General features: G+C 33.9%; 43 protein-coding genes and 1 tRNA gene (2 of these 44 only partly in view). 24 read left to right on the forward strand and 20 right to left on the reverse strand.

Annotation, left to right across the window (positions count from 1 at the left end; all coding sequences use genetic code 11):
• A protein-coding gene (gene purF, locus D1J36_RS09080) for an amidophosphoribosyltransferase (RefSeq protein ID WP_154136850.1) crosses the window boundary here: on the forward strand, positions 1-952 show its 3' portion. Its footprint begins 524 nt before the window's first position; the window shows 952 of its 1,476 coding nt (coding positions 525-1,476); the start codon falls outside the window, past its left edge; its stop codon occupies positions 950-952.
• A gap of 379 nt (positions 953-1,331) precedes the next feature.
• Here the strand turns inward: purF and D1J36_RS09085 are convergent, their stop codons facing one another.
• The 5 genes from D1J36_RS09085 to D1J36_RS09105 form a co-directional block, all read right to left on the reverse strand.
• The gene (locus tag D1J36_RS09085) at positions 1,332-2,657 is read right to left on the reverse strand and encodes a 5-methylcytosine restriction system specificity protein McrC (RefSeq protein WP_052911045.1); all 1,326 of its coding nucleotides are present in this window, start codon (positions 2,655-2,657) and stop codon (positions 1,332-1,334) included.
• A complete protein-coding gene (locus tag D1J36_RS09090) occupies positions 2,626-4,749 on the reverse strand; it encodes an McrB family protein (RefSeq protein ID WP_154136851.1) in 2,124 nt (707 codons plus the stop codon). Before D1J36_RS09090 ends, D1J36_RS09085 begins: the two co-directional genes overlap by 32 nt.
• A gap of 27 nt (positions 4,750-4,776) precedes the next feature.
• On the reverse strand, positions 4,777-6,480 hold the full coding sequence (gene lysS / locus D1J36_RS09095; RefSeq protein ID WP_154137295.1) for a lysine--tRNA ligase: 1,704 nt from the start codon (positions 6,478-6,480) through the stop codon (positions 4,777-4,779).
• A gap of 139 nt (positions 6,481-6,619) precedes the next feature.
• Positions 6,620-7,663, reverse strand: a complete 1,044-nt coding sequence (locus D1J36_RS09100; protein ID WP_154136852.1) for a cytochrome-c peroxidase — start codon at positions 7,661-7,663, stop codon at positions 6,620-6,622.
• A gap of 207 nt (positions 7,664-7,870) precedes the next feature.
• Positions 7,871-9,160 (reverse strand): adenylosuccinate synthase, encoded by a 1,290-nt coding sequence (locus tag D1J36_RS09105; protein ID WP_154136853.1) that lies wholly within the window; start codon positions 9,158-9,160, stop codon positions 7,871-7,873.
• A gap of 124 nt (positions 9,161-9,284) precedes the next feature.
• Here D1J36_RS09105 and D1J36_RS09110 point away from each other — a divergent pair, with 124 nt between their 5' ends.
• The 3 genes from D1J36_RS09110 to D1J36_RS09120 all read left to right on the forward strand — a co-directional run bounded on the left by D1J36_RS09110 (position 9,285) and on the right by D1J36_RS09120 (position 10,229).
• Positions 9,285-9,800 carry a TlpA family protein disulfide reductase gene (locus D1J36_RS09110; RefSeq protein ID WP_154136854.1) on the forward strand — a complete coding sequence of 172 codons (516 nt, stop codon included), beginning with the start codon at positions 9,285-9,287 and terminating at the stop codon, positions 9,798-9,800.
• A gap of 70 nt (positions 9,801-9,870) precedes the next feature.
• Entirely contained in the window at positions 9,871-10,101 is a 231-nt protein-coding gene (locus D1J36_RS09115; RefSeq protein ID WP_154136855.1) for a DUF2007 domain-containing protein, read from the forward strand.
• Between the two features lie 54 nt (positions 10,102-10,155).
• A tRNA-Ala gene (locus D1J36_RS09120) sits at positions 10,156-10,229 on the forward strand.
• A 68-nt stretch (positions 10,230-10,297) separates the two neighbouring features.
• On the opposite strand, the gene D1J36_RS09125 is transcribed toward D1J36_RS09120, so the two are convergent.
• The 3 genes from D1J36_RS09125 to D1J36_RS09135 all read right to left on the reverse strand — a co-directional run bounded on the left by D1J36_RS09125 (position 10,298) and on the right by D1J36_RS09135 (position 13,283).
• Positions 10,298-11,035: a phytanoyl-CoA dioxygenase family protein gene (locus D1J36_RS09125; RefSeq protein ID WP_154136856.1), complete on the reverse strand. Its 738-nt coding sequence runs from the start codon at positions 11,033-11,035 to the stop codon at positions 10,298-10,300.
• 87 nt (positions 11,036-11,122) lie between these two features.
• Positions 11,123-12,928 (reverse strand): translational GTPase TypA, encoded by a 1,806-nt coding sequence (gene typA, locus D1J36_RS09130; RefSeq protein WP_052911040.1) that lies wholly within the window; start codon positions 12,926-12,928, stop codon positions 11,123-11,125.
• Between the two features lie 118 nt (positions 12,929-13,046).
• A complete protein-coding gene (locus tag D1J36_RS09135) occupies positions 13,047-13,283 on the reverse strand; it encodes a YdcH family protein (RefSeq protein WP_154136857.1) in 237 nt (78 codons plus the stop codon).
• 144 nt (positions 13,284-13,427) lie between these two features.
• Here D1J36_RS09135 and udk point away from each other — a divergent pair, with 144 nt between their 5' ends.
• Genes udk through rsgA form a run of 3 tightly spaced genes read left to right on the forward strand, consistent with a single transcriptional unit; the run spans position 13,428 to position 15,386 of the window.
• Positions 13,428-14,048 carry a uridine kinase gene (udk, locus tag D1J36_RS09140; protein ID WP_004918954.1) on the forward strand — a complete coding sequence of 207 codons (621 nt, stop codon included), beginning with the start codon at positions 13,428-13,430 and terminating at the stop codon, positions 14,046-14,048.
• Positions 14,045-14,419 (forward strand): FtsB family cell division protein, encoded by a 375-nt coding sequence (locus D1J36_RS09145; RefSeq protein WP_154136858.1) that lies wholly within the window; start codon positions 14,045-14,047, stop codon positions 14,417-14,419. The genes udk and D1J36_RS09145 overlap by 4 nt, the downstream gene beginning before the upstream one ends.
• A gap of 19 nt (positions 14,420-14,438) precedes the next feature.
• Positions 14,439-15,386, forward strand: coding sequence for a ribosome small subunit-dependent GTPase A (gene rsgA / locus D1J36_RS09150; protein WP_154136859.1), 948 nt, complete (start codon positions 14,439-14,441; stop codon positions 15,384-15,386).
• 15 nt (positions 15,387-15,401) lie between these two features.
• Here the strand turns inward: rsgA and D1J36_RS09155 are convergent, their stop codons facing one another.
• From D1J36_RS09155 to D1J36_RS09180, 6 genes are all read right to left on the reverse strand, one after another.
• The gene (locus D1J36_RS09155; protein WP_154136860.1) at positions 15,402-16,466 is read right to left on the reverse strand and encodes an anhydro-N-acetylmuramic acid kinase; all 1,065 of its coding nucleotides are present in this window, start codon (positions 16,464-16,466) and stop codon (positions 15,402-15,404) included.
• Positions 16,467-16,716: 250 nt separating this feature from the next.
• Positions 16,717-17,571, reverse strand: a complete 855-nt coding sequence (locus D1J36_RS09160; RefSeq protein WP_154136861.1) for a nucleoside phosphorylase — start codon at positions 17,569-17,571, stop codon at positions 16,717-16,719.
• A gap of 20 nt (positions 17,572-17,591) precedes the next feature.
• The gene (locus D1J36_RS09165) at positions 17,592-17,921 is read right to left on the reverse strand and encodes a translation initiation factor (protein WP_154136862.1); all 330 of its coding nucleotides are present in this window, start codon (positions 17,919-17,921) and stop codon (positions 17,592-17,594) included.
• Between the two features lie 128 nt (positions 17,922-18,049).
• Positions 18,050-19,624, reverse strand: coding sequence for a ribonuclease Y (gene rny / locus D1J36_RS09170; protein ID WP_004919041.1), 1,575 nt, complete (start codon positions 19,622-19,624; stop codon positions 18,050-18,052).
• A 266-nt stretch (positions 19,625-19,890) separates the two neighbouring features.
• Positions 19,891-20,169 (reverse strand): cell division protein ZapA, encoded by a 279-nt coding sequence (locus D1J36_RS09175; protein ID WP_154136863.1) that lies wholly within the window; start codon positions 20,167-20,169, stop codon positions 19,891-19,893.
• Complete coding sequence (locus tag D1J36_RS09180; RefSeq protein ID WP_154136864.1) at positions 20,169-20,471, reverse strand: hypothetical protein; 303 nt, start codon at positions 20,469-20,471, stop codon at positions 20,169-20,171. Before D1J36_RS09180 ends, D1J36_RS09175 begins: the two co-directional genes overlap by 1 nt.
• A 254-nt stretch (positions 20,472-20,725) precedes the next feature.
• Here D1J36_RS09180 and D1J36_RS09185 point away from each other — a divergent pair, with 254 nt between their 5' ends.
• Genes D1J36_RS09185 through nhaA form a run of 5 tightly spaced genes read left to right on the forward strand, consistent with a single transcriptional unit; the run spans position 20,726 to position 29,307 of the window.
• Positions 20,726-22,585, forward strand: a complete 1,860-nt coding sequence (locus D1J36_RS09185) for a DNA topoisomerase IV subunit B (RefSeq protein ID WP_154136865.1) — start codon at positions 20,726-20,728, stop codon at positions 22,583-22,585.
• A gap of 19 nt (positions 22,586-22,604) precedes the next feature.
• Complete coding sequence (locus tag D1J36_RS09190) at positions 22,605-23,099, forward strand: hypothetical protein (RefSeq protein WP_154136866.1); 495 nt, start codon at positions 22,605-22,607, stop codon at positions 23,097-23,099.
• A 2-nt stretch (positions 23,100-23,101) separates the two neighbouring features.
• Positions 23,102-25,675 (forward strand): DNA gyrase/topoisomerase IV subunit A, encoded by a 2,574-nt coding sequence (locus D1J36_RS09195; RefSeq protein ID WP_154136867.1) that lies wholly within the window; start codon positions 23,102-23,104, stop codon positions 25,673-25,675.
• A 41-nt stretch (positions 25,676-25,716) separates the two neighbouring features.
• Positions 25,717-27,924, forward strand: a complete 2,208-nt coding sequence (locus D1J36_RS09200) for a RelA/SpoT family protein (protein WP_154136868.1) — start codon at positions 25,717-25,719, stop codon at positions 27,922-27,924.
• A gap of 30 nt (positions 27,925-27,954) precedes the next feature.
• The gene (nhaA, locus tag D1J36_RS09205) at positions 27,955-29,307 is read left to right on the forward strand and encodes a Na+/H+ antiporter NhaA (protein ID WP_154136869.1); all 1,353 of its coding nucleotides are present in this window, start codon (positions 27,955-27,957) and stop codon (positions 29,305-29,307) included.
• 80 nt (positions 29,308-29,387) lie between these two features.
• Here the strand turns inward: nhaA and D1J36_RS09210 are convergent, their stop codons facing one another.
• Positions 29,388-29,975 (reverse strand): hypothetical protein, encoded by a 588-nt coding sequence (locus tag D1J36_RS09210; RefSeq protein ID WP_154136870.1) that lies wholly within the window; start codon positions 29,973-29,975, stop codon positions 29,388-29,390.
• 187 nt (positions 29,976-30,162) lie between these two features.
• A complete protein-coding gene (locus D1J36_RS09215) occupies positions 30,163-31,098 on the reverse strand; it encodes a pseudouridine synthase (protein ID WP_064969567.1) in 936 nt (311 codons plus the stop codon).
• A gap of 169 nt (positions 31,099-31,267) precedes the next feature.
• Between D1J36_RS09215 and D1J36_RS09220 the strand changes: the two genes are divergently transcribed.
• Positions 31,268-32,143, forward strand: a complete 876-nt coding sequence (locus D1J36_RS09220; RefSeq protein WP_154136871.1) for an ABC transporter ATP-binding protein — start codon at positions 31,268-31,270, stop codon at positions 32,141-32,143.
• A 4-nt stretch (positions 32,144-32,147) separates the two neighbouring features.
• A complete protein-coding gene (locus D1J36_RS09225; RefSeq protein ID WP_154136872.1) occupies positions 32,148-35,804 on the forward strand; it encodes an ABC transporter permease/M1 family aminopeptidase in 3,657 nt (1,218 codons plus the stop codon).
• A gap of 73 nt (positions 35,805-35,877) precedes the next feature.
• On the opposite strand, the gene D1J36_RS09230 is transcribed toward D1J36_RS09225, so the two are convergent.
• The gene (locus tag D1J36_RS09230) at positions 35,878-38,094 is read right to left on the reverse strand and encodes an NADP-dependent isocitrate dehydrogenase (RefSeq protein WP_154136873.1); all 2,217 of its coding nucleotides are present in this window, start codon (positions 38,092-38,094) and stop codon (positions 35,878-35,880) included.
• 540 nt (positions 38,095-38,634) lie between these two features.
• On the opposite strand from D1J36_RS09230, the gene D1J36_RS09235 reads away from it, so the two are divergent.
• From D1J36_RS09235 to D1J36_RS09245, 3 genes are all read left to right on the forward strand, one after another.
• A complete protein-coding gene (locus tag D1J36_RS09235) occupies positions 38,635-43,053 on the forward strand; it encodes a S8 family serine peptidase (RefSeq protein ID WP_154136874.1) in 4,419 nt (1,472 codons plus the stop codon).
• Between the two features lie 103 nt (positions 43,054-43,156).
• Positions 43,157-43,765: a recombination mediator RecR gene (gene recR / locus D1J36_RS09240; protein ID WP_154136875.1), complete on the forward strand. Its 609-nt coding sequence runs from the start codon at positions 43,157-43,159 to the stop codon at positions 43,763-43,765.
• A 6-nt stretch (positions 43,766-43,771) separates the two neighbouring features.
• Positions 43,772-44,629, forward strand: a complete 858-nt coding sequence (locus D1J36_RS09245; protein ID WP_154136876.1) for a glycosyltransferase family 2 protein — start codon at positions 43,772-43,774, stop codon at positions 44,627-44,629.
• A 38-nt stretch (positions 44,630-44,667) separates the two neighbouring features.
• Here the strand turns inward: D1J36_RS09245 and secG are convergent, their stop codons facing one another.
• The 3 genes from secG to D1J36_RS09260 form a co-directional block, all read right to left on the reverse strand.
• Positions 44,668-45,030 carry a preprotein translocase subunit SecG gene (gene secG, locus D1J36_RS09250; protein WP_013446734.1) on the reverse strand — a complete coding sequence of 121 codons (363 nt, stop codon included), beginning with the start codon at positions 45,028-45,030 and terminating at the stop codon, positions 44,668-44,670.
• A gap of 141 nt (positions 45,031-45,171) precedes the next feature.
• Complete coding sequence (locus D1J36_RS09255) at positions 45,172-47,214, reverse strand: M16 family metallopeptidase (RefSeq protein ID WP_154136877.1); 2,043 nt, start codon at positions 47,212-47,214, stop codon at positions 45,172-45,174.
• A gap of 12 nt (positions 47,215-47,226) precedes the next feature.
• Positions 47,227-48,540, reverse strand: coding sequence for a M16 family metallopeptidase (locus tag D1J36_RS09260; RefSeq protein ID WP_004919072.1), 1,314 nt, complete (start codon positions 48,538-48,540; stop codon positions 47,227-47,229).
• Between the two features lie 609 nt (positions 48,541-49,149).
• Here D1J36_RS09260 and D1J36_RS09265 point away from each other — a divergent pair.
• The 7 genes from D1J36_RS09265 to D1J36_RS09295 form a co-directional block, all read left to right on the forward strand.
• Positions 49,150-51,489: an ATP-dependent helicase gene (locus tag D1J36_RS09265; RefSeq protein WP_154136878.1), complete on the forward strand. Its 2,340-nt coding sequence runs from the start codon at positions 49,150-49,152 to the stop codon at positions 51,487-51,489.
• Positions 51,490-51,543: 54 nt separating this feature from the next.
• The gene (gene polA, locus D1J36_RS09270; RefSeq protein ID WP_154136879.1) at positions 51,544-54,351 is read left to right on the forward strand and encodes a DNA polymerase I; all 2,808 of its coding nucleotides are present in this window, start codon (positions 51,544-51,546) and stop codon (positions 54,349-54,351) included.
• A 14-nt stretch (positions 54,352-54,365) separates the two neighbouring features.
• A complete protein-coding gene (locus D1J36_RS09275) occupies positions 54,366-55,211 on the forward strand; it encodes a glycosyltransferase family 2 protein (protein WP_154136880.1) in 846 nt (281 codons plus the stop codon).
• An 18-nt stretch (positions 55,212-55,229) separates the two neighbouring features.
• Entirely contained in the window at positions 55,230-56,198 is a 969-nt protein-coding gene (locus D1J36_RS09280) for a PhoH family protein (protein ID WP_154136881.1), read from the forward strand.
• Between the two features lie 93 nt (positions 56,199-56,291).
• Positions 56,292-56,843, forward strand: a complete 552-nt coding sequence (locus D1J36_RS09285) for an outer membrane beta-barrel protein (RefSeq protein WP_154136882.1) — start codon at positions 56,292-56,294, stop codon at positions 56,841-56,843.
• Positions 56,844-56,964: 121 nt separating this feature from the next.
• On the forward strand, positions 56,965-57,486 hold the full coding sequence (locus D1J36_RS09290; protein WP_154136883.1) for a C40 family peptidase: 522 nt from the start codon (positions 56,965-56,967) through the stop codon (positions 57,484-57,486).
• A 14-nt stretch (positions 57,487-57,500) separates the two neighbouring features.
• Positions 57,501-57,671, forward strand: partial view of a 2,3,4,5-tetrahydropyridine-2,6-dicarboxylate N-succinyltransferase gene (locus D1J36_RS09295; protein ID WP_154136884.1) — the 5' end (the start) only. Its footprint extends 642 nt past the window's final position; 171 of the gene's 813 nt are visible here — the first part of the coding sequence; it begins with the start codon at positions 57,501-57,503; its stop codon lies off the right edge, out of view.

Raw genomic sequence — 57,671 nt, forward strand, 5'->3', positions numbered from 1 at the left:
AAGACTTATCCAAAAGAACTTAGATTTAGGGCTTCGTGGAGCAATAAAGGTAACGATGGAGAAGATAAAAGGAGCTTACTCTGTGGTGGGTATGACCCGAAACAAATTCTTTGCTTTTAGAGATTTTAACGGCATTCGTCCGTTGGTACTAGGGGAGATGAAAGAAGGGAATACCTATGTAGTTGCTTCTGAAAGTTGTGCTTTAGACGCTGTGGGAGCTACCTATGTAAGAGATATTAAACCTGGAGAAATCATCTACATAGGTGAAAACGAAGAAGGGCTAAAATCTTACATGGTAAAAAATGATTGCGAAAGAAATATTTGCTCTTTCGAGTACATCTATTTTGCACGACCAGACTCCGAGATGGAGCAAATAAATGTACACGAAATTAGAGAAAAATCTGGGGAGAAAATTTGGGAACAAGCTCCTGTAGAAGCTGATATTGTTATAGGGGTTCCTGATTCTGGAGTACCAGCAGCTATTGGGTTTTCCAAAGCATCAGGTATTCCGTTTCGTCCTGTTTTAATTAAAAATAGATATATTGGTCGTTCTTTTATCGTGCCTACACAAGAGATGAGAGAGCGAATAGTGAATTTAAAACTTAACCCTATTATTTCCGAAATTAAAGGGAAACGAGTAGTAATTATAGACGACTCTATTGTAAGAGGGACAACTTCCAAACGATTGGTGAAGATTTTAAAAGATGCTGGAGTTAAAGAAATTCACTTCAGAAGTGTATCTCCGCCTATTATTGCACCATGCTATTTGGGGATAGATACACCCACGAAAGATGATTTAATCTCTGCCAATATGAGTTTAGAAGAACTAAGAAATTATTTAGGAGTGGATACTCTAGAGTTCTTAAGCTTAGAAAATCTTAAAGCTATTTTAGGCTCGGACAAGCATTGTTTCGGTTGCTTTACAGAGCGTTATCCTGTGGCTAAAGATTGAATTTCCTAATATAGTTACGGATATATAAAAACTCCACATATACATTAAGGAGCTATGAATAAAAAATCAAAAATGTTTTATTTCTTAAGCTCCTTTTTTGATGTAAAAAATTGTGAATTGAGGTTTGGAAATATAAAATTTTAGACTTTTGGAATAGTAAAATCAAAAAATATATAAATTCATTAGGAATTTATGATTGATAAAATGTAAAAGGGAAAAAACAGTAATTACAGGGGAGAAAAACCTAATTGTAATTGGTAGAAATACAATCGCAAGTAGAAAAAATGCAAATGTAAAGGGGTAAAACAGAATTACAGGTAGAAAAAACCTAACTGTAAAAGATAAAAATGAAAAAACGCAAATGCAAAAGGGTAAAATACTAGATATAAGGCAAATCTATTTCTATTAAATACATATCTTTATATGCATTTATTTTTTTTGTTTCCTTGCTTCCTATAGATATAATTTTGTCTTTTTTTTCTACTATTGAAACTTCCTCTAAATTATCTGCCGCTATGTGATACGGAGGAGTATTGGGATAAATTATATAAGCAGGAATAATTTTATTATCTTCAACATTAAGCTCTCTGTAAATTTTCTCCAATCTTGCATACCCCGAGAGTTGTCTAATATCCTCCTTACTTGGGTTGCTATTATTATAGCGAGGTTTATATTTAGCATCAACAACCGCTTTCAAACCATTTGAATTTATGAGGAAATCTAACTCCTGATAATTTGCCTTATAATGATAAATTACCTCTCCTCTTTCAGGGAATTGCTCCCTTAATTTCTTGAAAACATACAACTCAAACAATTTACTCATATCAATCCAGTGAGGTGGATATTTACATTTTTTATGAGAGGTATTCTCGTAAGAATGATGAGTAAGTTTTAAAATTTGATTACCAAGACTATATACTGTATTGTATATTTTATAGAACACATTATCTTCTCTCTTTTTAAATTCTGAAAACGTTTTATCTTCAACTGTATTGAAAACAGCCAAATTATAATTCAGAATATTTTTCAGTTTATCTTTTAATTTATCATTCTGATAATTGGAAATATACGATTTTACAAATTTAAGAACATATTTTATAAATTGATTTCCCTCTGTATTAATTCCAAATTCTTGATAAGAACAAACTGTATAAGTGAACCGCTGTTTTAGAGCATTTCTTTTAACTTGTTCACTTACTAAAATCTTACCTTTTATACGATTTCTTAGACTCTCTTTTTGATTATAATAAGACTTTTTTAGTCCCATTCTCACAATTTGTTTGGTAGTCATCAAAAATTGAATGACTAAAAAGAGTGTCAATGGTACTAATGTATCTGTTTCTATTTCTATCCATTTTTCTTCAAAATAGATTTCTGTAAGCCCTTCCAAATGATTAAAATTCTCAGGTTCAGTAAGAGCTTCCATCAACATTCCCAAAACATCTAATTTTTGCTCTTCATTATTAACTTTTGGACTAATTAGTAATGTTTTTCCCCATTCTTTAATTTTACACAAACCTATGTAATAAGAAGTTTCTAAAAAATATTTTTCAGAATTCCAATCCACCCGAAAACATAATGCATTATTACGCTTAAAATAAATTGCTTGCGGAATAGACAAGTCTCCCGAAAGTGCTATTCTTTCTAGCAACTCTTGCTTCGTAAAGCTTTCTTTATAATGGTGGTGTTCCGTCAATTTCAGCATCACTTTCTTGCGTGATTTTGTTAGATACTTTTAGCTCTTCAATTTTTAATTTAGCTTCTTCCGTTAAAATTCCATCTCTAACATATTCTCTTAAAATGGGTTTTATTTCGTATTCCAAACGAGTATCCATAGAAACTCCTTCATCAGATTTATCAATAAAATATGAATGTCCTATTTGAACTTGCTCTTTCGTAAATTCATTAGATAAATAATGGTCAAATAATGCAGCTACCTCGCTAAACAGTATTTCATCAAATTTAGTTTCACCATTGTCTAAAACTTTAGGCAATACATCTACAAATGCAAACCGCCTTCTAATAGCATAATCTATTTGAGAAACACTACGGTCAGCAGTATTCATCGTTCCAATGATATAAAGATTTGGCGGTAAAGTAATTTTATGACTTCCTTCAACTTCATACATACTATCCACCGCTTCACCACGGTATTCCAATGCATAGATTAACTCACCTAGTACCGACGAAAGATTGGCACGGTTAATTTCATCTATTACAAGAATATAATCTTTTTGGGGAATATTGATGGTTTCGGCATTTTCTATTGTTAAATTATTTTCCTTCAAATAATTATTAAACAAATTAACTACTCTGATGTAATAGCTTGAGTGCCACCTTGCTAATCCTGATAAATTTTCGTTATTCTTAACATCTTGCCGAGTAGTATTATTATCTAAAAAGGCTTGTTTTATATCTTTAAAAAGCATTCTATTGCCATTTTCTAACCAGCCTACATTTCCCTTGTATCTAAAAGCATCTTCATCTATTGAAATAATGGAAACGTTTGGAGTCAAGTAAAGGTTTTTCTCAACTTGTTCTGATATAGAGTCAACAAATTGTTCAAAATATTGGTCTAACTTTATTTCTTTAGAAACCTCATGTACGGGTCGTCTACTTTTGTTGTAATTATCCAAAGCTTCCTTTGCCAACTTTCCCAAAACTTTATTTACGGCTTTATAGGAAATTGAGCTATTTTGCCCTTCCGCTACAATCCCTCTTACAAAATCTTCATAAGTATAGCTCGGGTGAAATTGAACAATTTTAAATTGCTCGTGATGGTTTAAATCTTCTATATCTTCAACCTCCAATATTTCCTTTGCCATAAGTTTGGCTTGTCTGGTTTTTCCCGTACCTGGAGGTCCCTGTAAAATGATTTGTTTTTTGTATTTGAGAAGATTTATTATATTTTTTGTATAGTTATGTTCTTCCATATTATTTTTTTCAATCATTTGAACTGACTCAAATATTTCTTCATAAACTTTACATTGTTTAAACCTCATATCATAATACATTTCCAATAAATTTACCCCATCTATAGAAAATCTCCCATTATCTAGTGGTTCTGTTTTTAACTCTTTTCCAAACAAAATAAATTGTCCTTCTTTTATATTTTTTAAGTCATTAATATTACAATCAAATAATTTGTAATCATCTAATTGATTTTCTATTTTTTCTATTTTACTTATAAAAGGGGATATGAATTTTGAAATATTTTTCACAGGATTGAGATTATTTATTGACTTTTGGGCGTTAAAACCTAACCCATATCTAATACAACTCCTTTCCTCATTTATATGTATATGATATTGTAACTCTTTTTCACTCCCTTTATTGATGGTCCAATAATTATCCCTTACATTTCCAAATATCTCACTTAAGGAGGCTTTCCTCAAATTACCATTAAATTGTATTCTTTTTTCTTGAAAATCTTTAATAAATTCCCCTCCAAATAAATTATGTAATTCATCAACTAATCCTTGTAAGTTATCAAAATCAAATCTCTTATTATACTCTAAAAAAGAAACTAAATGGGTATTAATAATCGCTTTGGGAACGCCATTTCCAGTTTTTTTTGAATAAGAACTGAAAGGTTCTTTCTCTTGTTTTAAAAGATTTGTTATTTCTTCAGGATTCTCGATAGAAAAAGGGCTAACACTATAAGTCCTTTCAAATTCATTAATTAGTTGCTCTATTCTTCTATCAAAGTTTGATACATTGAAATACTGTTTATAACTTGTTAAGTTCTTTATAAGAACGGTTAAGTAAAACTTTTTAAACTTTGAGAGCTTATCCATATTATGGCAACTTAAAGTATATTTTAATTAACTTACAACCAACTTAAAGTATTTATCATCACTCTCAGTTACTAGAGAAATTAAATTATTAGAAACTAATAGTTTAGAAGACTTATCCCATTTCTTTCCACTTAAACCTGATTGTGTTTTTAAGTCCGCTATCAGCATTTTACCGTTGTTTTTATTAAGAATACCAAGGATAATTTCTTCGTTTTCTCCAATCTCTACTTTAGGCTGAGTCTTTTCTGGTCTCATTTGAGGGAAGAATAGTACTTCCTGAATAGAAGCATTATTCGTCAAAAACATCACCAATCTATCCATACCAATACCCAAACCAGCGGTAGGTGGCATACCGTATTCTAAAGCTCTTAGAAAATCTTGGTCAATAAACATCGCTTCGTCATCACCCTTTTCTGAAAGTTTAAGCTGCTCTTCAAAGCGTTCTCTTTGGTCAATAGGGTCGTTAAGCTCAGAGTAAGCATTCGCAATTTCTTTTCCGCAAACCATCAATTCAAATCTTTCGGTTAAGCCCTCTTTGCTTCGGTGTTTTTTGGTCAGCGGCGACATTTCGATAGGGTAATCGGTAATGAAAGTCGGCTGAATGAAATTACCTTCGCACTTCTCTCCGAAAATTTCGTCAATGAGCTTGCCTTTCCCCATCGTGTCATCTACCTCTATACCGATAGACTTAGCAAAGGTTCTAAGTTCCTCTTCGGTTTTTCCTGTAATATCAAACCCTGTAAATTTCTGAATGGCTTCCGTCATAGAAATTCTTGGATAAGGAGCTTTCCAATTGATGGTATGTTCGCCAAATTGAGATTCAGGTTTCCCATTCACCGCAGTAGCGCAATGTTCCAACAGTCTTTCGGTAAAATCCATCATCCAGTTGTAATCCTTGTACGCCACATAAATCTCCATGGCTGTAAACTCAGGGTTGTGAGTTCTGTCCATACCTTCGTTACGGAAGTTTTTAGAGAATTCATACACGCCATCAAATCCGCCTACGATAAGCCTTTTAAGATAAAGCTCGTTAGCAATTCTCATATATAATGGAATATCCAAGGCATTGTGATGCGTAATGAATGGTCTTGCTGAAGCTCCACCTGGAATAGCCTGTAAAATAGGCGTTTCTACTTCAAAGTATCCAGCGTCATTAAAGAACCCACGCATTGCGTTAAACAATTTGGTTCTTTTTACAAAAATTTCTTTAACATGTGGGTTTACTGTAAGATCCACGTAACGCTGTCTATAACGAAGTTCAGGGTCGTTAAAAGCATCGTGTACCACACCATTTTCATCAGTTCTTGGTTGAGGAAGTGGACGAAGAGTTTTGGTTAATAGAGTGAAATTTTTAACCATTACTGTCATTTCGCCCACTTGAGTTTTGAACAATTCTCCCTCTACGCCTATAATATCTCCAATATCTAAAAGATGTTTATAAACTTCGTTATAAAGGGTTTTGTCTTCGTCAGGACAAATTTCATCTCTATTAAAATACACTTGTATTCTGCCTTCGCTATCTTGTAATTCGGCAAAAGAAGCTTTCCCTTGGATTCTTCTAGACATCAGCCTACCAGCGATTTTAACCTTGCTTCCTTCTTGAAAATTTTCTTTTATAGATTGTGTGGTATGTGTAATAGCATATTCGTCTGCCGGAAAGGCATTTATGCCCATTTGAGAAAGTTTTTCTAACTTTTCTCTACGGATAATTTCTTGTTCTGATAAATGCATCATTTTATTCTAAATTACGAGGCTACAAAGTTAATAATTTAATATAGAGACACCAAAAACCTAAGATTGATATCATAAAAAAACTCAAGGCTATATAGAAAACCTTGAGTTTTTAAGTTAAAATATACTACAAAATACTTTATTTATTAGCTACTGTTTTATACTTGTTATCTATATCTGCCGTTAACGACTTCAAGAAAGCAACTATGTTTTCAACATCTTTATCACTAATATCCTTATTGTTTTGTATTTTACTCATAATTCTTACGGCTTCTTCTAATGAAGCTACAGAACCATCGTGGAAGTAAGGATAGGTTTTCTCAATGTTTCTAAGACTTGGTACTTTAAATAAATATTTATCTTTCTCATCTTTAGTTACATCTTGTCTTCCCAAATCTATTTTCTTACTCTTAGTGTAGTTCCAATAATCTGCATAAACCCCAAATTTTTGTAAAGAGCCTCCTCCTACGGCAGGACCGTTATGACAAGCTATACAAGCATTGTCTATAAAGGCTTTTAGACCATCTTTTTCCTTTTGTGTTAATGCATTTTCGTCTCCATTCAGATACTTATCAAATCTACTTTCAGGTAACAATTGTCTCTCGAAACTACCAATCGCTTTAGTTAAATTTTTATAAGTAATAGGCTGAGCTTCATTAGGAAATGCTTTTTTAAATAAAGCTTGATACTCAGGGATTTGTCTTAACCTGTCTTCTAAGAATTTCTCAGATGGGATATTGTGCTCTATTGGGTTTAAGATAGGCATTCCTGCTTGTTCCTCTACATCTTTAGCTCTTCCGTCCCAAAACTGCTGACTGTGTAGCGAAGCATAAATCACGGTAGGAGAGTTTCGTCCTCCAAATTCTTTAGTATCTCCAGGAGAAGTTGGCAGGTTATCTACACCAAAAGTATTTAAGTTATGACAAGAATTACAACTAATGGTTTCATTTTTAGAAAGTCTTTTGTCAAAATATAACTTCTGACCAAGATTAATCATATCCTCACTGAAATCACCTTTATCAGTTATTGATACTGGTTTAAAGTACTGATTAGCACTTCTCATTAAATCAGACATTCCAGAAGTGTCAAACACATACTCTGCTTTTCCTTTGTCCACTTGTTCAGTACAGCTTACTAACATAGCTCCTAAAAGTACTGTAAAAATAGCGTTACTCCTTCTCATATCAAAATTATTATATTTCTTTTGCAAAAATACCACATATTACCGAGATATATTATGATAAATTACATTTATAGAATATTTCTATTACCACTACTTTAATTATAATTTATTTTAAATATAAATAATGTAAGTGTCATTTTTTACAAAAAAAGTTAGTCATGAATTTTCACAACTAACTTTTATAATACTGAATGATAAAGTCTAATTTTAAAATAATTCTTTCCTTATAATATTCTGAGTTCTTTCTGGCCCTACAGACACCAAATAAACATTGATACCTAAATATTTCTCTATAAATTCTATATATTTTTGAGCGTTCACGGGTAACTCATCATAAGAACGAGCTTTGGTAATGTCTTCCGTCCAACCTTCTAGAGTTTCATATATAGGCTCATAATGATAGAGTTTAGTAGTAGAAGAGGTAAAGTAATCTATAATTTTTCCGTCTTCTGTTTTGTATTTAGTTGCTACTTTTAGCTCTTCAATATTAGTGAGTACATCTAGTTTTGTAATAACTAAATTATTGATCCCGTTAATCATACAAGCGTGTTTTAACGAAACCAAATCTAGCCAACCTGTCCTTCTAGGTCTTCCTGTGGTTGCTCCAAACTCATGACCAATTTGTCTAATTTTTTCGCCTAAATCATTATCTAACTCAGTAGGGAAGGGACCATTACCTACTCTTGTGGTATAAGCCTTAGCCACACCTATTAAATTTTTGAGAGCTGTAGGTGGCACACCCGCACCTGTACATACGCCTCCTGTAGATGGAGATGATGAAGTAACATAAGGATAGGTACCAAAATCTATATCCAACATTAAAGCTTGAGCCCCTTCAAACAAGATATTTTTTCCTTCTTTAATCGCCTCATTAATCTCTAGTTCTGTATCTACAATTCTGTCTTTTAGCTGTTCTCCAATGGTTAAAAATTCATTATAAATGGTATCAAAATCTAAAGTTGGTTTATTAAAATATTTTTCAAATAATGAATTTTTAACCTTAAGATTTACTTTAATTTTTTCAGCTAAGACTTCTGGGTTTAGTAAGTCAATCATTCTTATTCCTACTCTTGCAATCTTATCCTCGTAGCAAGGTCCTATACCTTTCTTAGTAGTTCCGATTTGCTTTTCTCCTACCAATTCTTCTTCCCTGTAAGTATCTAAAAGAATATGATAAGGCATAATGACATGAGCTCTCCTGCTAATGAAGATATGACCTGTACTAAGCCCTTTAGCTTCTATTTGTTTTATTTCGGAGATAAACGCTTTAGGATCTACCACTACACCATTAGCTATCACACATTTACCCTTGCATTGTAATACTCCAGAGGGCAAAAGATGAAGAACAAACTTGTCTTCACCCACATATACAGTATGCCCAGCATTGTTCCCACCTTGGAAACGCACCACATAATCTGATTTTGCAGAGAGTACATCTGTAATTTTACCTTTACCTTCGTCTCCGTATTGGAGCCCTACTACCACATAAGTTGACATATTTTTTACTTTTTTATTAGAATGTTACAAAAATAATTTAAAAAAATGGGATATCAAAAGGCTTTTTGGTTTTGTTTTTGATAAGGAAAGTCTGTATTATTGTAATCTCATTTATTTAAAACTTATGAAAAAAATACTCGTAATAACAGGAATGATATTTGGAGCTTTAGCTTATTCACAAGAAGCTCCTAAAGTTTTAAAAACTAGTTTTAGTGCATCTGCTCTGTCTCAAAAAGTACAAACAATAGACGGAAAGAAAGTTACAATTAAAGATATACTAGCTAAACACAAAGGAAAAATACTTGTATTAGATATGTGGGCAAGCTGGTGTAGAGATTGTATTAACGCTTTACCTGCTGCAAGAACACTAGAGAACAACAATCCTAATGTAGACTTTGTATTTCTATCTTTGGATAGGAGCGAAGAAGCTTGGAAAAAAGGATTAGACAAGCACGAACTAGCTAATAAAGAAAATTATTGGTTCTTTTCTGGTTGGAAAAATGATTTTAACAACTACATAGATTTGAATTGGATTCCTAGGTATATTGTGGTTAATCAAAAATCTGGCATTGCTAAATATTATGCCATCACACCTGATGATCCTGATATTCAGAAAACGATAAATGAACTATCAAAATAAAATACTCTTTGCAAGAATTTGGCTATTACAAATAAAAGTAGTATATTGGGGTCATTAACCTAAAAAAATAATGATTATGGACATAGTAACAAGAGTTCCCGTATTTGAGGGAGATACCATACAAGAAGTACAACTAATTAAATCAAAGTTAGAAGAAGCTGGTATCACAGCAAAAGTAGAGAATAGTTATCTTTCATTTTTATCTACGCCTACGGCAACGACTATGAAAGTTAAGGTAGAATTAAAAGATGAAAAAAAGGCTTTAGAAATTGTAGATGAATATCTAAAGTCTCAGCAGTAGAAATACTATTTTGCTTTTGTGTTGAAATATTTATATCTTCGCAAAAGCAATCTTGGGGAATTGGCGCAGTTGGCTAGCGCGTTTGACTGGCAGTCAAAAGGTCACGGGTTCGAATCCCGTATTCTCCACTTTCTAAATCTTTATAAAAAATCTACCCTATTAGAGTAGATTTTTTTTATTATATGCTGCAAAGTATCTATACCAAAGCTTTTTGGTCAAATCTTTCTGACCAATCTAACCCTTGTGGTAACTCTAAACTAGAAAATTCAATATGGATTACTCTTCGTTTTTTATGATTGGTCGTTCTATTTGAACCGTGTAAAATCAGTGGTTTCATAATCATAATACCACCTTGTTTTACATTACATATAGTTTCTGTGGTTGTATTCCAATCTATATTTTCTGGTCTGAGAATACCTTTTGAATGTGAATTTGGTATTACTTTCAAAGCGCCATTATTTTCATCAGTCTCGTCAAGATGAATTCTTATGGTATAAATATTTTCAAGTATATCTGTTGGTGGTTGAACCGCATATTGATTTTGCTTGGTAGTCCAAGGTCCAAAATTTTCTATTTCAATCTTTTGACCAACCGAAATGGTTAAATCTTGATGATAGGAAACAAACCAATTGGAGTTTTCTGGCTTATCAAAATAGATGCTTTTTACCACAAAATAATCTGATCCAAAAACATTTTTAATAATTGAATTTAATTTTGAGTTAAATATCATTTCTTTTGTCTCGGGCACTTCTTTTAAAAACTGTCTTATCGCAAATAAATCTTTAGATTTCCTAAAGGTAGCTTTGTTTTTGTCTACACTTTCAATACAGTCTGATATTTTCTTGATTTCATTCTCATCATAAATTCCACGTATAGTTGAAAATCCCAGTGTATCAACTTCAGATTTTATTTTGGTATAATCAATTATTCTCATCTTATTATATTTCAATATAGCTAAATTAGCATAAATTACAGGAACAAAAAAATCCCACTATAAAAACTATAGTGGGATTTTGATATTTTAAGCCTTTGCCATTCTTTCGGCTCTTTTTCTATCCTCTTCAGAAAGAATCTTCTTTCTCATACGGATAAAATTAGGCGTTACTTCTATACATTCGTCTTGTTGTATATATTCCATACACTCCTCTAAAGTCATAAGAACTTTAGGTGCGATGCTGCCGTCTTTATCTTTACCCGCCGCACGCATATTGTTAAGTTGCTTACCTTCTACAATATTCACTACCAAATCTCCAGGTTTGTTCTGCTCGCCTACAATCATACCTACATAAATTTCTTCGCCTGGGTCTACAAAGAAACGCCCTCTGTCTTGTAGCTTTTCGATAGAGTAGGCGGTAGATGACCCTTGATTTTTGGAAATCAATACGCCGTTACTTCTACCTGGTATCTGACCTTTGAATGGTTTATAATCTACAAATCTATGTGCCATAATTGCTTCCCCAGCTGTTGCAGTAAGCATTTGAGAACGAAGTCCGATAAGTCCTCTGGAAGGAATTTCAAACTCTAGGTGTTGCATTTCTCCTTTGGTCTCCATAATGTGTAAATCTCCTTTTCTTTGTGTAGCTAAGTCTATCACTCTAGAAGCATATTCTTCGGGTACATCTACCACTAGAGATTCGTAAGGTTCGCACTGTTCGCCATCTATTTCTTTAAGAATTACTTGAGGCTGACCGATAGTCATCTCGTAACCTTCTCTACGCATAGTTTCTATAAGTACAGATAAGTGCAATATCCCTCTACCAAATACTAAGAAAGTGTTTGCATCTTCTGTTTGTTGTACTCTTAAGGCTAAGTTTTTTTCAAGTTCTTTTTCTAATCTTTCCTTTAAATGGTTAGAGGTAACATATTTACCATCTTTACCAAAGAACGGAGAGTTGTTGATAGAGAAAGTCATATTAAGAGTAGGCTCATCTATAGACAATCTTGGGAGAGGTTCTGGATTTTCTAAATCTACGAAAGTATCTCCTATTTGGAAATTGTCAAAACCTACGATAGCACAAATATCTCCTGCAAATACTTCGCTTACTTTTTTCTTACCTAAGCCTTCAAAAATATAAAGTTCCTTTACTTTGCCTTTAACGATTTTACCGTCTTCTTGAGCTAAGCCAATCCATTGAGATTCTTTAACCGAACCTCTGATGATTTTCCCTACGGCAATTCTTCCTAAGAAAGATGAGTAGTCTAAAGAGGTTACCTGCATTTGTAGATTACCTTCTTCTACCTTTGGTTCTGGCACATACTGTAGAATACCATCTAGGAGTGGTAAAATATTTTCTGATTTTTCTAGGCTTGAATTAAACCAACCTTCTTTAGACGAGCCATAGAAAGTAGGGAAGTCTAGCTGCTCTTCGGTAGCGTCTAGGTTAAAGAACAAATCAAAAACTTGGTCGTGAACTTCATCTGGACGACAGTTAGGTTTGTCCACTTTATTGATAACCACAATAGGCTTCAATCCTAATTCTAATGCTTTATGCAAAACGAAACGAGTTTGTGGCATAGGTCCTTCAAAGGCATCTACAAGTAGTAGCACACCGTCTGCCATTTTAAGCACACGCTCTACCTCTCCACCAAAATCGGCGTGTCCAGGCGTATCTATTACATTTATTTTAGTATCCTTGTAGGTTACCGAGATATTTTTAGAAAGAATGGTAATGCCTCGTTCTCTCTCGAGGTCATTATTATCCATAATAAGCTCACCACTTTCTTGGTTTTCTCTAAAGATGTTAGTTGCGTGGATAATTTTGTCCACTAAAGTTGTTTTTCCATGGTCAACATGGGCGATAATCGCGATGTTTCTAATATTTTGCATAAAGAAAAAATTACGCGGCAAAAATAGGAAAAAAAATGGACTTAGAAGGTCTTTTAATAGATAATAAAAAACGCAACAGGCTTTCCCTATTGCGTTGCACTAGAAATAAACATCTATATTACTTACTTTTTAGATATTCATAGATTTCATCTTTTAGATGTAGTCTTATTTTTCTAAGTTCCGTTAAAAATTCATCTGTAGTATGGTTTTGCTCTCCTGCTTCATAGTGTTTAATTTTACCATTAACCTCGTCATAGTCGTTGAAAAGTTTTTTGAAATGATTGTCGGTTTGTTTTAAATCTGAAATTTTTTCTGAAAATTCAGGGAATTCGTTGATTAAAATGTGATTTTCCATTAGATTATATTTTTTATAATGTGAAGTTAGCAAATTCAACCAAAATCTGCAATGTGAATTTTGTCACTAGCTAATTCGATATAGTTTACATTATTTTTTGTTATATTATGTATCTTTGCGGAAATAAAAATAGATTGAAATAAGATGTTAGTAATAGGAATAGCAGGGGGTACTGGTTCGGGAAAGACTACAGTGGTTAATAAGATTTTGAAAAAACTAAATGTAGAGGGAGTAAATGTTCTTTCTCAAGATAACTATTATCACGACAACCAAAATCTTAGTATGGCGGAGCGAGAAGGGCTTAATTATGACCACCCAAAGTCGATAGATTTTGAACTTCTACGCGAGCACGTAAGGGCACTTAAGAATAATGAGCCTATAAAGCAGCCTATTTATTCATTCGTTACCCATTCTCGCACGGGAGATTATGTCACTGTAGAGCCAAGAAAGGTTTTGCTTGTTGAAGGTATCTTGGTACTTACCGATAAAGAGTTGCTTAAAGAATTTGATGTAAAGATTTTTGTACACGCCGATTCGGACGAGCGCCTAATTCGCCGTATTAAAAGAGATACTCAAGAGAGAGGCAGGGATTTAGAAGAGGTGCTTTACCGCTACCAGACAACTTTGAAACCAATGCACCAAGAGTTTATAGAGCCATCTAAAAACGAAGCGGATATCATTATTCCTAATATGAAACAAAATCCTGTAGCGATAGACTTTTTAACCACGGTCATCAGTAATTCTCTAAAAAAACAATCTGAATGAAAAAGCTCATTAAAGATATAAACCCAACAGAAGAGCCTAAAGAAACTTCTCCTAAAATGGTTTTTTTTAGGAAGTATATACTCAATAAGTATGTTATTACTATTGTGGCTTTTTTTGTTTGGATGATTTTCTTTGATAATACTTCTTTCCTGGTGATAAGGGATTTGAATTCAGAAATTAAAAAGTACGAGGAACAGCTAGATTACTACAAAACAGAGTATGAGAAGAATGATGCTTTCTACAAAAAACTAATGTTTAATAGGGGAGAGAAAGAAAAGTTTGCTAGAGAGAATTATTTTATGAAAAAGTCTAATGAAGAAATTTTCATACTAGTAGCTGATAGCACCAATGGTAATAAGACAACAAAATAAATAACACTTCTTATTCTTAATGGGCAGTAACGAAAGCATAACATTTAAAGGACTAATTACGAAATCTACGGGAAGTTGGTATCAAGTTTTGGAACAAGATACTCAGCAGTTCTACGAGGCAAGAATGAGAGGTAAATTTAAACTCCAAAAGACAAGGCTTACCAATCCTCTCGCTGTGGGAGATTGGGTAGAATTTCAGCTAGAAACCGATGGCGTTGCTTGGATTACTAAAATAGAGTCAAGAAAAAATTATCTCATCAGAAAATCGGTTAATTTATCCAAAGAAGCTCATATTATAGCATCTAATATAGATGTCGCTTGTTTTCTTTACACTTTAAATAGTCCCGAAACTTCGTTAGGTTTTCTAGACCGTTTTTTGGCTTGTTGTGAGGCTTATAATATTCGTCCACTTATATTGTTCAATAAGGCAGATATGCTGAATGAAGACGATATAGAATATGTAGAAGCTCTTAGAACTATCTATCATCATATTGGTTACGACAGTCTTTTAATTTCATCTCATACTCAACAGAATTTAGAGGAACTCAAAAATATTCTTAAAGATAAAATTTCGGTATTCTTTGGACATTCAGGTAGTGGCAAATCCACACTTGTAAATGCACTACAACCTGGGCTTAACCTAAGAACAGGCGAAGTGTCAGAGGTTCACCTCAAAGGTAAACATACCACTACTTTTGCTCAAATGCATTTTTGGGACTTCGGCGGTAGTGTTATAGATACGCCAGGCGTTAGGGAATTTGCAATGATAGATGTTGAAAAGGAAGAAATACAGCATTATTTCCCTGAAATATTTAAAACGAGAGAAGACTGTAAATTCCATAACTGTTTGCATCTTAACGAACCTAAATGTGCCGTTCTTTCTGCTATAGAAAGCGGTGATATTCTTGAAAGCCGTTACGCTACCTACACCAAACTGATGGAAGAAACCGAAGAACAAGGGTTTTAGAAACAAAAATTAAAGCTATAATAATGTTCCGTTCAAAAATAGCACTCCAGAGCTATGGTTATGCTTTGCTCCTGTTACAGATGCCAAAACATTGGTTTTACCTTGCCACTTCAAAAGCCCTAACAAACCAAAAATAAATGCTTCTTTGTATTCCACAACTTCTGAAGGTGGAATAACTATTTCTATATGAGGAGCTAAAAAACTCAGTCTTTCAATAAGAAATTGATTGTAAGCTCCGCCTCCTGTAACCAAAAGTCTTTTGCCGATATTCGTATCCAAAACATTGGCTATTTGTATTGCCATATGTTCTCCCAAACTAGCTAATAAATCTTTAGGCTCTAAAGAAAATGTTTCTATAATTGGGATAAACCATTCATTCACTTGTTCAATTCCCAAAGATTTAGGATGAGATTGTTTATAAAAGGGTAGGGCATTAAGTTTATCAACAAGAGGTTGGTATATCTTACCACTTTTAGCAATTTCTCCGTTTTTATCATAAGGAAGAGAGAAATATTTTTCGGAATAATAATTCAATAATGTATTCACGGGGCAAATATCAAAAGCCAATCTTTCCCCATTTCTTTTGTACGAAATATTAGAAAATCCACCTAGATTAAGACAAAAATCGTAGTCCGAAAACAGCAACTCATCGCCTATAGGTACTAACGGTGCTCCTTGCCCACCTAGACGCACATCTTGTACTCTAAAATCGCCAACCAACGGAACACTTATCTCTTTTGAAACTGCAGGTAAATTACCTATTTGCAAAGTAAAACCACCTTTAGGATTATGCCACACCGTATGCCCATGACTAGCAATTAAATCCAAATTTTTAATATTTTCAGTTTTAATAAACCTCAATATTTCTTGATTAAGATAATTTGAGTATTCTGCATTTAGTAACGCTACTTCCAGCTCTGTTTGTTGAGCTGCAGACTTTAGCTTAATCTGCCATTCCTTAGGATACGGATAAGTTTGAGTACTTATAATTTCAAAATCATAAGTACTTTCATTTATTTTAAAATAGCAAAAATCAATTCCGTCTAGTGAAGTGCCAGACATCACACCAATAATATACATTTTCTTTCTTTTATATTTTTATTATGGCATTCCCTTTTCCGAGGCTTTACCCTAGGCTAAAAGGGTTGGGCTTTCGGCTTTATCTTTTTCATCGGTCGTACCTCTCTCAGAAAAAGGATACCGCCTCTATCCCTAATGCAGAGCAATTGCCAATTTAAGCAAAATTGTTGAAATATAAAGTCTTTCATTTAACTATAAAAGGAGGCTTTTGCCTCCTTTATACAGTTTTTTTAGATATTCTAAACAGTTTTTATTTGATAATTCTATCCAATACCCATTCTATCATATTTTTTTCTGAAGCGTGGTGGTCTGCAGAAAATTCACCTCTACGGCGATTAGCAATTACACAGTTTACGGTAAGAGCCTTATGACCAAGTAGTTTTGATAGACCATAGATAGCGGAAGTTTCCATCTCAAAGTTAGAAACACCTAAATCGTTAAGGGTTTCTAAGAAGTTTTCATCTACGGCTTTAAGCCTTAGCTGTCTTCCTTGTGGGGCATAGAATCCAGGGAAAGTAGCGGTGTTTCCGTGGTATTTAGCATCTTTGTAATAATCAGAAATATCTTCTGCCCAGTCTGAAAAATAAAGCATTGATTTTATTTTCTTATAAGGGAACTTTTCTAAAAAATTTCTAGAAAATTCATTTTCAAACTGATAGTCTTGGTAGAAATGTAATAAACCATCAAGCCCCACCACATTTTGAGTTACTAGCATATTATCTACCTCTATATCAGGGTTTACACTACCACAAGTCCCTAAACGGAATAACTGTAACGCAGTATGCTCTGATTTGAATTCTTTATTCTTTAAATCAATATTTACCAAAGCATCTAACTCATTCATTACGATGTCTATATTCTCAGTACCGATACCTGATGACATTACCGTAATTCTTTCCCCTCTAAGTGTTCCTGTGTGTGTATAGAATTCTCTTTTGTTCTTTTTGATTTCTATTTTATCAAAATACTTAGAAACCTTAGGAACACGGTCTGGGTCTCCTACCAAAATTATTTTTTCTGCAATATCCTCTGGAAGCAAATTAAGGTGATACACACTTCCGTCTTCATTAAGCACCAGTTCTGATGCAGCTAACTTATTAAGCATAATTATATATTTTTTATTTTTTATCCTCCTACTCGTTTGGTTTTATATCCCATCTCTTTAAGAATATCCATTATCTTATCTCTATTATCGCCTTGTATAATGATAACACCGTCTTTTTCGGAACCGCCTATTCCTAAAGTTGTTTTAATTTTTTTAGAAATTTGTTTTAGTTCATCATCATTACCTTCAAAGCCTTCAATCAGAGTTGCAGGCTTACCATTTCTCCCTTTTTTTTCATATTTACAGATAAGAGGCTCTTTTTGAATAGAAGTTTCTGTCTCCTCTTCAATTTCAAAGTCTTGCTCTATATGGTCAGGAAAAAGGTTTTTTAGTTGGTCTCTTAAATCCATGTTCCAAAGGTAGTAATTTGTTCTTAATTCTGATGCTATTTTGGAAGTGATTTTTTGCAGTTCTTCATAAAGAAAAAATCCAAACCTAGTTACTAAGTTTGGATTTTTGTATATAAAACAGTTAATGTCTATCGTGCGATATTAACGGCTCTAGTTTCTCTAATCACCGTGATTTTTACTTGACCTGGATAAGTCAGTTCATTTTGAATTTTCTCTGAAATATCATAAGAAAGTTGAGCAGCTACGCTATCATTTACTTTAGCACTTTCTACCATTACTCTAAGCTCTCTACCCGCTTGAATAGCGTAAGCACTAGACACTCCTTCAAAACTTAATGCTGCTGCTTCTAAATCTTTTAATCTTTGGATATAAGACTCTAGTACTTGTCTTCTCGCTCCAGGTCTTGCACCTGAAATTCCGTCTGCTACTTGGATAATAGGAGAGAGAAGGGAAGTCATTTCTATTTCGTCGTGGTGTGCACCTATGGCATTTACAACTTCTGGATTTTCTCCAAATTTTTCAGCCCACTGCATACCTAATAAAGCGTGAGGAAGCTCAGACTCTTGTTCTGGAACTTTACCTATATCGTGTAATAAACCAGCTCTCTTAGCTAATTTTACATTAAGACCTAGCTCTGCAGCCATAGTTGCTGCTATATTGGCCACCTCACGAGAGTGTTGTAATAAGTTCTGCCCATAAGAAGAACGGTACTTCATTCTACCCACTATTTTTACGAGCTCTGGGTGTAAACCGTGTATTCCTAAATCTATAATAGTTCTTTTACCAACTTCTATAATTTCTTCTTCTATTTGCTTTCTTGTTTTTTCTACAATTTCCTCAATTCTTGCAGGGTGAATTCTGCCATCTGTAACTAACCTATGTAGAGATAGTCTTGCAATTTCTCTTCTCACAGGGTCAAAACAAGATAAAAGGATAGCCTCTGGTGTATCATCTACTATAATTTCTACACCTGTAGCTGCTTCTAAAGCACGGATATTTCTACCTTCTCTACCAATAATTCTACCTTTAACATCATCGGATTCTATATTAAATACAGATACCGAATTTTCTATAGCTTGTTCTGTTCCTATTCTTTGGATAGTTTGGATAACTATCTTTTTAGCTTCGTTCTTTGCATTAAGTTGAGCTTCCTCCATTATGTTCTGAACATAAGATTGTGCTTTAGTTTTAGCTTCTGATTTCATGGTTTCTACCAATTCCTCTTTAGCCTCTTCAGCAGAGTAGCCTGAAACTTTCTCTAAAAGTTCTACTTTTTTGGCAATAGCAACGCTAAGCTCTTCTTGCTTCTTCTCTAGTTGTTCTTCCTTTCTAGAAAGGTCGCTAAGTTTCTTGTCTAAGTCTTTTTCTAATTTACCTACTTTGCTTAGTTCGTCATTTAGTTTTTGCTCTTTATCTCTCGCTCTTTTTTCAACCTCCTGCATTTTCTTTTCTCTCTGTTGTATGTGAGCATCATGTTCTGTTTTGAGCTCTAAAAAGCGTTCTTTAGCTTGTATGTTTTTTTCTTGCTTTATACTTTCAGCTTTTACTTTAGCCTTTTCTATTAAATTCTCTGCGTTTTTCTTGGCATCTTCCACAATGAATTTTGCCTTAGAATTCAACGAGCTTTTAGCAAAAGCGAATCCTATAGCGGCTCCCACTATAAGACTACCGAGTATACTGATGATTAAAACTACTGTATCCATTTATATATATTTATTAATTTTTAACTTTTTTCCATAAAAAAACCTACAACCATTCTGTAAGATTAAAAGAGTAAACTCCTAATCAACACGATTCAGGTTAAGTCTTACTATCTGTAATCCGTGATAAAACGGCACGCCATCTAGCAAGCATTTACCCAGTATTAGTTTAGCGTTGAGTTTACCTTAATTAGTGTTAGAACAGTTGCAGGCAAAATTTCACACAATAAAAGGAAAGAAATTTATCGTATCCTAATTATTGTTTCTATTTACTCGTCCAATAATTGATTGAGGTTGCTCAATCTCTTTTGGACACTTTCTATATTATTCTCTCCATTTTGTTTGGCGACTTCTGCATTAGTACCTAGTTTTAACGCACACATTGCCAAAACATCTTGTTTATCTTGAACATTAAAATTAGTTTCAAACTCCTTAATCATCGTCTCTATTTGTTTTCCTACCTTACGGAGTGTTTCTTCTTCGTCGGCAGGTACATTAAGTGGGTATCTTCTACCAGCTATATTGATATTGATTCTACGCACTTCCATTACAAGCCTTTATTTTGAAGTTGTGCAATACAGGCATCTATTTCCTTAATAAGCCTATTGATGTGGTTTTTCATCAATCTATTATGGTTGGGATTACCCGATATTGCAGAAACTAACTTTATTTCTTTATATTTTTCCAACAATTCCTGATGAGCTTTTTTTTCTGCATCTAATTTCCTCTTCGTTTCATTATGACTATCCAAAAGAGCCGAATAATCATCTTTAAGTTTTTGATAATCACTTCTCAAGCGGATTACCTTTTGTTCAACTTCTGAAAAATGATTTTCTATCTCTCTTAGCATATCCTCAGGATGTGTTCTAACCTTGACACAAAAGTATAAAAAAAACTTCGCCTACTAAAAGGATTTTTCAACTTTTTTAAACACTACTCAGTTATAGTATTTATGCATTCTAGTATTTAAAGTGTTTAATATTTTGATTGTTTGAGGTTTATATCGAACTGTAAAAAATACTTTTGTTTAAAATTTTTCTTTTAAAATAGGTTTGCTTAAATTTGTGGGTTATTGTTTTTTACATTAAAAATAGAGGCTTATTTATGAGTGAAGCATTACAACAGGTTAATTATTCCGAAGATAACATTAGAACTCTCGATTGGCAAGAGCATATTAGGCTTCGTCCAGGTATGTATATTGGGAAGTTGGGAGATGGTTCATCGGCTGATGATGGTATCTATATTTTATTAAAGGAAATTCTGGATAACTCCATAGATGAGTTCAGAATGAAAGCTGGTAAAAGGATAGAAATCAAGCTAGATGATAGAAAAGTCCAAATCCGAGATTATGGAAGGGGAATCCCTTTGGGGAAAGTGGTAGACGCTGTTTCCAAAATGAATACTGGGGGGAAATATGACAGTAAGGCATTTAAAAAATCGGTGGGACTTAACGGAGTAGGTACCAAGGCAGTTAATGCTTTATCCGAATATTTCAGGGTAAAATCGGTTCGAGATAATAAAACTAAAGTGGCTGAATTTTGCAGAGGTAATATCACAGAGAATTTTCCAGAAGAAGACTCTAGTGATAGAAACGGAACTGAAATTACCTTTATTCCAGACGCTGAAATATTTTTGAATTATAAATTCAGAAAAGAGTATATAGAGCGTATGCTCAGAAACTACGCTTATCTAAACCCAGGTCTTAAAATCATTTTTAATGGAGATACTTATTTCTCCGAAAATGGACTGAAAGATTTATTGGAGGAAGAAATGGAAAGCCAAACGCTTTATCCAATTGTACATCTTAAAGGTGATGATATAGAAGTGGCCATTACTCACTCGGATAAGTCTCAAACGGAAACTTACTTTTCGTTTGTTAATGGGCAAAATACTACACAAGGTGGAACGCACCTCAATGCCTTTAGAGAAGCTTATGTAAAAACAATACGAGAATTTTTTAATAAAAACTTTGATGCTTCGGACATTAGAAAGTCTATTATTGCCGCGATTTCTATAAATGTAGAAGAGCCTGTTTTTGAATCTCAAACCAAAACCAAGTTAGGTTCTAATGATATTGGTCCACAAGGTCCTACCGTAAGAACCTTTGTAATAGATTTTCTTAAGACCAAACTAGATAATTTTCTACATAAAAACCCAGAGGTTGCCGAAGCGATTCATAAGAAAATTTTGGTTTCTGAAAGGGAAAGAAAAGAGCTTTCTGGAATACAAAAACTCGCTAGAGAAAGAGCTAAAAAGGTATCTTTACATAATAAAAAACTAAGAGATTGTAGGCAACACTACAACGAGCAAAAAGCCGATAGAAAATCAGAAACTCAGATTTTTATAACGGAGGGAGATTCTGCATCAGGGTCTATCACCAAGTCTAGAGATGTGGAAACTCAAGCCGTGTTTTCTCTCAAAGGGAAACCTCTTAACTGCTACGGACTTACCAAGAAAGTAGTGTACGAAAACGAGGAGTTCAACCTTTTACAAGCCGCACTTAATATAGAGGAAAGTTTAGAAGATTTAAGATACAATCAAGTCATTATTGCCACTGATGCCGATGTGGACGGTATGCACATTAGATTATTGATGATAACTTTCTTTCTTCAGTTTTTCCCTGATTTAATTAAAAATGGACATTTGTATATCTTACAAACACCATTGTTTAGGGTAAGGAATAAGAAAGAAACTCGTTATTGCTATACCGAAGAAGAGCGTATAAAAGCACTGAATGAACTTGGTAAAAATCCTGAAATCACTAGATTTAAAGGTCTTGGAGAAATTTCTCCAGAGGAATTTAAACACTTTATAGGGAAAGACATTAGACTTGAACCTGTGGTGATAGGTAAAGACCAAACTATAGACCAAATTCTAGAATTTTACATGGGTAAAAATACACCTGATAGACAGCAGTTTATTCTAGAAAATTTAGTTGTAGAAGAAGTTATAGAAGGAGAATAAATTTGTGTATTAAAAAATTATGAGATTAAGTAATAAGGTAAGAACTCCCTATTATCAGTTTATATTTACTTTGGCAAATATAACGCTATTGGTAGGTTTAATTTTCTTTATACTACAAAATAAAGTAGCAAAGCTATTTACTATACCTATTGATATTGGTATTATAGCTTTTGCCATTTTTCTATATCTCATTTTTTATATCAGGGGAAGACAAATTTTTGAGTACGATAGTGATGGCGAAGCCCTTAATTTTCAAAATAGAAATATCATTGATTCTCTAGGCAAAAACGCAAAAGATGAATTTCCAAAGTATAAATTAGATTCTTACGAAATAGTTGATGTTTTCCTGTTTAGAAGATTATATATAAGACTAAAAAATAAGAAAGGAAGTTTAACCGTACTTAAATACGATATTTCTTACCTTAACAGTAAAGAGATAAAAGATTTAAAGCTGTCGCTTAACAGAACCATAAAATCAAATCAAGAAAACTCTAACAATAGAGATATAAATTAGTAATGGAAGAACAATATCAGAAAGGAGAAACACTGAAAAAAGTTTCAGGATTATATAAAGATTGGTTTTTAGATTACGCATCTTATGTGATATTAGACCGTGCCATTCCTTCTATTTTTGATGGTTTCAAACCTGTACAAAGGAGGATTATGCACTCTATGAAAGAGTTAGAAGACGGTCGATACAACAAGGTTGCCAACATCGTGGGGAATACCATGAAATATCACCCTCACGGTGATGCTTCCATTACAGATGCCATGGTTCAGATTGGTCAAAAAGAACTTCTTATAGACACACAAGGTAACTGGGGGAATGTCTATACTGGCGACTCCGCTGCTGCTGCTAGATATATAGAGGCGAGATTAACGCCATTTGCATTGGAAGTTGTATTCAACCCAAAAACAACCCATTGGGTAAAATCTTATGACGGTAGAAATAATGAACCTATAGATTTACCTGTTAAGTTTCCGTTACTTCTCGCTCAAGGTGTGGAGGGTATTGGAGTGGGGCTTTCTACTAAAGTGATGCCACATAACTTTAATGAATTGATAGAAGCCTCTATTGCATACCTTAAAGGAAAGAAATTCCAGCTTTATCCAGACTTTATGACGGGTGGTATGCTAGATGTTAGCAACTATAATGATGGCGAAAGAGGTGGAAGATTAAGGGCTAGAGCTAGGATTATCCAAAAAGATAAGCATACTTTATGCATTACTGAGCTTCCGTTTTCCAAAACGACTAGCGACTTGATTGATAGTATCATCAAAGCTAACGAGAAAGGGAAGATTAAAATCAAAAAGATAGAAGATAATACTTCTGACCAGGTAGAAATCAACATTCATCTTAATAATGATGTTTCGCCTGATAAGATGATAGATGCGTTGTATGCATTTACAGATTGTGAGATTTCCATTTCGCCCAACGCTTGTGTTATCGTAGGCGATAAGCCAATGTTTTTGAGTGTTTCGGAGATTTTAAAAAGAAATACCGACCACACCGTTTCTCTTCTAAAAAGAGAACTAGAAATAGAGCTTGGAGAGTTGGAAGACAAGTGGCATTTTGCCTCTCTAGAAAGAATCTTTATTGAAAACGAAATTTACCAAGAGATTAAAGGCAAAGACTCTAAAGAAGCGGTTTACGAAGCCATTAACTTAGCACTTCAACCTTTCACTAAAAACTTAATGAGAGAAGTGGTTACCGAGGATATTATTCGTCTTACAGAGCTTCCATTTATGCGTATTTCTAGATATGATAGAGATAAAGCATTAGAAAATATTGCCGCTCTTGAAGGTAAAATGGAGGAAGTTAAGCATCATTTAGCTCATTTGGTAGAGTATGCCATCAATTATTTCCTTAATATCAAAAAGAAATTTGGTAAGGATAAAGAACGCCGAACAGAACTTAGAGTTTTTGATACTATTGATGCCACAAAGGTAGCCGTAGCTAACGAAAAATTCTATGTTAATAGGGCAGAGGGCTTTATAGGGACATCACTCCGAAAAGATGAGTATGTGTTTGATTGTTCCGATATAGACGATATTATTACCTTCAGAAAAGATGGGGTAATGCAAGTAACTAAGGTAGAGCCTAAAACTTTTGTGGGTAAAGATATTATACACACAGGTGTTTGGAAGAAAAATGATAAACGCACCGTTTATAATATGATTTACCGAGAGGGTAAAACAGGACCTTATTATATGAAAAGGTTTTCTGTAACCTCCATTACAAGAAATACCGAATATCCTTTAGCTTCGGAAGCTAAAGGTTCAGAAGTGCTTTATTTCTCTGCCAATCCTAATGGTGAAGCAGAAGTGGTAACAGTTCTTTTGAAGCCTAATGCTAGAATACGAAAAAATAAGATAGAGATAGACTTTTCAGATTTAGCCATTAAGGGTAGAAATTCTAGAGGAAATCTAGTCACCAAATATGCTGTAAAAAAGGTAGATTTAAAGGAAGAAGGCGTTTCTACATTAGCACCTAGGAAGATATGGTTTGATGAAACGGTAAGAAGGCTTAATGCAGATGCAAGAGGTACATTATTAGGCAGCTTCAAAGGAGATGATAAAATACTTACCATCAATACTAAAGGTGAGGCTAAACTAATGACTTTTGATTTGATGAATCGTTTTGATGATGAGTATCTAGTGCTTGAAAAATGGAGACCAGACCAACCTATTACATGCATCTATTATGATGGCGAAAAAGAAATTTATTTCATTAAGAGATTCTTGCTAGATAATACACTTAATTCTCAAGGGTTTATGCCTAGTGAACACCCAAAATCCTTTATTGAATTTGTGGGCGTTCAAGACGGTTGTACTGCAGAAATTATCTTCGGAAAAGACAAAACAGGCAAAGAAAAAGACCCTGAAACTGTAGATATAGACGAGTTTATTGCAGTTAAAGGGATTAAAGCAATGGGGAATCAGTTTGTTAAGGAAAAGGTGAAGTCCATCAATATTACCATTCCAGAAAGAGAGGAGGAAGAAGAACCTGAAATGGAAGAAAAAGAGCAATCCAATGATTCTGACGATATACCAGAAGAAGGTATTATAGGAGATTTATTTGGAGGTTAGAGGTATATAAATTTTTTATGTTGGTTTTAAAGTAGAAATATATGGTTTACGATTTAGAAAAAGAAAATAAAGAGATTTTGGCAAGGTATAAGGATTTAATTTCCAATACTTACAGAACTCTCAACGAAGAGCAAAATAAGCTCATTCGTAAAGCTTTTGATATAGCACTAGATGCACACAAAGATCAGAGGCGAAAAACAGGTGAGCCATATATCTACCACCCGATCGCTGTAGCAAAAATAGTTGCCGAAGAGATAGGTTTGGGAGCAACTTCCATTGCTTGTGCTTTATTGCACGATGTTATAGAAGATAGTGACTATACCTACGAAGACATCAAAAAAATATTCGGAGAGAAAATAGCCAGTATTGTTAATGGATTAACGAAAATTTCGGTGATGAACAACCAGAATATTTCTATACAATCCGAGAACTACCGAAAGTTGTTACTTACATTATCCGAAGATTTTAGGGTTATTTTGGTTAAAATTGCAGACCGCTTACATAATATGAGGACGCTGGATAGTATGCGTCCAGACAAACAGAAAAAAATAGCTTCCGAAACGGTTTACATTTATGCTCCATTAGCTCATAGGCTAGGGCTTTATAATATTAAATCAGAATTAGAAGATTTATCTTTAAAATATAATAATCCTGAGGTTTATACAGAAATTACCAGCAAACTAGATTTAGCCAAAGAGCAAAGAGAAGGCTATCTAGAGGAATTTAAAAATGAAGTTTCTGAATACCTTTCTAAAGAAGAATTAGATTTCAAAATAAAAGGAAGAACCAAAGCTATTAGCTCCATTTATAGAAAAATGTTGAAGCAAAATGTGGGCTTTGAAGAGGTTTATGATAACTACGCTATTAGGATTATTTACAAATCTGACCTTAAAAATGAGAAGTTTTTAGCGTGGAAAATCTATTCCATTGTTACAGACCTTTATAAGAGTAACCCTCAGAGAATGCGAGATTGGATTTCTGCTCCTCGTTCCACTGGATATGAAAGTCTTCACCTCACGGTATTAGGTCCTGACAACAAGTGGATAGAAGTGCAGATTCGTTCTGAAAGAATGGACGAAATTGCTGAAAAAGGGGTAGCAGCTCATTATAAATATAAGGAAGGGTTCAGACGAAATAGTGATGATACCAATTTTGAGCAATGGGTAACTCAGATTAGGGAGGTTCTTGAAAATCAAGAAATGATGTCAACCTCCGAACTGCTAGATGATATTAAACTCAATCTTTATTCTAAAGAAGTTTTTGTCTTCACTCCAAAAGGCGAGGTTACTATTTTACCTAAAAATGCTACCGCATTAGACTTTGCGTTTTCTGTGCATACAGATTTGGGTATGAAATGTTTAGGAGCTAAAATCAATGGGAAATTAGTTCCAATCAGTTATGTACTAAAAAATGGAGACCAAATAGAAATTCTATCTTCTAACAATCAAAGACCTAAACAAGACTGGCTGGATTTTGTAGTAACTTCTAAAGCTAAATCAAAGATTAAGAATGCTTTAAATATAGAAAGAAATCAGCGTGTTGCAGAAGGAAAGGAAATTCTACAAAGAAAACTGAAAAGTGCAAAAATTGCATTTAGTGAGGAGGAAGTTAATAATCTACAAAAGTATTTCGCACTCAAGACTTCACAAGAGCTATTTCTTAAATTTCATGATGGTAGCCTAGATATCGGTGATTTAAAAAGATATTCAGAAAGAAAGAGTATTTTCTCTTCGCTTCTTCAAAAATTCCGAAAAATCCCAATCAAATCTCAAAATATAAAAGAGGAAAATCCTTATCAAAACCTCGATTTAATTGTTTTTGGTAAAGATGAAGAAAAACTCAACCATACTTTTGCCAAATGTTGTACGGTAGTGCCAGGAGATAAAATATTTGGTTTTTTAACCATTTCAGATGGTATTAAAGTGCATAATGATAATTGTCCAAACGCTGTAAATCTACGAGCTAACTATGATTATCGTGTTTTAACTGCAAAATGGGTAAATGCTGAGAGCTTTAGTAACCGCGTTAAAATACAAGTAGAAGGCTTAGATAGAATGGGAATGATAAATGATATTACCAAAATTATTACTAATGCGATGAGTATTGACATGAGGAGCTTTAGTATCGAGTCTACCGATGGGATTTTTACAGGGCAAATAAGCCTAGAAGTTAAAAGCAAGGACCAACTAGAGGAAACTATTAAACATCTTAGAAGGATAGAGGGAGTCACTAGTGTAAAAAGAATCTAATTTTTTAATTTGATAAAAAATAAATATTTTATGGAACAACCTAAAATTCATTTAACTCCAGCAGATAAGTATATTGTAAGACCAGTAAATAAGTTTATTAGTAAATCCACAACGGGTGGTATAGTGTTATTTATTGCGGCTTTAATTGCGATATTTTTTGCTAATTCTGAATGGAGTGAAGAGTACAATCATTTTTGGCATCAGCATATAGTAATTAGTCTAGGCGAATTTTCTTTAGACCTATCATTACACCATTGGATAAATGATGGGCTTATGGCCATATTTTTCTTTGTGGTAGGGTTAGAACTTAAAAGAGAATTGACTAACGGTGAGTTGGCTTCTCCTAAAAAAGCAATGCTCCCAATTATAGCAGCTATTGGAGGTATGCTTTTCCCTGCTCTTATTTATACTTTCTTTAATAATGGTACAGATGCAGCACACGGTTGGGGAATTCCTATGGCAACGGATATTGCCTTCGCACTTGGCGTAATGTACCTATTGGGAAACAAAGTCCCTTTGCCACTGAAGGTATTTTTAACAGCTTTGGCTATTGTGGATGATTTAGGAGCAGTTTTAGTAATAGCTATATTTTATACTAATGAATTACATATGGGATACCTAAGCCTAGGGCTTGGTATTTTTGCACTGATGCTATTTTCTAACAAAATAGGTATTAAAAGTATCATTCATTACGCTATATTAGGGATAGGTGGTGTTTGGCTTTGCTTTTTAATGTCTGGAGTACACGCTACTATTGCAGCCGTTTTAGCGGCTTTTGCCATTCCTGCTAACGCTAGAGTTAATGAAAGCTATTTTGTATATAAAATGAGAGAACTCAGAGACAAATTCCTAAGTATAGATCCTGATGAAAAGCACGAAGATTTAACTGATGAACAAATTCGTGTAGTGGAGGATATGCATGATTTAACAAAAGAAACCATACCTCCTTCTCAGCGTTTGGAACATGGTATGCATAGCTTTGTGAGTTTTATTGTGATGCCTATTTTCGCATTATGTAATGCGGCTATTCCTATCTCTTTTGATAATGGATTGAGTTTGGTTACCATCGGAGTTATTTTAGGGTTATTACTCGGAAAAGTCTTAGGTATATTTGGATTATTAGGTGCTTTGATAAAACTGAAAATAGTTAAAAAAACAGAAGGTTTGTCTATGAAAAACCTGTTAGGAGTCGCTTTTTTAGCTTCTATAGGATTTACGATGTCTTTATTTATCACAGAATTAGCCTTCGATACTAAACTACACCCAGAATATGTTCCAGAAGCTAAAATGGGGATTATTATAGCTTCTCTCATAGGAGGGATTGCAGGTTATCTTATTCTAAGCACTAATAAGGAAGAGAAAAAAGGAGGAGAAAATATTTAGAGTTTTCTTATCAATATCATAATAAAAATAAGCGGAAAATATTATTTTTCCGCTTATTTAATGATACTAGTAAACTTATATTATTGTTTCTTGTTTACTTCTAATTTTAACTCCTGTGTATTGGGATTGTATTTGAATAATCCAAAGTAAGAGGGGCAACAGTGAGCATCTCCTTCAACTTCAATTGTAACCTCTCCATTTATGGTTCCATCGAATGATTCAAAAAAAGTTAAGAGATTATTTACCGAAGGAATATTTTTTTCTGCCAATTGGTTGATTATTTTTCCTTCTATTCTCTCTGTCAGTTTTACATCTTGATAATATTCTCCATCATTTGAAAATATTAACACAGAATGATCTGATGATAAATGGTTACTACCATTACAAGGATCCCCTATTCTCATGCTGACAAATGCATCCTCTATACCATCTTTATTAAAATCTTTTTTGAAAATTTTTATTTCATCTGAAATTCCATATGCTTTATCTGGATTTTCTTTTCTCCATTTCATGAAATCGTCATAACAAGGAGGACCTAACTCTCCTGTTAAAACTAATCCCTTCTTCCACTTTTCAATTTCATTATCTAATGATAGCTTTTTCTGTTGAGTAGTACAGCTCAGAAAAGTAGTTGAGCAGATAACTAAAGTTAAAATTGTTTTTTTCATTTATCAAAAATTTTAGAGTTAAATATTCAAATTACATATAATAATTAAATTGAAAAATATAAATAAACAATCATTATATAAACTTCATAAACACACACCTTTTCATTTCTTTCAAAAATCTACCACAAAAATGGGGACAGAATAAAGAATAACCCTAATAAATTGTTTATATCAAACTAATATTAGTTTATAACATCTTCAGGTTATTTACCTCAAGTTCGGTAAGGATACGCCAATGTCCTCTTTTGATATTTTTCTTGGTAAGCCCTGCAAACATCACTCTATCTAATGCCTCAACTTCGTAGCCTAACCTTTGGAATATCCTTCTAATCACTCTATTCCAACCGATATGGATTTCTATCCCAATTTCATTTTTAGGTTTACCGTCTATATAAGAAATGCTATCCACCTCTGCAACACCTTCTTCCAATCTAATCCCTTTGGCTATAGTCGCCATATCTTCGCCTGTAAGCTTTCTGTCTAAGGTAACATGGTAAATTTTCTTTATATTGAAAGATGGGTGAGTAAGTTTCTTGGTAAGATGTCCATCATTAGTGAGTAGAATAACGCCCGTTGTTTGCCTATCTAAACGCCCCACAGGGAAAATTCTATAGGGAGAAGCATTCGCTGTTAAATCCATTACGGTTTTTCTAGCTTTCTCATCTTTTGTGGTAGAGATGTAGCCTTTAGGTTTGTTGAGAAGTACATACACGGGCTTTTCAGGTGTAATGCTCTGTCCATCGAAAACCACTTTATCTGTTTTTTGTACTTGATAACCTAGTTCGGTTACTACTTTACCATTGATTTCAACTAAACCTTGCTGTATCAATTCGTCAGCCTCTCGTCTGCTACAAATCCCTGAATTAGCAATGTATTTATTAAGTCTGATGGTATCTTTAGGCTGTTGTACAAGTTTATTTATTCTTCTTTTTTGGACAAAAGCTCTGGCTCTGTCGGCTTCTTTATCATCAAATCTTCTTCCGCCTCTACGGTCTCCTTTTACATATTTATCTCTAGAATCAAAATCTCTACCTCCTAATTTTGAGCCACGAGAGTTCTCAGTATTCCCTCTTTTTTGATTTGTTCTTGATTTTCCTGAAAAATTTTTGCGTTCTCTGCTCATACTTGTAACTAATTATGTTTTGCAAAGATACAATTTTTTAGAGGTTATTAGAGGCTACTTATAAAATTAGATGTTTGTGTGAGATACTTGGATAGACTTTTTATCACTAAATTCCACTAAAGTTTGTAACACTTTTGATAATAGAGCTACTTATATAAGAAAAATTATTATGAACTTGAAAATTTCAAATTTAACCAAAGCTTATAGCAATGGAGTGAAAGCCCTTAACGGAGTTAATTTAGAAATAGGGAACGGAATGTTTGGACTATTAGGTCCCAATGGGGCAGGTAAGTCATCTCTAATGAGAACTATTGCTACTTTACAAATGCCCGATGAAGGCGAAATTTATTTTGGTAACATCAATGTTTTAGAGGACAAAATGGCATTGAGGAAGGTGCTGGGCTATCTTCCGCAAGAGTTTGGAGTCTATCCAAATATGTCGGCTCAAAGTTTATTAGATTATTTCGCTCGTTTAAAAGGAATTACAAACGCTTCTGAAAGAGAAACTATGATTAAAGAAGTGCTACAAATTACCAACTTGTACGATGTGAAAGATAAAAGTGTGAGTGGATATTCTGGCGGTATGAAACAAAGATTTGGTATTGCTCAACTATTACTCAATAATCCTCAACTGATTATAGTAGATGAACCTACGGCAGGGCTAGATCCTTCGGAAAGAAGTCGTTTCCTTAATGTTTTAAGAGAAATAGGCACTAAGCATACCGTTATATTTTCTACCCATATAGTAGATGATGTAAGAGAGCTTTGTAATGATTTAGCAGTGCTTAACGGTGGAAATATACTTTTTAGAGGAACACCTAAGCAAGGGGAAGAAATGTTGAAAGGAAAAGTGTGGAGCCGTATTATCAACCGAGAAAATTATGATGATTTTAATGAAAAATACAACTTGCTTTCCTCTAAATTTAATGAAGATAACACACTCAACATAAGGGTTTATGCTGAACAGCAACCTAATGAAACCTTTGAGGAAGTGAAGCCTATGTTAGAAGATGTTTACTTTGTTTCACTAAAAAACGACCAATAGGCTTATGAAAACGATTTTTATATTTGAACTGAAAAGATGGTTGAAAAATTGGGTATTTTACCTTTATTTACTCATTTTCTTTTCTTTAGGATTTTTAATATCTGCGATAGCGTTGGGCTATTTTGATAGTTTATCTGCTACCACTTCATCTAATAGATTTGTAAACTCTGCTTTGAGCCTTAACGGATTATTAGGGCAACTAGGGACTTTTATCAATTTTATTATCCCCGCAGTAGTAGGTGCAACGGTATATCGAGATTATAAGTACAACTTTCATAGTATATTTTACGCCTATCCGTTCAGTAAATCTAGCTATATTTTAGGTAAGTTTTTAAGTGGAATACTCGTAACAGTACTGATTTCCTTATCAATAGGTGCAGCGTTTTTATTAGCTTCTGTGTTGCCTTTCGCAAACAAAGATTTATTAGCTCCTATTGATTTTTTTGCCTATATACAGCCTTATCTTTTGTTTATTATTCCTAATATATTTGTGATAGGAGCTTTTGTTTTTGCGTTGGTAACTTTAACGAGAAATGAATACATCGGTTTTGTTTTTGTGATAATTCTGATACTGTTTCAGTCGTTTATCTATAATATGACCAATGATGTAGATGATAAATTTTGGGTAAGTTTGCTAGACCCTTATGGTGCTATATCACTAGATTACCTTACAGAATACTGGACGATTGAAGAGCAGAATACACTGTTTATCCCTTTCAAGAGTGCCTTGCTTTACAATAGACTTGTATGGGTTGGTCTAGGGATTTTGGTTTTTGTAGCAACCTATTTTATATTCTCGTTTAACTACACAGTGCCTAGTTTTTTTGGTAAAAAGAAGAAAGCACAAAGGTTTACAAAGAATAATTTTGGAGGAATTATTAAAATCAATTTGCCTAAAGTAAGCTATCATTACGATTTTTGGAACAACTTTAAAACAGCCATAAGTTTATCTAAATTTGAGTTTAAGCTCATTGTGAAGAACAGAATTTTTCTTATTTTCATTACAATACTTATGCTGTTTATTGTATTTTCGGGCTATACCTTAGGGCAAGAGTTATTTGGAACCAGAACTTATCCTGTAACTTGGAAAGTTATAGGTATGGCTAAAGGACTTCTTGAAGTATTTTTGTTGTTAATCATTTATTTATTCGCAGGAATTAGTCTTAATAATGCTTCTAATTTTAGAATTAATCATTTGGTAGATAGTACTCCTGTTCCTAATTGGGTGCTTTTGATGTCTAAAGTTTTAGGACTTATAAAAATGGTGATACTTATTATGCTAGTAAGTATTACTTCAGGAATGCTGATTCAGTCTTATTATGGCTATTTTAAATTTGAAATAGGTCAATACCTTATAACTTTCTTAGGTTTAGAGCTATTGTATTACATTATTGTCATTTTATATGCTGTGTTTATACAAGGATTTTTCAAAAACTATCTTGTTGGTTTTTTTGTAATTATCCTAAGTATGATGTATCCGCTTGTATTTTCTAAAATAGGGTTAGAACACAAATTTTATTATTTTAATAGTTCGGGAGGCGGTTATAGCTATTCTGATATGAATGGTTTTGGAATTTATAGAACTTACCTTTACTATAAGTTGTATTGGTTGTTGTTTTGTGGTGTTCTGTATCTACTCACTTTAGCCTTTTGGAGACGAGGCATTTTCTCTGGAGCTAAAGAGAGAATAAAAATATTCTTTTCAAGAGTAAAACAAACCAATATAGCTATCCCTCTTATCTTGTTTTTGGTTTTATTTTTAGGACTAGGATATGCTTTTTATTATCAAGCCGTAAAGCTAGAACCTTATTATTCTAGGCAAGAAGAAGAAAAGATGCTGATAGATTATGAAAAACAATACAAAAAATACGAAAACTATCCACAACCAAGAATTGTAGATGTTAAAGTAGATATGGCTATTTTTCCTAAAGAAAGAAACTACAAAGCCACCGCAGAATATACTTTGGTTAATAAGACTGAAAAAGCAATAGATAGCCTATTCGTAAACTATCATAACAATCTTAAAGCAATTAATTTTAGTACTGCTGCTAATTTGGTACACAAAGATAGTGTGCAATATTTTGATATTTATAGACTTAAAACGCCATTACAACCAGGAGAATCAATTAAAGTTAATTTTACGGTTCAGAATAAGCCTAACACTTGGCTCAAAGACAGGTCGCCTATATTGGAGAATGGTACTTTTATCAATAATTCTATTTTTCCTAGTTTTGGTTATAATGCTAGTGCAGAGATAAAGGATAATGATATTAGAAAAAAATATCAGCTCCCTGATACCGAAATTATGGCAGACCCTAAAAATCTGAAAGCAAGAGAAAATACCTACATAGCAACAGATTCGGATTGGATAAACTTTGAAGCTACGGTAAGCACTTCAGCAGACCAAATCGCGATTGCTCCAGGCTATCTTCAAAAAGAATGGACGGAAAATGGCAGACGCTATTTCTACTATAAAATGAACCAAAAAATGCTCAATTTCTATGCCTTTAATTCGGGGAGATATGAAGTTAAGAAGGAAAAGTATAACGGAATTAATTACGAAATCTACTATCATAAAGGGCACGAATACAACCTTGATAGAATGATGGAAGCAATGAAAAAATCCATTAAATACTATTCTGAAAACTTTAGTCCTTATCAGCATAAACAAGCGAGGATTATAGAGTTTCCTAAAACCGAAGGTACTTTTGCGCAAGCATTTGCCAACACGATGCCTTTCTCCGAGGGTATAGGTTTTATAGCGATGGTGGATTTAGATAATCCTAATTCTGTGGACTATCCATTCTCTGTGGTTTCTCACGAAATGGCACATCAGTGGTGGGCTCATCAAGTTATAGGAGCTAATACTAAAGGTTCCACACTTTTATCTGAATCTTTATCAGAGTACAGTTCTTTAAAAGTATTAGAAAAAGAATACGGTAAATACCAGATGAGAAAGTTTTTGAAAGAGGCTTTAGATAAATATCTACAAGGGAGAACTTTTGAATGGAAGGAAGAAAATCCTTTAATGTACGTAGAAAATCAGCAGTACATACACTATAACAAGGGAGCTCTAGTACTTTATGCTATGAGCGATTATTTAGGAGAGAGAAAATTCAATAATATACTGAAATCGTTTGTTGAAAAAACAGCATTTCAAGAAGCTCCTTATACTACTTCTATAGAATTTGTAGAACATTTAAAAGCCAATACACCACCTCATTTACAGTACCTTATCCGTGATATGTTTGAAACCATTACACTTTACGATAATAGGGTAGAAGATGTTAAGGTAACACCATTGTCTAATGGTAAATATCAAGTGGATATTAAGTTTTTAGTATCTAAGTATCAAACCAATCCGAAAGGAGATGCTATTTATAAAGATGCTAAAGGTAAAGGCTTAGAAGCTCAAATTAGAAAAAGTAAGGTAAAATCGTTACCTCTGGCTGATTATATTGAAATAGGTGTTTTTGCAGAACCTATCAAGAAGAACGGTCATCAGTATGAAAATGAAATTTATAACAAAAAATATTTCATTAACAAGATAGACAATCATATTAGGATTGTTGTAGATAAAAAACCTTACGAAGTGGGAGTGGATTCCTATAATAAACTCATTGATAGAATTTCCGAAGATAATAGGAAAAGGGTTAAATAATAAGTTTAATAAAATAAAAATAGGAGGTTTTTAAGCCTCCTATTTTGTTATTAAGTATTTTGAATATAATGGATTATATTCTATCAATAATTTGATTAAGTGTTACCGAAGGACGCATTGCAGCGTAAGTTTTATCTTCGTTTGGACGATAGTAGCCTTCAATATCTTGAGCTTTACCTTGAGAAGCTATGAGCTCTTCATTGATTTTCGCTTCGTTTTCTTGCATTTCTTTAGCAATAGGTTGGAAAAGAGCAGACAGCTCTGAATCTTGAGTTTGTGCAGCTAAAGCTTCTGCCCAATATAGCGCTAAATAGAAATGAGAACCTCTATTATCTATACTTCCTATTTTTCTAGCTGGAGATTTATCATTAGCTAAAAACTTAGCATTAGCTTCATCTAGTGCATCTGCCAATACTTGAGCCTTCGTATTATTTTGAGTTTGTGCCAAGTGTTCTAAACTTGCCTGTAGTGCTAAAAATTCTCCTAAAGAATCCCAACGTAAATAGCCTTCTTCTATAAACTGCTCTATATGTTTAGGAGCAGAACCTCCTGCACCTGTCTCAAATAACCCACCGCCATTCATAAGAGGTACAATAGACAACATCTTAGCAGAAGTTCCTAACTCTAGGATAGGGAATAAATCCGTAAGGTAATCTCTAAGAACATTGCCAGATACAGAAATAGTGTCTTTACCTTCTCTAGCTCTTTTAAGCGTTTCAGACATTGCGTCTTTAACATCTAAAATTTTAATATCAAGACCTTCTGTATTATGATTTTTAAGATATTGTTCTACTTTTTTGATAACTTCTCTATCGTGAGCTCTACCTTTATCTAACCAAAATATAGCTGGAGTATCCGATAAACGAGAACGGTTAACCGCTAATTTAACCCAATCTTGTATAGGAGCATCTTTAGTTTGGCACATTCTGAAAATATCTCCAGCCTCTACTTTTTGTTCTAATAAAACTTCGTTATTTTCATTAAGGACTTTTACAGTACCTTTAGCTTCCATTTGGAAAGTCTTATCGTGAGAACCATACTCTTCTGCCTTTTTAGCCATTAGTCCCACATTAGGTACACTACCCATAGTAGTAGGGTCTAACTTTCCATTAGCTTTCATATCATCTATTACAGCTTGATAGAAACCAGCATAAGAACGGTCTGGAATTATGGCTAAAGTATCTTCCTCTTGTCCGTCTTTGTTCCACATTTTACCGCCACCACGAACTAATGCCGCCATAGAAGCATCTACAATAACATCACTAGGAACATGGAAATTGGTAATTCCCTTATCCGAGTTTACCATTGCTACTCTAGAACTTTCGTTTAGAACACGATCTATATCAGCTTTTATATCAGCTTCTTGAGCAATTCCTGCAATTTTATCATAAAGACTTGCTAGTCCATCGTTAGGATTAACATCTAATGATTTGAAGGTCTCCGCATACTTTTCAAACACTTCATGGAAGAATGTTTCAACAATAGCCCCAAAAATAATAGGGTCAGACACCTTCATCATAGTTGCCTTTAAATGAGCAGAAAGCAATACATTTCTACTTTTAGCTTCTTGTATCGCCTCTTTTACAAAAGTTTTTAAGGCGTTGATGTTCATCACAGACGAGTCTATAATCTCTCCTGCTTGAAGAGATGCATAATCTTTTAGTACTTTCTCTGAACCATCATTTCCAAAGAACACAATTTTAAACTTACCATCTTTCTCTACAGTCGTAGAAGTTTCAGTACCGTAGAAATCTCCTTGGTTCATATGAGCCACATCTGTTTTACTATCAGACTTCCATTCACCCATTCTATGAGGATTAGCTTTTGCATAGTTTTTAACAGCCTTAGGAGCTCTTCTGTCAGAATTACCTTCTCTAAGCACAGGGTTTACAGCCGAGCCAAGCACTTTAGCATATTTAGCCTTAATTTCTTTTTCTTCTTCTGTTTTTGGCTCTGCAGGATAATTAGGTACATTAAATCCTTTTTTCTGTAATTCTTCTATAGCCTCGTTAAGCTGAGGTATAGAAGCGGAAATATTAGGCAACTTAATAATGTTAGCTTCTGGTTTTGTAGCTAATTCTCCTAATTGAGACAAAGCATCAGGAATTCTTTGTTCTTCGGTAAGAACTTCTGGAAAGTTAGCCAATATTCTCCCTGATAAAGAAATATCCGGTACTTCTATCTGTATATCTGCTGATTTTGTAAATGCTTTTACAATAGGTAAAAATGAATGAGTGGCTAACATAGGAGCCTCATCTGTAAGGGTGTAGTAAATTTTAGCTGTTGACATTTATTCTGTTTTTTTTATATTATACAACATTTAGTTTCCACAAAAATAATGAAAAAAAGTGTATGATTCTCTAGCTATATAATAATCATTTTTAAATTTATTATATCTAATTATTTAGAATTACTACAAATAACAAAATAATAAATTGTACAATATTAAATTTTAAAATATGACCAATATCATGTTTTTGTATTTTGTAAATTGATTAAACTATTGATTTTAATGAAGTTAAAAATAAATTAGAATTGATATATTTATCTAATTTTGAGATATTATTCATTCGTTTTATTAAGGGGTAATTTTAGTTTTTAAATCTTATTATCAGTATTTTATACTAAGTGACTTGATGTGATATAGAACTCTATTCAATATTAAATTATTATTTCTTAATTTCTACTTTATTATATTTTCAAAAATTATACTATATTTTTATTTTAAGTTCAAAAAAAGTGTTTTACAATATATTGTTATACATTTGTTTGATTTTTTTATTAGCAAAAAAATATTAATATTGTAAAGCGTTTAAAACATTTGTATTTTATGAAAAAATCTATTTTAGAAACAGGAAATTTGCTACCAATAGCAGCAGGTTTTCTGTTACTTCCGAACTTTGTTTTTGCACAGAATGCAGAACAAGTAAAGAAAATTAAAGAGTCATCTAATCTCAAGCAACTAAATTTGTTGCAGAAAGGGTTTAGTAAGTCTACTCTTAGTGTTAAAGAGCTACAGGCTAAAGCAAAAGACCTTAAAATTCCATTTATGGGGGAAGCCAATGGTAAACTTTACCAACTTCAAGGCTTTGATAAGAAGGGGAGAGCTCTTTACTATATTACATATAACACGGGAGCTGCCGAAGGTACAGGTACTAGTAAACTTCATCCTAGTGCTGGAGTTTTCAACCTAGAAGGTAGTGGAATGAAGGTGCACGAATGGGACGGAGGAAAAGTGAGAGCTACTCATCGAGAGTTTGGAGGAAGAGTAACTCAGAAAGATATCCCATTAAGTAATAGCGATCATGCTACCCATGTAGCAGGAACTATGGTAGCATCAGGAGTAGATGCTCTAGTGAAAGGAATGGCTCCCAAGGCTACATTAGATGCTTATGATTGGAATAATGATGAGAATGAAATGGTGGCTGCTGCTGCTGCTGGAGCAATTTTATCCAATCATTCTTATGGTTATTTGGGAGGATTCGAGTGGGGAAATTGGTCAGGAACTCAAGGTTGGCACTGGTTTGGAAGCGATGAGGATACTGAATATAAAGGGTATGGACAGTATACAGCTCCTGATAGAGATTGGGATTTAATTGCTCTTAATGCACCTTACTACTTACCTGTGAAAGCAGCAGGAAATCCTAGAGGAGATGGTCCTGCACCAGGAGAGACACATTATGTGAGAGACTCTGCAGGGCAATGGATGACTTCAACGAAAGTAAGACAAAAAAATGGAGGTGATAATGGGTTTGATTGTATTATTTTCGGGAGCACAGCTAAAAATATTCTTACTGTAGGTGCTGCAAATAAAATCGTGGGAGGATATAAAACACCTCAAGATGTAAGAATGGCTAGTTTTAGTGCATTTGGACCTGTAGACGATGGAAGAATTAAGCCTGATATTTCTGGTGTTGGTGTTGACCTTAAATCTAGTGTATCTACAGGAGATACTGCTTATGGAACAATGAGCGGAACCTCCATGGCATCTCCTAATGTTACAGGGTCTTTATTATTGTTACAAGAGCATTATTTCAAGAAGTTTAATGCTCATATGAAGTCGGCTACTTTAAAGGCATTGGCTATTGCTACAGCTAACGAAGCAGGTGAAGCTCCAGGACCAGACTATGCTTCTGGGTGGGGATTGTTAAACGCATTTGATGCAGCTAAGACTATTTCGCTAAGGAATCAATATTCTTTAATAGAGGAAAAAACTTTGCAAAATGGAGCAACAGAAGAATTGCAGGTTGTAGCTTCTGGAACAGAGCCATTGAAAGTAACTATTGCGTGGACAGATCCAGTTCCTGAAACTCTTCCTAGTATGGATAATCTTAACAATCGTACCAAAATGCTGGTAAACGATTTAGATATAAGAGTAATAAAAGACGGAGTAGAGGAACTGCCTTGGAGACTAAATCCTGACAATCCTGCATCTCCAGCTATTAAAGCTGACAATGACGTAGATAATGTGGAGCAAGTTGTAATAGATAACCCTGTGCCTGGTGCAACTTATACCATAAAGGTAACTCACAAAGGAACTTTAAAAAAGAATAATGTAACCACAGATGCTACAGGAACAACAGTAACATTAGTTAATGCTGATAGTCAGGATTACGCTATGGTAGTTACTGGTATCAATAGTGGAGTAGTAAAAGACTTGGCAGTAACAGCTGTTAATGTAAAAGTATCTCCAGTAGAATATTCTTCTACTACACCTGTAGAGTTTAAAATAACCAACAAAGGTAACTCAGCTTCTACAGAGGCTAAAGTGATTTATAAGTTAATCAATAAAGATAATGGTCAAGAAGTTACTCAAGGTGAGATTACAGTTCCTACTTTAAACTCAGGAGAAACGGTAGCTTTAGTGCAAAATATAGACTTATCTAAATCCTTTGTTAATTATACAATTACTTCGGAAGTAGTCTATACAGGTGATGAGGTAGAGCTTAATAATAAAGCCAGCGTAGAAGCATATGGTGTTGTAGCAGACTTAACACCAGACTTATCATCTCACGAATTTGGCTACGAAGATGATTTTGCTAAAAATGGTTGGACATCTGAAGATAAAGATGCTGATGGAAGAACATGGCGAAAATATGATGATGCAACTCTAGCTTATGAAGGTAGCTCTTTTGCATTAAATTTCCCAGGAAACAAAACTAATGTAAATGATTGGCTATTCTCTAACCCTCTAAAACTTAAAAAGAATACTCTTTATAGAGTGATATTCTATGCTCGTAAATTCCAAACTCCTACTGAAAATATTAGTATCTTCTTAGGTTCTGCAGCTAATAGCTCTTCAATGACTAAAGAGATAACACCTAAGGTAGAAGCTCTTACGGCTTACAATAGATACTCTTATGAGTTTAGTGTAGATACAGACCAAATGGCTTATGTAGGATTTAATCATAAGACAGAAGGAGATGCTCAGTCTTATGCTTTCGCTATAGACAAGACTAGATTTGAGTACGCAGAAGATAAACCTAATATTGATTTTAAAGCAAGTAAATTAAATCCTAATTCTTTTGAAACCGTTAGTTTAACTAACAGTACGGTTACAGCTTCCACATTACCTATAAGTTCTTGGGAATGGTCTTTCAATCCAAGTACAGTAAGTTTTGTAGAGAATACTTCTTCTAGTTCTAAAGAACCTAAAGTAGTATTCAACCAAGAGGGAGTTTATGCTGTTACTCTTAAAGCCACCAACTCTAAAGGAGAAGGAAGTCTTACTAAAAATACTTACATTACGGTTAAAAATGCAGCTACAGTAGCGGACTTTACAGTAAATAATCAGAATATATACTCTGGTGAAGCGGTAGTATTTACTAATACTTCTACAGGTAATCCTAAACCAACAGAATATAAGTGGACTATAACCCCATCTGATGGAGTAGAATATGTGGGAGGAACTACGGATATATCTGCTAATCCTAATGTCAAGTTTTCTAAAATAGGTAAGTACAAAGTGGGGCTTACAGCTACATCTGTACATAGTACTAACACTAAAGAAAAAGATAATTATATCACAGTAACAGGCATCTACAATAGCGTAGAAAACCTAACACATAGCTTTGATGAGAATACGAAAAATCTAGCTCTTAAGTGGGATAGACCAGAAATGAATCCTGTATACTCCGAAGGCTTTGAAAGTGCTGGAAACTTACCTGCAGGAATGACCGTGATTGATGGTAATACAGATAATCAAACATGGACTATTTCATCGGCTACATTGTTTAAAAATTCTGGAGGCTATGGTATTAGATCTTATTCTTGGTTCTCTGGAGCAATAGATGCTGATGACTATTTAGTAACACCTAAGTTAAGAAAAGGAGCAGAGGTATTGAAGTATGCTGTGAAGTTCCCTTGGCCAGAAAGATATGATGTTTATGTTGTTGAAGCTCCAGCTTCAGGGCAAGCACCTACTGTAAACGAGATAAAAGCAGGACATAAGGTTCATACATTTGATGCAACTGGAAAAGAAGCAGTATTCGCTACTAAAGAATTTAATATTAAGCAATATACTGATAAAGACTTCTTTGTAGCATTCCACCATAGAACTAAAAAAGCTGATGATGCTTTCTATATTGCATTAGATGATGTAGAAGTAGGTTACGATAACTCTCCAGCAGGAAAATCTAGTGCTAGCACTACAAATAAAGCATTGGCAACTTCTTCTGAGTTAGACTATAAGAAAGTTCTTTTAGCAGGACAGAAATTAGTTTCAAACGATGTACTTAAGGAAGGTGATAGTAAAGTAAATAATATTTCTAATCCTAAAGTAACATTCGGAATAACTACCTTACCTTACCTAGTAGGCTATGAGGTTGTTAAAGATGGTGTAAGTGTAAGCAATATTAATGATTACCGCACTCGTCTATACAACGAAACTATGACTGCAAATGGTTCATATACTTACGATGTGTACGCTGTATATTCTGATGGAGTTAAATCTGATAAACAAACTGTTGTAGTTAATATTACTACGCTTTCTACATCAGATGTTAACGCAAATGGAGGATTAAAAGTATATCCAAATCCGTCTAATGGCAATTTTGTAGTAGAAGCAGCTCCTACTGTATCTTCTCTAAAAGCTGGAGTTTACGATATGTCTGGAAAACAGATTTTATCTAACAGCTATAACGGTAACAAGTTTGAGCTTAATTTAACTCAACAGCCTAAAGGTGTTTATATCCTAAATCTAGTAGATGATAAAGGAGTAAAACACAATGTAAAACTGATGGTTAAATAAAAATTGATATTCATTTCAAAATCAATTTTAATAAATGGAGAAAGTCGGCTTTTAGTCGGCTTTCTTTTTGTTTTATTTTTAAAATAAAATTACCTTTGTGCTTATGAATTTTCCAAGTAAGGTTTTAGAAAAAGCAGTAGAAGAAATATCAGGTCTCCCAGGGATAGGTAGAAAGTCGGCTCTCAGGCTAGCTCTTCATTTGCTTAGACAACCTAGTTCACAAGGGCTAGCTCTAGGCGATGCTATACAAAATCTAGTTACGGAGATAAAATACTGTAAAGAATGCCATAACTTTTCGGACACAGATGTTTGCGAAATCTGTTCAGATGATAGCAGATATTCCGAACTCCTGTGTGTTGTGGAAGATGTAAGAGATGTAATGGCGATAGAAAATACAGGAAAATTCAAAGGTAAATATTTGGTTCTAGGAGGTAAAATATCGCCTATGGAAGGTATTGGACCTCAACAATTAAATATAGAAACTTTAGAAAGCAAACTAGAAACAGGAGAGATAGAGGAGGTGATTTTTGCCCTATCTGCAACTATGGAAGGCGATACCACCGTGTATTATTTATATAAAAAGTTTAAGCATTTTGATATTAAATTCTCCAATATTGCGAGGGGTATTTCCGTGGGAGATGAGTTAGAGTACGCCGATGAAGTTTCTTTGGGGAGGTCTATTTTGAACCGAATACCTTATAAAGGTCATTAAGTTTTTATGAAAAAAAAGCTAAGCATCATCATCGTTAATTATAATGTAACCGATTTGTTATCGGCTTGTATTCAGTCCATAGAAAAGTATGCAGCCAAAGTAGATTACGAAATTATAGTTATAGATAACTGCTCCACAGATAACTCTTGGAAAGAACTTAAATGCATCTTTCCAAAGGTCGTTTTTATGGAATTAGAAGAGAATTTAGGTTTCTCCAAAGCAAATAACATTGCCTCCAAAAAAGCTCAAGGCGAATATATTTTATTACTAAATCCAGATACAGAGTTAGAAAGTGATGGGCTAGATAGTTTGTTAGAATTTGCTGATGGTTGTGATAATTTGGGTTGCATCGGTGTTAGAATGCATAATTTGGCGGGGGATTTTCTTCCAGAGAGCAAACGCTCTGTTCCTAATATCATCAATTCTTTTGAAAAATTATTTCTTTTCACCTCTCGGAAAAATAACCGTAAAACCTATTACAGAAACGATATCAACGAAAACGAAATTGCTTGTGTAGAAGTGATTACAGGAGCTTTTCTTTTAATGAAAAGAGAACTATATCTAGATATAGGAGGCTTAGACGAAAGATATTTTATGTACGGCGAAGATATAGATTTGTGCTATACTCTTATCTGTAAAGGCTTTCAAAACTACTATTATGGGGCTTATTCTATACTTCATTACAAAGGGCAAAGCACCGTGAAAGATTTAAAATATTTGTCAAGATTTTATGGAGCAATGTTTTTATTTTTAGAAAAATACTATAAGTCTAAAAATAAATTAAAATACTTATTGCTATTACAAGGTTTAAAACTAAAATATTTTATAGAACGCCTAAAACTAAAAAAAGCGAAAGAAATATAATCTCTTTCGCTTTTCTATAATAAAGACTTAACAAAATCTTAGTTTCCTGTATTGCTTGGTGCTACTGGCGTAGCTGTGTTGTTTAAATCTACTTTTTGGTTTGGTGCTTGTGGAGCATTAGGTAACTCTGTTTTCTTAGGAGCTACAGGAGCCACATTCACTGTAGGTTTTGCAGTTAATACCACACTTAAAACAATTAGTAATACCACCGTAATTCCTAATGTCCAAGTAGCCTTCTCCATAAAATCATTAGTTCTTTGAACGCCGAAAGATGCCGATGACGCTCCCCCGAATGTTCCTGAAAGACCTCCACCTTTAGGGTTTTGTGCCAAAACTACTAATACCAACAACACACACACAATTACTATAAGAACCATAAATAGCGTAAAAACTGTACCCATAACTAAAAAGATAATTTTTTAAGTTCGCAAATATAAGAAGAATAATTTTATATCAAGAATAAAATAACTAAAACTTATGTAAAAAGAGGCAACTCCAAATAGAATTGCCTCTTAATGTTCAAAAAGTTATGGTTTTATTAACTATTTAAAATCTGTTTCTTGAGCTTTATTAAATTCGTAAGATTTTACTTCAAAAGTAATATCCATACCACTCATATTCTGGTTGATTTTGAACGGCATTTTAACTCCTGAAACTTCTTTATAATCAGAGAAAGTAGAAGGGATAGTCATTTCTTTATCACCCATTTTTTCTACTTTAGTTTCACCTAATTTCAATCCAGATTTTACGCTGTAGAAATAAGTGGTTTTACCTGATTTAATAGCATAAGCCTCTTCATTATTTACCTTTTCAATGCCTTTTAGTTCATAGTTACCATTGTTAGCAAACGCTAATTCTTTGAAAACTTCAGTAGATTTTTGCATCTCTTGTTTAGCCTGTTCTGGCATAGGGATTTTGTTTCCTTGAGCCATAATGTAGCCGTCTTTGCCATCAAATACAACTTTCTGCATAGAGTTGCCCATCATTTTCATATCCATCATCATTTTACCACCTTTTGCTTGTACTAAAGTCATTTCCAAAGGCATTCCCTGAACGGTAGCCGTAGCATTCATCGTAACAGAATTGATTTTACTAACCGCCTCTTTTCCACCTATGGCTTTAATGTAGTTTTGAGCAACGCTTTCTACATTTACATTAGCATCTACTTTTTTAACTTCAGGTTTTTGGCTAGGATTTGCATAGGCATCGTAGTATTTTACTGGGTAACCTAATTTTTCTAAACTATCCGCAATATCTGTTGCTTTACCAGCGATGAAAATTCTCGCTTGATTAGGCAAAATATTTTGATTAACTACCTTTTTAATATCAGCAGCTGTTACCTTTTCTATGGATTTTAAATAATTAGTATAGAAATCCGCAGGTAGATTTTGAAGTTTTTGGTTTAAAGCAAATCTAGCAATAGTTTCAGGTTTTTCTAAAGACATAATGAAATTACCTTTCAGTTTAGCTTTAGCGTTTTGTAACTCTTCTGGTTTTACAGTAGAGATGGCATTAAGCTCATTGATGAATTCTTTTACTGCCTTATCTGTAACCTCATTTCTTACACTTGCTTCTGCACTAAAGTTAGGCGAGTATTTACTCGTAGATAGGTTAGAATATGCCCCGTAAGTAAACGCATTTTTCTCTCTAAGGTTCATAAACAATCTACCTTCGCCACCGCCGCCAAGTATATAGTTTGCCATAACTCCAGCAAAATATTGTGGGTCTTTCATTTGTAAAGTAGAAATATTACCTACTTTAATGATAGATTGTACAGCGTTTGGAACATCTACCACATTAACCTCGGTAGAGGCTAGATTTTTTGCAGGTGCAGGAGTAGGGATTTTAACATTAGATTTTTTCCAATTTTTAAATTGGTTTTCTATCTGTTTCTTTACTTCATCATATTTTACATCTCCCACAATTACTAGATAAGCATTGTTAGGTGTGTAATATTTTTGATAGAAATCCTGCACATCTTTTAGTTGAATTTTATTGATGCTTTCCGCTGTTTTAAACTCTCCTAAAGCGGTGTTTTTACCATAAATAAGTGCGTCAGACACTCGGTTAGCGATAGCTTCTGCACTCTTTTCGTCTGTTTTAAGCCCTTCTAACGCTCTTTCTTTAGACTTTTGAACTTCTTCACTAGAGAATTTCGGGTTGATGATAGCATCTGCCATAAGGCTTACCACTTCTGGATAATATTTAGATAGTGTATTGGCAAATGCTCCAGAAGCGCCAAAATTTAATCTAGCTCCTAAGAAGTCTACTTTTTTATTAAATTCTTCTTTGCTAAGGGAAGTGGTTCCGTTACCTAGTTGGCTTGCCATAATACTAGAAACTCCAGCGATATTGCCCTCATATACAGGAGGTGTGTCTATGGTAAGAGTAACATTAACTCTAGGTAGTTTATGATTTTCTACCACCATTACGGTAAGTCCGTTTTTAAGGGTGAAAGTTTTAGGCTGTGCCACATTTACCGTAGGAGTAGGTCCTGGTTTTGGCATTGCATTAAGGTCTATATTTTGAGCAGATAACATTCCTGAAACTAGAAACGCCGCTGCAATGTATTTGATATTTTTCATTGTTAATTAGAATTATTTTTTTTGAGGTAAATAATTGATGTTGATTCTTTGGTTTGGATTAAGGTATTTAATCGCTGCTTGTTTTAAGTCTTCACGGGTGATAGAACGGTAGATGTCTATCTCTTTATTGATAAGATTAGTATCTCCTTTTAAAACATAGCTATCTGCTAGAGAATGAGCAATACCTTCCACAGTAGAATTAGAATTTACGAACTGATTTTCAAACTGGTTTTGCAGTTTCTGATAATCTTCTTCTGAAATTAGTGTGGTTTGTAGTTTTTTGATTTCAGCATCTATATCCTTTTCTAATGTAGCTTTGGTAGTAGCTCCCATAGGTATTGCAAAGAATGCGAAGATGCTATAATCTTCCATACCAATATTAGCCGCTTGTACTTGTAAAGCCTTTTTCTCCTGATCTACTAATTTTTTGTATAGAACAGAAGATTTACCACTGCTTAAATAGCTGCCCAACATTTCCAGAACATAAGCATCTTTTTCTTTATTAGATGGCGTTCTGTAAGTAAATACATAGGCTGGGATTTGGATATTATTATCATAAACCGTTACTTCTTCTTGTTTGGTAATAGGTGCTTCTTTAGGGAAGTTTCTAGTAACTTCTGCACCTCTAGGAATAGTGGCGTAGTATTCGTTAATCCACTTTTTAGTTTGTTCAGGATTGATGTCTCCAGCTACAACTAAAGTAGCATTATTGGGTACATAATACTTCTTAAAGAAACTTTGGAACTCTTCTAATTTTGCTGCATTTAAGTCTTCCATAGAGCCAATGGTAGTCCCTTTGTAAGGGTGATTTTTAAAGGCAGAAGTTAAAATACTATTAAACAGATTTCCGTAAGGTTGATTGTCTATTCTTAGCCTTTTTTCTTCTTTTACCACTTCTCTTTGAGTATCTACACCTACTTGGTTAATTACCGGTTGTCTCATTCTTTCAGCTTCCATCCAAAGTCCGAGTTGGGTATTGTTAGAAGGGAAAGTTTCGTAGTAGTAGGTTCTATCTCCAGTAGTGTTAGCATTGTTATTACCACCGTTAGACGAAACTATTTTAAACCATTCACCTCTTTTGATATTTGGAGTTCCTTCAAATAAAAGGTGTTCAAAAAAGTGAGCAAACCCTGTTCTGCCTTCCATTTCGTCTTTAGCACCTACATGGTACATTACAGCAGTAGTAACTACGGGAGCCGAATTGTCTTGATGGAGAATTACATGAAGTCCGTTAGGGAGGTCGTACTCCTCAAATTTGATTTGTTGTGCATTTAGCAGAGCTCCCGCGAAAGTAGCCACTGCCAAAGAGAAAAACTTTTTTTTCATTACGATATTAAATTTATTTTTTTGTTTTTAATTTCTTAAAGCGATTAGTAGAATTTTCTAATGATTTGTTACAAAATTATTTTAATTTCTTCTAAATCTCTTATAATGAAATGTTAAAGTTTCAATCTGTAAAAGATGGTATTTATACAATGTACAAAGTCAGTTTCATTCAAAGAAATCTATTCTTTAAAGCTAACTTGTTTTCTTTTTTTATTGAATTTTTGATTAGTTTATAATTATTATTCATCTGTTACTAGTAGAATATTGTTTGTAACAGCTTATTATCCATTTGTTACAGTTAGGATACAATTTGTAACAGCCCATTATCCATTTGTAACAGTTAAAATACGATTTGTAACAGCTTATTATCCATTTGTTACAGTTAGGATACGATTTGTAACAGCTTATTATCCATTTGTTACTTGTAAAACACTATTTGTAACAAGTTGTTGTCCTTAAAATACCATTTCTATATAGTTTTTTTATATTTATCATTGCATTAAGCAAAAAAGATTTCATAGCTAAAGACCATCATCGGTATTTTTTTTAATCGTTTATAGGTTGTAAATTTGTGGGATTTTTGGAGAGACAATATTAAAAAGCATTTCTATGGTAGATTATTTGAAGGGATTAAATGAAGCTCAGTACAAAGCAGTGACTACAATACAGGGACCACTAATGGTATTGGCAGGAGCTGGTTCTGGTAAAACGCGTGTGCTTACGATGCGTATTGCACATCTAATCACCAATGGAGTAGACCCTTTTAATATACTTGCACTTACTTTTACCAACAAAGCCGCTAGAGAAATGAAAGAGAGAATTGCTAAAGTGGTCGGAGAAAGCGATGCTAAAAGTCTATGGATGGGGACTTTCCATTCGGTTTTTGCAAGAATATTGAGGAGCGAGGCTCATTACTTAGGATTTCCTTCCAACTTTACCATTTACGACTCTCAAGATGCTCTTAATGTACTTAAGAAGGTCATCAAAGACCTTAATATAGACTCTGATTTATACAAACCTAAAAAAGTACAAGCCAGAATCTCTCAATACAAAAACAATCTCATCACCGTAAGAGCTTACTATAACAATCCTGAACTTATGGAAAACGACGCCCGAGCAAATATGAAACTCATTGGGCAAATTTATCAGAAATATGTGGAGGTTTGTTTTAAAAACGGAGCGATGGATTTTGACGACTTGCTTTTGAGAACCAACGAACTTCTCACTCGTTTTCCCGAAGTTCTTGCAAAATATCAAGACAGATTTAGATACATTTTAGTAGATGAGTATCAAGATACCAACCATTCTCAATATCTTATTGTAAAGGCGTTAGCCTCCAAATTTGAAAATATATGTGTCGTGGGAGATGATGCCCAATCTATTTACTCTTTTAGAGGAGCTAATATTCATAACATTCTGAACTTTAAAAAAGATTATCCAGATGCCGTAACGGTTTCACTAGAGCAAAACTACCGTTCTACACAGAATATTGTAAATGCTGCTAATGTGGTGATTGCTAAAAACCAGCAACAGTTCAAAAAGAATGTATTTAGTGCCAATGAAGAAGGCGAAAAACTTAAAGTTTACCGTTCACTTTCAGATGCCGACGAAGCCAACTTTGTTGCCGCCAACATTTGGGAACTGCATAACTCTCAACAAAGAATGTTCAATGAGTTTGCTATTTTATATAGAACAAACTCTCAAACCAGAGCTTTTGAAGATGCTTTAAGACGAAAAAATATTCCATACCGTGTCTATGGCGGATTGTCCTTTTATCAAAGGAAAGAGGTTAAAGATTTACTAGCCTATCTAAGACTTTTGGTAAACGAAAACGATGCCGAGGCACTCACAAGAATCATCAACTATCCCGTGAGAGGCATAGGCGAAACCACACAAAATAAACTTATTGTTTACGCAGATGGGCAAGGGTTATCTTTAGCTCAAGTTCTATCAGATTTACCATTTCACACACCTAGATTAGGGCTTAATAATTCGGCTCTCAATAAGCTAAATGATTTTTGGCAAATGATAAAGGCATTCCAAGTGATGCTTAAAACCGAAAATGCTTATACCGTTGCAATGGAGGTAGCTAAAAGAAGTGGGCTCATCAAAAACCTAAAAGACGACCAAACTCCAGAAGGAATTTCTAGGTTAGAAAACATACAAGAATTGATGAACTCAATGCAAGGGTTCATTGAGGAGCAGCAACAACTTGAAGAAGGTGATGCTAGTCTTTCTAACTTTTTAGAAAACATTGCCCTTTCGGCGGATACTCAAGACAAGCCAGACGGCAGTGAGGATATGGTTTCTCTGATGACGATACACCTTTCCAAAGGGCTAGAGTTTCCTGTGGTACACCTTGTAGGATTAGAAGAGAATTTGTTCCCGAGTTTTATGAGCAGTAGCTCCCGAGAAGAATTGGAGGAGGAGCGAAGACTCTTCTATGTAGCTTTAACTCGTGCCGAAAAACAAGCTTATCTTTCCTATGCGGTTTCTCGTTTCCAATGGGGAAAAATTACAGACTCGGAGCCGAGTAGATTTCTTAGCGAAATAGATGCTCAGTATTTAGACTTCCTTAATGCAAGTATGGAAAGGCGTTTTGTAAATCATTCAGGGATTAAATCTAATATTTTTGATGATACCCCATCAGCTCCAATCACTTTTAAAAAGAAAGAACCTAAGAAAACCATCAATCGTACAGAAACGAGTTTTCAGCCCAAAGAACCTAAAAAACTAAAACCGTTAGCATCAGCTAAAATTAACAATCCTGTTGGAGGAACCACGCAAGATATACAAGTAGGCGATAGGGTAAGACACGACAGGTTTGGTATGGGAGAAGTTATTTTTATTGATGGAACCGATGCTACCAACATCAAAGCAAAAGTTCATTTTGAACACGAAGGCGAAAAAAACTTGATTTTAAAGTTTGCTAGACTAGAGAAGCTCTAAGATTTAGTAGGAAATCTCAACTATTAGAAAAAAGATTTTGTTTATCTTTGCTCTATGACTGAGAACACCGATAAAAAATTATATCTTGTAGATGCCTACGCAATGATTTTTAGAGGCTATTATGCCTTTATCAGAAATCCTAGACTTACCACTGGTGGATTAGACACTTCCGCTATCTATGGTTTTACTAATTCTCTTATTGAGTTAATTAAAAAGGAACGTCCTACTCACTTAGCCGTCGTTTTTGATGTGGGGAGACAAAATGTAAGACACGAAGATTTTTCTGACTATAAAGCCAACAGAGCTGAAACTCCAGAGGCAATAAAAATTGCGGTACCTTACATTCATCGTATTTTAAAGGCAATGCATATCCCAATTTTAGGAGTAGAGGGCTACGAGGCAGATGATGTTATAGGTACTATTGCAGGCAAGGCAGAGAAGCAAGGTTACGAGGTGTTTATGGTAACGCCAGATAAAGATTTTGCACAACTCGTTACAGAGCATATAAAAATCTATAAACCAGGATTAAAAGGTGGTGATGTTGAAATCTTAGGTGTAAAGGAAGTTTTAGAAAAATACGAAATAGAAAACCCTAAGCAGATTATAGATTATCTAGGAATGATGGGTGATTCGGTGGATAATATCCCTGGGCTTGAAGGAGTGGGAGAGAAGACTGCAAAAAAATTCATCAAGGAGTATGGCTCTATGGAAAATCTTCTAGCCAATACTCATCAGCTTAAAGGTAAATTAAAAGAAAAGGTGGAAGCCTCTGCAGAGCGTGGTCTAATGTCAAAAAAACTAGCCACCATACTTTGTGATGCTCCCATAGAGTTTCATCAAGAGGAATACGATTTAGAAACACCTAACTTTGAAGAGGTAAAACAAATTTTTGAAGAGATAGAATTCCGAAGATTGTACGAAAATCTTTACAAAGCCTTCTCTACTGAAAAATCAGTAGAGGAAAAAAAATCGGATAAAGATTCTGTTCAGTCGCCAGTACAGTTAGATTTATTTTCAGATTTTGAAGCGTTAGAACAGACTACAACTACCAAACATACTATAGAAGACCGAGAGCATCTCTATCAATATATAGATACAGAAAAAGGTCAACTTTTGCTCCTACAAAATCTATTGAAACAAAAAGCGGTTTGTTTTGATACAGAAACCACCTCTTTAGATGAGATGGAAACAGAGCTTATAGGCATTAGTTTCAGTTATAAAAAAGGCTTGGCTTATTATGTCCCAATCCCTGAAAATAGAGCGGAGGCACAGGCTATTGTAGAGCGTTTTCGTCCGTTTTTTGAAAAGGAAAGTATCTTAAAAATTGCTCATAATTTAAAATACGATTACAAAGTACTCCTAAATTACGACATAGAGGTTAAAGGCAATTTATTTGATACAATGATTGCTCACTACCTGCTCAATCCTGATGGCAGACACGGTATGGATTATCTTTCTGAAATGTACCTTAACTATAAGCCTATAGCATTAGAAACTTTAATTGGCAAAAAAGGAAAAGGGCAAAAAACATTAAGAGAAATTGACCTACCGACACAAACACAATACGCTGCAGAAGATGCTGATATTACCTTTCAGTTATACGAAATTTTTTCGCCTCAACTAAGAAAAGAAGAAGTAGAAGAGGTATTTTATAAGATAGAAATGCCTTTAGTTAAAGTATTAGCTAAAATGGAACTTGCTGGTGTAGCTTTGGATAAAGAATGGCTAAAAGATGAAAGTATTAGCTTAGAGCAAGATTTAAAGATTTTAGAAGGACAAATATTTGAACAGGCAGGAGAAGAACTAAACATTAACTCACCTAAACAATTAGGAGATATATTATTTGAAAAATTAAAACTAGACCCTAAAGCTAAAAAGACCAAAACAGGACAATATTCCACATCAGAAGATGTTTTACAAAAACTTTCTCATAAACACGAGATTATCAAGTTAATTTTGGAATACCGACAATTACAAAAACTAAAATCCACTTATGTAGATGCTTTGCCAAATCAAATAAGTCCAATAGATGGCAGAGTACATACCAGTTTCGCCCAAACAGTAGCCGCTACTGGGAGATTAGCTAGTAATAATCCTAATTTACAGAATATCCCTATAAGAACGGAACGAGGACAACAGGTAAGAGGTGCTTTTGTAGCTCCAAAAGGTTCTAAAATTGTTTCAGCCGACTATTCTCAAATAGAACTTCGTCTTATTGCAGAAATTTCTGGAGAGGAAACTATGATAAACGCATTTAAGGAGGGGCAAGATATTCACGCTTCTACGGCTTCCAAATTGTTTGATGTTCCTTTGAGTGAAGTGTCCAAAACTCAAAGAAGCCAAGCCAAAACAGTTAATTTTGGTATTATTTATGGGCAAAGTGCTTTCGCTTTAGCAGACCAAACAGGTCTTTCTAGAACTGATGCCAAACAACTCATAGATTCCTATTACGAAACTTATCCAAAGTTAAAAGCCTTTATGACAGAGCAAGTTCAAACGGCTAGAAAAAAAGGTTATGTAGAAACTATAATGGGAAGAAAAAGACACCTTAAAGATATAAACTCTAACAATTTTATAGTAAGAGGACATGCAGAAAGAAATGCTGTAAACGCCCCAATACAAGGTAGTGCTGCTGATATTATAAAACTGGCAATGATAAAAATAGATTCTGAAATAAAAGCTCAAGGTTTAAAAACCAAAATGCTTTTACAGGTACACGATGAATTGGTATTTGAAGTCCCAAATGAAGAGATAGAGGTTGCGACTACTTTAATAAAACAAGAAATGGAAACTGCTTATTCTACCAAAGTACCATTGCTTACAGAGGTTGGGGTAGGAGATAATTGGCTAGAAGCTCATTAAAAAAATAGACTAATTTGAGATTCCTTATCATCATACCAGCACATAATGAAGAAGATAGTATTTTGCTATGTTTAAAATCTTTAGCAAAACAGACTTATCAAAATTTTGACTGCATTGTTGTAAATGATGGCTCTACAGATAAAACAAAAGAGTTGGTAGAAAGTTTCATTAAAGATAACCTTTCTTTTAAACTCAAAAATTTAGAATCTTCCTTTCATCAGCCTGGGGCAAAGGTCGTTCAAACTTTTTATCGAGGTTTAGAAGAGGTTTCTTTAGCTGATTATGATGTTATCTGCAAATTCGATGCTGATATTATATTTCCATCGCAATATTTAGAAAACATCAATAAAATCTATACAGAAAATCCTAAAGCTGGTATGGTCTCTGGATTGGTATATATTCAAAATGATAAAGGAGAATGGATTTATGAGAATTTATCCTCAAAAAATCATGTCAGAGGTCCTATAAAATCTTACCGAAAAGATTGTTTTTTAGCAATGAATGGACTTCGCTCCGTATTGGGTTGGGATAATATAGATGTGATGTTAGCTCAAATGAATGGTTATGATATTATCACCATTAAAAATCTTTGGGTAAAACATTTAAGACCTACAGCTTATAAATACAAATCTCAAAAAGCTGAAAAATTGGGAGAATATTTCTATAATATTGGGCTTAATCTTCCTCTAGCTATGATATCATCTGCGAAGTCGTCTTTTAAAAACGGTTCATTTTTAGAATTTTTTATAACAATGAAGAGCTTTTTATCTCAAAATAAGTCCTTACAATTAACTCAAGAAGAAATTAAATTCATCAGAAAGTTGAGAAACCCTCTACAAAAAATATTTAACAGACAATAAATATATCATTTAGTATATATGGAATTAACTTACGAAATTTCAGGAATAGAAATTAAAACCTTTTACGGAGTTCAAAATCAGTTTTTTAATCTGATAAAGTCTTCGTTTCCGACGCTTAAAATAACAGGGAGAGACCATTTTATATTCGCTATGGGAAATCCCGAAACTTTGGAGGTACTAAAAGAAAAATTGGACGATATTGTAAAATTTATCACTAAACATAATATTATTACTATCAAAGATGTAGAAAGTATCTTGATGATAAAAGACGAAAAAGAAAAACAACTTGTCTTTGATCAAGATATTATTGTGAAAGGAGTCCAAGGGAAAATCATTAAGGCTAAAACTACTAACCTTAAAAAACTCGTAAAGGAAACCGAAACAAAAGATATGGTATTCGCCATAGGTCCTGCAGGAACAGGAAAAACTTATACCAGTGTAGCTTTGGCAGTAAGAGCTTTAAAGGAAAAACAAGTAAGACGAATTATCCTCACACGCCCTGCGGTGGAAGCAGGGGAGAGCCTTGGTTTTTTACCAGGAGACTTAAAGGAGAAACTAGACCCTTATTTACAACCGCTTTATGATGCTTTGCGAGATATGATACCACACGAAAAGCTAGAAGGGTTTATTGAGAAAAAAGTGATAGAAGTAGCACCTTTGGCCTTTATGAGAGGGCGAACTTTGGACGATGCTTTTGTCATCTTAGATGAAGCACAAAATACAACCCATGCCCAAATGAAAATGTTTTTAACAAGAATGGGAATGAATGCTAAATTCATAATTACAGGCGACCCTACACAAGTAGATTTACCATATAAGCAAAAATCAGGCTTGAAAGAAGCTATGCATATCCTAGAAAACATTAAGGAAATAGGCTTTGTATATCTCAACGAAGCCGATGTGGTAAGGCACCCTGTGGTTAAAAAGATAATCTCTGCTTATAATGAGGAAGAAAAAAGACAGAGTGCAAAGGAATATGATAAATGAAGAGATTAAATTAGAATATGATAAAAATCATTTTGGTTTTAGAATAATATATATATCTTTGCGAAATAAAGAAACGAATAAAACTTTAAAACAATGAAAAAACTATTTTTAGTAGGTGCTTTAGCACTTTTCGGAGCAATGAACGCTCAAACAGAAAAAGGATCTTGGGTTGTAGAAGGTAAAACCAATTTAGGATTTAATAGTGTGTCAACTAAGGTAAAGTATGATGGAAAGTCTTACGATGCTGGTAAGGTTTCTACTTTTAACATTAGTCCTAGTGTTGGATATTTTGTTATGGATAACTTAGCTTTAGGATTAGAGTTTAACTTTTTATCTTCTAAGGAGGGGAATAGTTCTTCTAGTACACTTTCTTTCTTACCTAACGCAACTTACTATTTTTCTACAGGATCTCAATTCAGACCATATTTAGGAGTTGGAGTAGGATATGGTAGCAATACTACGGGTGATGTATCTGTAGGTGGTTTAGCTTGGGGAGTTAAAGGTGGTGGAGTTTACATGTTAAATAAAACTGCAGGTATAAATCTAGGTCTAGGTTACAGCCAATTCAGTACAACTAACAATAACCTAACTACAACAGCGGGTGCATTTGGAGTTAACGCAGGTTTCTCTTTATTCTTCAAATAATCTAAGATTTATAATAAAAGATAGTTAGAGCAGTCTAAAGGGCTGCTCTTTCTTTTATATTCCGATAATAAAATAGACTAACTTTAGTCTATTTTTTGTATTTTTGGGGCAAATTGGAATAATGAGAAGATTTATTGGTTTTGTGCTATTTTCTGTGCTGTTAGTTAGCTGTGGAACTTCTAAAAGATCCACAACTACAAGCAAAGTTAGTAAAGTTGCATCTAAAACATTATCTTCAGAAAATTCAGGAGTAGTTACTAAAGAGGCTAGAAAAATAATTAAAACAGCCGAAAAATATTTAGGTGTTCCTTATAAGTATGCAGGAAATACTTCATCTGGTTTTGATTGCTCTGGTCTAGTTTCTAAAGTTTTTATAGAGAATAATAAAACCCTTCCTAGGCGTTCAACAGATCAGGCATTGGAGGGGACTAGTATCTCTGTTAAAGAAATTAAAATAGGAGATTTAGTTTTTTTCGCAACTATGGGAGGTGCTAAAGTCTCTCATGTGGGTATTGTTCATACCATAGAAACTGATGGAGAAATTAAGTTTATTCATGCTTCGACTTCTAAAGGAGTTATTATTTCGTCTCTAAACGAAACTTATTGGAACAAATCTTTTTTATTTGCAAGAAGAATACTTTAATATAAAATACAAATATGTCATTACAACAAACAATAGAAAATCTTTGGGAGAACAGAGATTTATTACAGAATGAAGAAAACCAAAAAGTAATTAGAGAAGTTATTGCTAAACTAGACAAGGGAGAGCTTCGTGTAGCTGAACCTACGGCTAACGGTTGGCAGGTAAACGAATGGGTGAAAAAGGCG

Origin of the sequence: Riemerella anatipestifer (assembly GCF_009670965.2) — a bacterium.
GTDB classification, from domain to species: domain Bacteria; phylum Bacteroidota; class Bacteroidia; order Flavobacteriales; family Weeksellaceae; genus Riemerella; species Riemerella anatipestifer_B.

Coding starts and splice junctions, on each gene's coding strand:
- D1J36_RS09085 (WP_052911045.1), bottom strand. CDS start 2,657: ATGCTGAAATTGACGGAACACCACCATTATAAAGAAAGCTTTACGAAG.
- D1J36_RS09090 (WP_154136851.1), bottom strand. CDS start 4,749: ATGGATAAGCTCTCAAAGTTTAAAAAGTTTTACTTAACCGTTCTTATA.
- lysS (WP_154137295.1), bottom strand. CDS start 6,480: ATGCATTTATCAGAACAAGAAATTATCCGTAGAGAAAAGTTAGAAAAA.
- D1J36_RS09100 (WP_154136852.1), bottom strand. CDS start 7,663: ATGAGAAGGAGTAACGCTATTTTTACAGTACTTTTAGGAGCTATGTTA.
- D1J36_RS09105 (WP_154136853.1), bottom strand. CDS start 9,160: ATGTCAACTTATGTGGTAGTAGGGCTCCAATACGGAGACGAAGGTAAA.
- D1J36_RS09110 (WP_154136854.1), top strand. CDS start 9,285: ATGAAAAAAATACTCGTAATAACAGGAATGATATTTGGAGCTTTAGCT.
- D1J36_RS09115 (WP_154136855.1), top strand. CDS start 9,871: ATGATTATGGACATAGTAACAAGAGTTCCCGTATTTGAGGGAGATACC.
- D1J36_RS09125 (WP_154136856.1), bottom strand. CDS start 11,035: ATGAGAATAATTGATTATACCAAAATAAAATCTGAAGTTGATACACTG.
- typA (WP_052911040.1), bottom strand. CDS start 12,928: ATGCAAAATATTAGAAACATCGCGATTATCGCCCATGTTGACCATGGA.
- D1J36_RS09135 (WP_154136857.1), bottom strand. CDS start 13,283: ATGGAAAATCACATTTTAATCAACGAATTCCCTGAATTTTCAGAAAAA.
- udk (WP_004918954.1), top strand. CDS start 13,428: ATGTTAGTAATAGGAATAGCAGGGGGTACTGGTTCGGGAAAGACTACA.
- D1J36_RS09145 (WP_154136858.1), top strand. CDS start 14,045: ATGAAAAAGCTCATTAAAGATATAAACCCAACAGAAGAGCCTAAAGAA.
- rsgA (WP_154136859.1), top strand. CDS start 14,439: ATGGGCAGTAACGAAAGCATAACATTTAAAGGACTAATTACGAAATCT.
- D1J36_RS09155 (WP_154136860.1), bottom strand. CDS start 16,466: ATGTATATTATTGGTGTGATGTCTGGCACTTCACTAGACGGAATTGAT.
- D1J36_RS09160 (WP_154136861.1), bottom strand. CDS start 17,571: ATGCTTAATAAGTTAGCTGCATCAGAACTGGTGCTTAATGAAGACGGA.
- D1J36_RS09165 (WP_154136862.1), bottom strand. CDS start 17,921: ATGGATTTAAGAGACCAACTAAAAAACCTTTTTCCTGACCATATAGAG.
- rny (WP_004919041.1), bottom strand. CDS start 19,624: ATGGATACAGTAGTTTTAATCATCAGTATACTCGGTAGTCTTATAGTG.
- D1J36_RS09175 (WP_154136863.1), bottom strand. CDS start 20,169: ATGGAAGTGCGTAGAATCAATATCAATATAGCTGGTAGAAGATACCCA.
- D1J36_RS09180 (WP_154136864.1), bottom strand. CDS start 20,471: ATGCTAAGAGAGATAGAAAATCATTTTTCAGAAGTTGAACAAAAGGTA.
- D1J36_RS09185 (WP_154136865.1), top strand. CDS start 20,726: ATGAGTGAAGCATTACAACAGGTTAATTATTCCGAAGATAACATTAGA.
- D1J36_RS09190 (WP_154136866.1), top strand. CDS start 22,605: ATGAGATTAAGTAATAAGGTAAGAACTCCCTATTATCAGTTTATATTT.
- D1J36_RS09195 (WP_154136867.1), top strand. CDS start 23,102: ATGGAAGAACAATATCAGAAAGGAGAAACACTGAAAAAAGTTTCAGGA.
- D1J36_RS09200 (WP_154136868.1), top strand. CDS start 25,717: ATGGTTTACGATTTAGAAAAAGAAAATAAAGAGATTTTGGCAAGGTAT.
- nhaA (WP_154136869.1), top strand. CDS start 27,955: ATGGAACAACCTAAAATTCATTTAACTCCAGCAGATAAGTATATTGTA.
- D1J36_RS09210 (WP_154136870.1), bottom strand. CDS start 29,975: ATGAAAAAAACAATTTTAACTTTAGTTATCTGCTCAACTACTTTTCTG.
- D1J36_RS09215 (WP_064969567.1), bottom strand. CDS start 31,098: ATGAGCAGAGAACGCAAAAATTTTTCAGGAAAATCAAGAACAAATCAA.
- D1J36_RS09220 (WP_154136871.1), top strand. CDS start 31,268: ATGAACTTGAAAATTTCAAATTTAACCAAAGCTTATAGCAATGGAGTG.
- D1J36_RS09225 (WP_154136872.1), top strand. CDS start 32,148: ATGAAAACGATTTTTATATTTGAACTGAAAAGATGGTTGAAAAATTGG.
- D1J36_RS09230 (WP_154136873.1), bottom strand. CDS start 38,094: ATGTCAACAGCTAAAATTTACTACACCCTTACAGATGAGGCTCCTATG.
- D1J36_RS09235 (WP_154136874.1), top strand. CDS start 38,635: ATGAAAAAATCTATTTTAGAAACAGGAAATTTGCTACCAATAGCAGCA.
- recR (WP_154136875.1), top strand. CDS start 43,157: ATGAATTTTCCAAGTAAGGTTTTAGAAAAAGCAGTAGAAGAAATATCA.
- D1J36_RS09245 (WP_154136876.1), top strand. CDS start 43,772: ATGAAAAAAAAGCTAAGCATCATCATCGTTAATTATAATGTAACCGAT.
- secG (WP_013446734.1), bottom strand. CDS start 45,030: ATGGGTACAGTTTTTACGCTATTTATGGTTCTTATAGTAATTGTGTGT.
- D1J36_RS09255 (WP_154136877.1), bottom strand. CDS start 47,214: ATGAAAAATATCAAATACATTGCAGCGGCGTTTCTAGTTTCAGGAATG.
- D1J36_RS09260 (WP_004919072.1), bottom strand. CDS start 48,540: ATGAAAAAAAAGTTTTTCTCTTTGGCAGTGGCTACTTTCGCGGGAGCT.
- D1J36_RS09265 (WP_154136878.1), top strand. CDS start 49,150: ATGGTAGATTATTTGAAGGGATTAAATGAAGCTCAGTACAAAGCAGTG.
- polA (WP_154136879.1), top strand. CDS start 51,544: ATGACTGAGAACACCGATAAAAAATTATATCTTGTAGATGCCTACGCA.
- D1J36_RS09280 (WP_154136881.1), top strand. CDS start 55,230: ATGGAATTAACTTACGAAATTTCAGGAATAGAAATTAAAACCTTTTAC.
- D1J36_RS09285 (WP_154136882.1), top strand. CDS start 56,292: ATGAAAAAACTATTTTTAGTAGGTGCTTTAGCACTTTTCGGAGCAATG.
- D1J36_RS09290 (WP_154136883.1), top strand. CDS start 56,965: ATGAGAAGATTTATTGGTTTTGTGCTATTTTCTGTGCTGTTAGTTAGC.